This is a genomic window from Streptomyces sp. NPDC054834 (assembly GCF_053611185.1).
The window spans coordinates 223,200-280,437 of record NZ_JBSGZV010000004.1 but is presented as its reverse complement, the minus strand read 5'-3'; the positions used below and the strand labels follow the sequence as shown (position 1 = coordinate 280,437).

The 57,238-nt window shown below is 69.2% G+C and carries 49 protein-coding genes, 1 pseudogene and 1 riboswitch (2 of these 51 only partly in view); of the genes and pseudogenes, 29 read left to right on the top strand and 21 right to left on the bottom strand.

Going from position 1 to position 57,238, the window contains the following annotated elements; genetic code table 11:
- The 3 genes in view from ACWGJM_RS08520 to ACWGJM_RS08510 are tightly spaced (at most 19 nt apart) and all read left to right on the top strand, a layout consistent with a single transcriptional unit that may run on beyond the window.
- Positions 1 to 307, top strand: partial view of a succinate dehydrogenase hydrophobic membrane anchor subunit gene (locus tag ACWGJM_RS08520; protein WP_453410887.1) — the 3' portion only. It extends 176 nt beyond the left edge of the window; only the last 307 of its 483 coding nucleotides appear in the window; its start codon lies off the left edge, out of view; it ends in the stop codon at positions 305 to 307.
- Between the two features lie 19 nt (positions 308 to 326).
- Complete coding sequence (gene sdhA / locus ACWGJM_RS08515; protein WP_453410886.1) at positions 327 to 2,081, top strand: succinate dehydrogenase flavoprotein subunit; 1,755 nt, start codon at positions 327 to 329, stop codon at positions 2,079 to 2,081.
- A complete protein-coding gene (locus ACWGJM_RS08510) occupies positions 2,081 to 2,848 on the top strand; it encodes a succinate dehydrogenase iron-sulfur subunit (protein WP_361448312.1) in 768 nt (255 codons plus the stop codon). The genes sdhA and ACWGJM_RS08510 overlap by 1 nt, the downstream gene beginning before the upstream one ends.
- Positions 2,849 to 2,903: 55 nt before the next feature.
- Here ACWGJM_RS08510 and ACWGJM_RS08505 read toward each other — a convergent pair whose 3' ends face one another.
- The 6 genes from ACWGJM_RS08505 to ACWGJM_RS08480 form a co-directional block, all read right to left on the bottom strand.
- The gene (locus tag ACWGJM_RS08505; RefSeq protein ID WP_453410885.1) at positions 2,904 to 3,335 is read right to left on the bottom strand and encodes a hypothetical protein; all 432 of its coding nucleotides are present in this window, start codon (positions 3,333 to 3,335) and stop codon (positions 2,904 to 2,906) included.
- Positions 3,332 to 3,853 carry a type II toxin-antitoxin system VapC family toxin gene (locus ACWGJM_RS08500; protein WP_453410884.1) on the bottom strand — a complete coding sequence of 174 codons (522 nt, stop codon included), beginning with the start codon at positions 3,851 to 3,853 and terminating at the stop codon, positions 3,332 to 3,334. The genes ACWGJM_RS08505 and ACWGJM_RS08500 overlap by 4 nt, the downstream gene beginning before the upstream one ends.
- Positions 3,801 to 3,965 (bottom strand): hypothetical protein, encoded by a 165-nt coding sequence (locus tag ACWGJM_RS08495; protein ID WP_453410963.1) that lies wholly within the window; start codon positions 3,963 to 3,965, stop codon positions 3,801 to 3,803. The genes ACWGJM_RS08500 and ACWGJM_RS08495 overlap by 53 nt, the downstream gene beginning before the upstream one ends.
- A gap of 341 nt (positions 3,966 to 4,306) precedes the next feature.
- Positions 4,307 to 5,053, bottom strand: a complete 747-nt coding sequence (locus tag ACWGJM_RS08490) for a barstar family protein (protein ID WP_453410883.1) — start codon at positions 5,051 to 5,053, stop codon at positions 4,307 to 4,309.
- A 549-nt stretch (positions 5,054 to 5,602) separates the two neighbouring features.
- Positions 5,603 to 6,073, bottom strand: a complete 471-nt coding sequence (locus tag ACWGJM_RS08485) for an NUDIX domain-containing protein (protein WP_280857990.1) — start codon at positions 6,071 to 6,073, stop codon at positions 5,603 to 5,605.
- A gap of 2 nt (positions 6,074 to 6,075) precedes the next feature.
- Positions 6,076 to 6,795 (bottom strand): XRE family transcriptional regulator, encoded by a 720-nt coding sequence (locus tag ACWGJM_RS08480; RefSeq protein ID WP_453410955.1) that lies wholly within the window; start codon positions 6,793 to 6,795, stop codon positions 6,076 to 6,078.
- Between the two features lie 282 nt (positions 6,796 to 7,077).
- Between ACWGJM_RS08480 and ACWGJM_RS08475 the strand changes: the two genes are divergently transcribed.
- The 7 genes and pseudogenes from ACWGJM_RS08475 to ACWGJM_RS08445 all read left to right on the top strand — a co-directional run bounded on the left by ACWGJM_RS08475 (position 7,078) and on the right by ACWGJM_RS08445 (position 14,322).
- Positions 7,078 to 7,320 carry a hypothetical protein gene (locus ACWGJM_RS08475; protein ID WP_453410882.1) on the top strand — a complete coding sequence of 81 codons (243 nt, stop codon included), beginning with the start codon at positions 7,078 to 7,080 and terminating at the stop codon, positions 7,318 to 7,320.
- Positions 7,308 to 7,553, top strand: coding sequence for a DUF7848 domain-containing protein (locus ACWGJM_RS08470; RefSeq protein WP_109886519.1), 246 nt, complete (start codon positions 7,308 to 7,310; stop codon positions 7,551 to 7,553). Before ACWGJM_RS08475 ends, ACWGJM_RS08470 begins: the two co-directional genes overlap by 13 nt.
- Positions 7,554 to 8,216: 663 nt before the next feature.
- Positions 8,217 to 9,497 (top strand): annotated as a pseudogene (locus tag ACWGJM_RS08465) (IS481 family transposase); the annotation flags it as partial.
- A 1,026-nt stretch (positions 9,498 to 10,523) separates the two neighbouring features.
- A complete protein-coding gene (locus tag ACWGJM_RS08460) occupies positions 10,524 to 11,222 on the top strand; it encodes a DUF2637 domain-containing protein (protein WP_453410881.1) in 699 nt (232 codons plus the stop codon).
- A gap of 150 nt (positions 11,223 to 11,372) precedes the next feature.
- Positions 11,373 to 12,818, top strand: coding sequence for a replication initiator (locus ACWGJM_RS08455; RefSeq protein ID WP_453410880.1), 1,446 nt, complete (start codon positions 11,373 to 11,375; stop codon positions 12,816 to 12,818).
- The gene (locus tag ACWGJM_RS08450; protein ID WP_453410879.1) at positions 12,818 to 13,042 is read left to right on the top strand and encodes a helix-turn-helix domain-containing protein; all 225 of its coding nucleotides are present in this window, start codon (positions 12,818 to 12,820) and stop codon (positions 13,040 to 13,042) included. The genes ACWGJM_RS08455 and ACWGJM_RS08450 overlap by 1 nt, the downstream gene beginning before the upstream one ends.
- Positions 13,042 to 14,322 carry a tyrosine-type recombinase/integrase gene (locus ACWGJM_RS08445; protein ID WP_453410878.1) on the top strand — a complete coding sequence of 427 codons (1,281 nt, stop codon included), beginning with the start codon at positions 13,042 to 13,044 and terminating at the stop codon, positions 14,320 to 14,322. The genes ACWGJM_RS08450 and ACWGJM_RS08445 overlap by 1 nt, the downstream gene beginning before the upstream one ends.
- 140 nt (positions 14,323 to 14,462) lie before the next feature.
- Here the strand turns inward: ACWGJM_RS08445 and ACWGJM_RS08440 are convergent, their stop codons facing one another.
- Both ACWGJM_RS08440 and ACWGJM_RS08435 read right to left on the bottom strand, forming a co-directional pair.
- A complete protein-coding gene (locus ACWGJM_RS08440; protein WP_453410877.1) occupies positions 14,463 to 14,867 on the bottom strand; it encodes a hypothetical protein in 405 nt (134 codons plus the stop codon).
- A gap of 167 nt (positions 14,868 to 15,034) precedes the next feature.
- Positions 15,035 to 22,246: a polymorphic toxin-type HINT domain-containing protein gene (locus ACWGJM_RS08435; protein WP_453410876.1), complete on the bottom strand. Its 7,212-nt coding sequence runs from the start codon at positions 22,244 to 22,246 to the stop codon at positions 15,035 to 15,037.
- A gap of 545 nt (positions 22,247 to 22,791) precedes the next feature.
- Here ACWGJM_RS08435 and ACWGJM_RS08430 point away from each other — a divergent pair.
- The 7 genes from ACWGJM_RS08430 (at position 22,792) to ACWGJM_RS08400 (ending at position 29,979) form a co-directional block, all read left to right on the top strand.
- Complete coding sequence (locus tag ACWGJM_RS08430; RefSeq protein WP_453410875.1) at positions 22,792 to 26,265, top strand: DNRLRE domain-containing protein; 3,474 nt, start codon at positions 22,792 to 22,794, stop codon at positions 26,263 to 26,265.
- Positions 26,266 to 26,403: 138 nt separating this feature from the next.
- A complete protein-coding gene (locus ACWGJM_RS08425; protein WP_453410874.1) occupies positions 26,404 to 26,970 on the top strand; it encodes a hypothetical protein in 567 nt (188 codons plus the stop codon).
- A 91-nt stretch (positions 26,971 to 27,061) separates the two neighbouring features.
- Entirely contained in the window at positions 27,062 to 27,472 is a 411-nt protein-coding gene (locus tag ACWGJM_RS08420; protein WP_453410873.1) for a VOC family protein, read from the top strand.
- A 110-nt stretch (positions 27,473 to 27,582) separates the two neighbouring features.
- The gene (locus ACWGJM_RS08415; protein WP_453410872.1) at positions 27,583 to 27,990 is read left to right on the top strand and encodes a hypothetical protein; all 408 of its coding nucleotides are present in this window, start codon (positions 27,583 to 27,585) and stop codon (positions 27,988 to 27,990) included.
- The gene (locus tag ACWGJM_RS08410) at positions 27,987 to 28,532 is read left to right on the top strand and encodes a thiol-disulfide oxidoreductase DCC family protein (RefSeq protein WP_453410871.1); all 546 of its coding nucleotides are present in this window, start codon (positions 27,987 to 27,989) and stop codon (positions 28,530 to 28,532) included. The genes ACWGJM_RS08415 and ACWGJM_RS08410 overlap by 4 nt, the downstream gene beginning before the upstream one ends.
- Positions 28,533 to 28,542: 10 nt before the next feature.
- The gene (locus tag ACWGJM_RS08405) at positions 28,543 to 29,265 is read left to right on the top strand and encodes a TetR family transcriptional regulator (RefSeq protein WP_453410870.1); all 723 of its coding nucleotides are present in this window, start codon (positions 28,543 to 28,545) and stop codon (positions 29,263 to 29,265) included.
- Positions 29,266 to 29,355: 90 nt separating this feature from the next.
- Complete coding sequence (locus ACWGJM_RS08400) at positions 29,356 to 29,979, top strand: Uma2 family endonuclease (RefSeq protein WP_453410869.1); 624 nt, start codon at positions 29,356 to 29,358, stop codon at positions 29,977 to 29,979.
- Here ACWGJM_RS08400 and ACWGJM_RS08395 read toward each other — a convergent pair.
- The gene (locus ACWGJM_RS08395) at positions 29,972 to 32,401 is read right to left on the bottom strand and encodes an MMPL family transporter (RefSeq protein ID WP_453410868.1); all 2,430 of its coding nucleotides are present in this window, start codon (positions 32,399 to 32,401) and stop codon (positions 29,972 to 29,974) included. The genes ACWGJM_RS08400 and ACWGJM_RS08395 overlap by 8 nt on opposite strands.
- A 167-nt stretch (positions 32,402 to 32,568) precedes the next feature.
- Between ACWGJM_RS08395 and ACWGJM_RS08390 the strand changes: the two genes are divergently transcribed.
- On the top strand, positions 32,569 to 33,255 hold the full coding sequence (locus tag ACWGJM_RS08390) for a response regulator transcription factor (protein ID WP_453410867.1): 687 nt from the start codon (positions 32,569 to 32,571) through the stop codon (positions 33,253 to 33,255).
- Positions 33,252 to 34,751 carry a sensor histidine kinase gene (locus ACWGJM_RS08385; protein ID WP_453410866.1) on the top strand — a complete coding sequence of 500 codons (1,500 nt, stop codon included), beginning with the start codon at positions 33,252 to 33,254 and terminating at the stop codon, positions 34,749 to 34,751. Before ACWGJM_RS08390 ends, ACWGJM_RS08385 begins: the two co-directional genes overlap by 4 nt.
- A 10-nt stretch (positions 34,752 to 34,761) precedes the next feature.
- Here the strand turns inward: ACWGJM_RS08385 and ACWGJM_RS08380 are convergent, their stop codons facing one another.
- From ACWGJM_RS08380 to ACWGJM_RS08370, 3 genes are all read right to left on the bottom strand, one after another.
- Complete coding sequence (locus tag ACWGJM_RS08380; RefSeq protein ID WP_453410865.1) at positions 34,762 to 36,303, bottom strand: ABC transporter substrate-binding protein; 1,542 nt, start codon at positions 36,301 to 36,303, stop codon at positions 34,762 to 34,764.
- Between the two features lie 198 nt (positions 36,304 to 36,501).
- Positions 36,502 to 37,815, bottom strand: coding sequence for a metallophosphoesterase (locus tag ACWGJM_RS08375; protein ID WP_453410864.1), 1,314 nt, complete (start codon positions 37,813 to 37,815; stop codon positions 36,502 to 36,504).
- Between the two features lie 25 nt (positions 37,816 to 37,840).
- The gene (locus ACWGJM_RS08370; protein WP_453410863.1) at positions 37,841 to 38,080 is read right to left on the bottom strand and encodes an SCO4848 family membrane protein; all 240 of its coding nucleotides are present in this window, start codon (positions 38,078 to 38,080) and stop codon (positions 37,841 to 37,843) included.
- 49 nt (positions 38,081 to 38,129) lie between these two features.
- Between ACWGJM_RS08370 and ACWGJM_RS08365 the strand changes: the two genes are divergently transcribed.
- Complete coding sequence (locus ACWGJM_RS08365; RefSeq protein WP_453410862.1) at positions 38,130 to 39,377, top strand: D-alanyl-D-alanine carboxypeptidase family protein; 1,248 nt, start codon at positions 38,130 to 38,132, stop codon at positions 39,375 to 39,377.
- Here the strand turns inward: ACWGJM_RS08365 and ACWGJM_RS08360 are convergent.
- From ACWGJM_RS08360 to ACWGJM_RS08345, 4 genes are read right to left on the bottom strand one after another with little or no spacing between them, the layout of a single operon-like run.
- Positions 39,325 to 40,233, bottom strand: coding sequence for a YihY/virulence factor BrkB family protein (locus tag ACWGJM_RS08360; RefSeq protein WP_453410861.1), 909 nt, complete (start codon positions 40,231 to 40,233; stop codon positions 39,325 to 39,327). The genes ACWGJM_RS08365 and ACWGJM_RS08360 overlap by 53 nt on opposite strands.
- Positions 40,221 to 40,652 (bottom strand): GtrA family protein, encoded by a 432-nt coding sequence (locus tag ACWGJM_RS08355; RefSeq protein WP_453410860.1) that lies wholly within the window; start codon positions 40,650 to 40,652, stop codon positions 40,221 to 40,223. The genes ACWGJM_RS08360 and ACWGJM_RS08355 overlap by 13 nt, the downstream gene beginning before the upstream one ends.
- A complete protein-coding gene (locus tag ACWGJM_RS08350; protein WP_453410859.1) occupies positions 40,646 to 41,596 on the bottom strand; it encodes a decaprenyl-phosphate phosphoribosyltransferase in 951 nt (316 codons plus the stop codon). Before ACWGJM_RS08350 ends, ACWGJM_RS08355 begins: the two co-directional genes overlap by 7 nt.
- Positions 41,589 to 42,119 carry a phosphatase PAP2 family protein gene (locus tag ACWGJM_RS08345; RefSeq protein ID WP_453410858.1) on the bottom strand — a complete coding sequence of 177 codons (531 nt, stop codon included), beginning with the start codon at positions 42,117 to 42,119 and terminating at the stop codon, positions 41,589 to 41,591. Before ACWGJM_RS08345 ends, ACWGJM_RS08350 begins: the two co-directional genes overlap by 8 nt.
- A gap of 133 nt (positions 42,120 to 42,252) precedes the next feature.
- Here ACWGJM_RS08345 and ACWGJM_RS08340 point away from each other — a divergent pair, with 133 nt between their 5' ends.
- Both ACWGJM_RS08340 and ACWGJM_RS08335 read left to right on the top strand, forming a co-directional pair.
- Entirely contained in the window at positions 42,253 to 43,608 is a 1,356-nt protein-coding gene (locus ACWGJM_RS08340; RefSeq protein ID WP_453410857.1) for an FAD-binding protein, read from the top strand.
- Positions 43,609 to 43,615: 7 nt separating this feature from the next.
- Positions 43,616 to 44,371, top strand: a complete 756-nt coding sequence (locus ACWGJM_RS08335) for a decaprenylphospho-beta-D-erythro-pentofuranosid-2-ulose 2-reductase (RefSeq protein ID WP_453410856.1) — start codon at positions 43,616 to 43,618, stop codon at positions 44,369 to 44,371.
- 18 nt (positions 44,372 to 44,389) lie between these two features.
- Here ACWGJM_RS08335 and ACWGJM_RS08330 read toward each other — a convergent pair whose 3' ends face one another.
- The 3 genes from ACWGJM_RS08330 to ACWGJM_RS08320 form a co-directional block, all read right to left on the bottom strand.
- Positions 44,390 to 44,977 carry a 2'-5' RNA ligase family protein gene (locus ACWGJM_RS08330; RefSeq protein ID WP_453410855.1) on the bottom strand — a complete coding sequence of 196 codons (588 nt, stop codon included), beginning with the start codon at positions 44,975 to 44,977 and terminating at the stop codon, positions 44,390 to 44,392.
- 175 nt (positions 44,978 to 45,152) lie between these two features.
- Positions 45,153 to 46,166, bottom strand: a complete 1,014-nt coding sequence (trpS, locus tag ACWGJM_RS08325) for a tryptophan--tRNA ligase (protein WP_453410854.1) — start codon at positions 46,164 to 46,166, stop codon at positions 45,153 to 45,155.
- Between the two features lie 76 nt (positions 46,167 to 46,242).
- On the bottom strand, positions 46,243 to 47,688 hold the full coding sequence (locus tag ACWGJM_RS08320; protein ID WP_453410853.1) for a glycine hydroxymethyltransferase: 1,446 nt from the start codon (positions 47,686 to 47,688) through the stop codon (positions 46,243 to 46,245).
- A gap of 41 nt (positions 47,689 to 47,729) precedes the next feature.
- A riboswitch (ZMP/ZTP riboswitch) is annotated at positions 47,730 to 47,819 on the bottom strand.
- Between the two features lie 106 nt (positions 47,820 to 47,925).
- Between ACWGJM_RS08320 and rocD the strand changes: the two genes are divergently transcribed.
- Positions 47,926 to 49,131 (top strand): ornithine--oxo-acid transaminase, encoded by a 1,206-nt coding sequence (gene rocD / locus ACWGJM_RS08315; RefSeq protein WP_453410852.1) that lies wholly within the window; start codon positions 47,926 to 47,928, stop codon positions 49,129 to 49,131.
- A gap of 121 nt (positions 49,132 to 49,252) precedes the next feature.
- Here the strand turns inward: rocD and ACWGJM_RS08310 are convergent, their stop codons facing one another.
- Entirely contained in the window at positions 49,253 to 50,437 is a 1,185-nt protein-coding gene (locus tag ACWGJM_RS08310) for a glutathionylspermidine synthase family protein (protein WP_453410851.1), read from the bottom strand.
- Positions 50,438 to 50,457: 20 nt separating this feature from the next.
- Complete coding sequence (locus ACWGJM_RS08305; protein WP_453410850.1) at positions 50,458 to 50,817, bottom strand: hypothetical protein; 360 nt, start codon at positions 50,815 to 50,817, stop codon at positions 50,458 to 50,460.
- Between the two features lie 176 nt (positions 50,818 to 50,993).
- Between ACWGJM_RS08305 and ACWGJM_RS08300 the strand changes: the two genes are divergently transcribed.
- From ACWGJM_RS08300 to ACWGJM_RS08275, 6 genes are all read left to right on the top strand, one after another.
- On the top strand, positions 50,994 to 51,818 hold the full coding sequence (locus ACWGJM_RS08300; RefSeq protein ID WP_453410954.1) for a DMT family transporter: 825 nt from the start codon (positions 50,994 to 50,996) through the stop codon (positions 51,816 to 51,818).
- Positions 51,819 to 51,973: 155 nt separating this feature from the next.
- Positions 51,974 to 52,570, top strand: coding sequence for a hypothetical protein (locus ACWGJM_RS08295; RefSeq protein ID WP_453410849.1), 597 nt, complete (start codon positions 51,974 to 51,976; stop codon positions 52,568 to 52,570).
- A gap of 30 nt (positions 52,571 to 52,600) precedes the next feature.
- Positions 52,601 to 54,964 (top strand): aminodeoxychorismate synthase component I, encoded by a 2,364-nt coding sequence (gene pabB / locus ACWGJM_RS08290; RefSeq protein WP_453410848.1) that lies wholly within the window; start codon positions 52,601 to 52,603, stop codon positions 54,962 to 54,964.
- The gene (locus ACWGJM_RS08285) at positions 54,961 to 55,095 is read left to right on the top strand and encodes a hypothetical protein (protein WP_453410847.1); all 135 of its coding nucleotides are present in this window, start codon (positions 54,961 to 54,963) and stop codon (positions 55,093 to 55,095) included. Before pabB ends, ACWGJM_RS08285 begins: the two co-directional genes overlap by 4 nt.
- Positions 55,092 to 56,660, top strand: a complete 1,569-nt coding sequence (locus ACWGJM_RS08280) for an AMP-binding protein (protein ID WP_453410846.1) — start codon at positions 55,092 to 55,094, stop codon at positions 56,658 to 56,660. Before ACWGJM_RS08285 ends, ACWGJM_RS08280 begins: the two co-directional genes overlap by 4 nt.
- Positions 56,661 to 56,683: 23 nt before the next feature.
- On the top strand, positions 56,684 to 57,238 hold the 5' end (the start) of the coding sequence (locus tag ACWGJM_RS08275) for a class I adenylate-forming enzyme family protein (protein ID WP_453410845.1). 1,014 nt of this gene lie beyond the right edge of the window; only the first 555 of its 1,569 coding nucleotides appear in the window; its start codon is at positions 56,684 to 56,686; the stop codon falls past the right edge of the window.

The following is a 57,238-nucleotide window of genomic DNA, read 5'->3' as shown; positions in this document are numbered from 1 at the left end:
CGTCGTGCTGGTCGTCCTGGTCATCGGCCACCTGCTGATCCAGCTCGTCCTGGACGGCGGCGTCTCCAAGATCGGCTTCGCCTTCGTGGCGGGCCGCTGGGCGTCCCCGTTCTGGCAGGTCTGGGACCTGCTGATGCTGTGGCTCGCGATGCTCCACGGCGCAAACGGCCTGCGCACGATCATCAACGACTACGCGGAGCGCGCGAACACCCGGCTGTGGCTGAAGGGCCTGCTCTACACGGCCACGGTGTTCACCGTCCTGCTGGGCACGCTGGTGATCTTCACCTTCGACCCGAACATCCGCTAGGCACGGGGCTGCGAGAATCATGAAGATCCACAAGTACGACACCGTCATCGTCGGCGCCGGTGGCGCCGGTATGCGCGCCGCCATCGAGTCGACGAAGCGCAGCCGCACCGCCGTGCTGACCAAGCTGTACCCCACCCGCTCCCACACGGGCGCCGCGCAGGGCGGCATGGCCGCCGCGCTGGCCAACGTGGAGGAGGACAACTGGGAGTGGCACACCTTCGACACGGTCAAGGGCGGTGACTACCTGGTCGACCAGGACGCCGCCGAGATCCTGGCGAAGGAGGCCATCGACTCCGTCCTCGACCTGGAGAAGATGGGCCTGCCGTTCAACCGCACCCCGAACGGCACGATCGACCAGCGCCGCTTCGGCGGTCACAGCCGCAACCACGGCGAGGCCCCGGTCCGCCGGTCCTGCTACGCGGCCGACCGCACCGGCCACATGATCCTCCAGACGCTGTACCAGAACTGCGTCAAGGAGGGCGTGGAGTTCTTCAACGAGTTCTACGTCCTGGACCAGCTGATCACCGAGGTCGACGGCGTCAAGAAGTCGGCGGGTGTGGTCGCGTACGAGCTCGCGACCGGCGAGATCCACGTCTTCCAGGCGAAGGCCGTGATCTACGCGTCCGGCGGCTGCGGCAAGTTCTTCAAGGTGACGTCGAACGCCCACACGCTGACCGGTGACGGCCAGGCGGCCGTGTACCGGCGCGGGCTGCCGCTGGAGGACATGGAGTTCTTCCAGTTCCACCCGACCGGCATCTGGCGCATGGGCATCCTGCTGACGGAGGGCGCCCGCGGTGAGGGCGGCATCCTCCGCAACAAGGACGGCGAGCGCTTCATGGAGAAGTACGCGCCGGTCATGAAGGACCTCGCGTCCCGCGACGTCGTCTCCCGCTCCATCTACACGGAGATCCGCGAGGGCCGCGGCTGCGGTCCCGAGGGCGACCACGTCTACCTGGACCTCACGCACCTCCCGCCGGAGCAGCTGGACGCCAAGCTGCCCGACATCACCGAGTTCGCGCGCACCTACCTGGGCATCGAGCCGTACACGGACCCGATCCCGATCCAGCCCACCGCGCACTACGCGATGGGCGGCATCCCGACGAACGTCGAGGGTGAGGTCCTGTCGGACAACACCACGGTCGTCCCGGGGCTGTACGCGGCCGGCGAGGTCGCCTGCGTCTCGGTGCACGGCGCCAACCGTCTGGGCACGAACTCTCTGCTGGACATCAACGTGTTCGGCAAGCGGGCCGGTATCTCGGCGGCGGAGTACAGCCAGAAGGCCGACTTCGTCGAGCTGCCGGAGAACCCGGAGACCCTCGTCGTCGAGCAGATCGAGCGCCTGCGCACCTCCACGGGCAACGAGCGCGTCGCGGTCCTGCGTCGCGAGCTCCAGGAGACCATGGACGCCAACGTCATGGTGTTCCGCACCGAGCAGACGATCAAGACGGCGGTCGAGAAGATCGCCGAGCTGCGCGAGCGCTACAAGAACGTGGCGATCCAGGACAAGGGCAAGCGGTTCAACACCGACCTGCTGGAGGCCATCGAGCTGGGCAACCTGCTGGACCTGGCCGAGGTCATGGCCGTGTCCGCCCTGGCCCGCAAGGAGTCGCGCGGCGGTCACTACCGCGAGGACTACCCCAACCGCGACGACGTCAACTTCATGCGCCACACCATGGCGTACCGCGAGGTGGGCGACGACGGCACCGAGACCGTGCGCCTGGACTACAAGCCGGTCGTCCAGACCCGCTACCAGCCGATGGAGCGTAAGTACTGATGGCAACCCCCGTTATGGACAAGGCCGAGGCGGACGCGCAGTCGGCGGCGTCCCCCTACATCACGGTCACCTTCCGGGTCCGCCGCTTCAACCCGGAGGTCTCGGCCGAGGCGACCTGGGAAGACTTCCAGCTGGAGATCGACCCGAAGGAGCGCGTCCTCGACGGTCTCCACAAGATCAAGTGGGACGTCGACGGCACGCTGACCTTCCGCCGCTCCTGCGCCCACGGCATCTGCGGCTCCGACGCCATGCGGATCAACGGCAAGAACCGCCTGGCGTGCAAGACGCTGATCAAGGACATCAACCCCGAGAAGCCGATCACGGTCGAGCCCATAAAGGGCCTCACGGTCCTGAAGGACCTGGTCGTGGACATGGAGCCGTTCTTCCAGGCGTACCGGGACGTCATGCCCTTCCTCATCACGAAGGACACGAACGAGCCCACGCGTGAGCGCCTCCAGTCGGCCGAGGACCGCGAGCGCTTCGACGACACGACGAAGTGCATCCTCTGCGCCGCCTGCACGTCCTCCTGCCCGGTCTTCTGGAACGACGGCCAGTACTTCGGCCCGGCCGCCATCGTCAACGCGCACCGCTTCATCTTCGACTCGCGCGACGAGGCCGCCGAGCAGCGCCTGGAGATCCTCAACGACCGCGACGGCGTCTGGCGCTGCCGCACGACCTTCAACTGCACGGACGCCTGCCCGCGCGGCATCGAGGTCACGAAGGCGATCGCGGAGGTCAAGCGAGCGCTGATCACTCGCCGTTACTGAGGCCTGCCCTCGCCGAAGGCCCCGCTCACCGGTCACTCGCCGGGAGGCGGGGCCTTCAGCCTTCCCAGACCTGCACCATGCACAGCCCATCGCGGGCGGCGAGGACGTGGACGTCCCGCAAGTCGGTCAGGCACACCGCCAGATCCTCCAGGTAGCCGTCGGGAATGCCGCCGCGGATGATCCAGGCGAGGACTTCCGGGGCCCGGCTCATGATCTCCTGGACGTCGACCCCGGAGAGGAAGTCCGCGACCCGCACCACTTCGTCGGCCGTCAGACAGAAGCAGACGGTCCCGGCATCGTCGTCACCGAGGAAGTCGCCGCCGAAGATCTCCCGTTCCGCCAGCAGTGCCTCGATGATGTCCCCCTCCTTGCCGACCTCGCAGACCGGAGCGGAGGGGGCCGCCTCGATCGCATGGAAGCGTGCGACCACATGGGCGAAGCCGGCGTCGATCTCCCACTGCGGCAGCGGAAACAGGAACAAGTTCATCTTCGGCTGCCTTCCACACAGGACCCGACCTCACACCACAGCAGCTTCCCGGCCGCCGTCAGGGCAGGAGGGCGAGTGCCGGAGTGTGCTTGGGGCGGACGACGCTGAAGTGGCGGCGGGTCGAGGGTCGCCAGGCGTTCCACTCCGAAGCGCTCGGCTACGGCGATCACCGATGCGTCGACTCCGCCAAGAGGGAAGTCCGCGTGCTGCAGGACCAACTCGCCCATGCGCTCCAGGTCAGCCGGGGTGAGGTGCACCAACTCGAAGGCGCCCCGGGCAACTTCACCGAGAAAGGCGGCTTCCAGCTTGGGCCAGCGCTCCAGCAGCCGGCACACCTCGGTAAGTACCGGGCTGGGCAGCAGACGGCGGCCGGTCATCGAGACCAGAAGGGATGCGCACTCCGCGTGGCGGCGGTCACCGGCATTCAGAGCCGCGGCAAGCGGACCGGTGTCGAAACGATCGCGTTCACGCCTGGTCGCCGAAACGCCGGCGCATCCGCTCCCGGATGTAATCGTCATGCCGCTCAGCCAGATCCTCCGGCCCGTTGACCGAGCCGATCAACGCCAGCAGCCGGTCCGGGACCGGCCGCTCCTCGTCCGGACGCGGGGGGGAGTGCCTCGGCGGCGACACGCGACAGTTCCTCGTCCTGGGTGACGAGCAGGCGCAAGCGACGTACCTGGGTCGGCGTGAGTCGGTCCACCAGGTGGTGCATGTCCTCGTAGTCGAATGCTGCGGTCACCCCCCACGTCCGACTCCGCCTCCAGCGAGAGGCCATCGACACCCTCAGCACTGCGCTCGGCAGCCCGGAGATCACCGAGACGGCCAACGGGGACGGCGATGAACCGCCACCCTGCGCGGCCCTCGTCTGCTGACGTTGCCGTCAACTACTGTCGTCATCCCACACAGACGCCTCGCCAGGCCCCGCCCGACGGGGCGTCAAATTTGCTTGCACACATTCACACCAATCAAAGTCAACAAATAGTGACATCGATGTTAAATTCGCGCATAACCCCCATAATCGAGTCCAGAAAGACACGATCCAGCGAGTCTTGGGACACCTGGAAATTTCGCCAAACAATCTTCATCAGGGACCTCTCTCCCAGACTCGATGAAATGCAGTCTGCCAGGGCGTCAAGATTTGATCCAAAGTACCCCCCAGGGCCATTGACCGCCTCGCCCAATGCACAGAAGAATCCCGACTTCGTGGCGATGTGGGCGCCGTCCAAATATGCGAATTCATCAACTCCATAGCGGGCGGCCCTGCGATTCGAGGTAAACCAAGCGTTCTGGACAACATGCAGCCAGGCGCTGTGGTGACTCACCGGCCATTGAAGCCATTCGCCCTTCTCCACCGCGACGCCCGATGCCCAGCGCCGCCAGATTTTTGCAGCTCCGGGATATTCACAACGATTACCAAAGAACCGGTATGAGACGCTCGAAACTTTACCGTCTGGCGATTCCACGCTCGTATCACCGAGCACGGCCCGACCAATGAAATACTCGCCAACCTTCTCCAGTCGCCGATTCACAATCTGCAATACTGCGTCTTCAGTTGTTCGCCTATCCTTGTCGACCTGATGAGCCCTCAGGAATACAACTTCCGGCGACTCCTCTTGCGGGTCGACGAAAAATCCCGCCACCTCTTCGGCTGCTACGAGCACATCTCCAGACTCTTCATCGACCACCACGTACATCGGGAAATCCGCCTCAAGCATCATGAACAACAGTCACATCTGACCCCAAACCGGAGCTGGCGCGACGGCACCGGAGTGTCGCCGCGCCAGGTTAACCAATAAGGCTGCTATTTCCACCCCGAGTCAGGGAAGTGGGGCGCACTGAAGCGTTGGATCTTCTGATAGTGCGTGGATGTCCAACCGTACACCTTGACACCGTTCGGCAACTCCTTTTCCAGGATTCTGTCAGTTTCTGGCCTGCCGGGTACCCGATACTCCTTGGCCCCAGCCCACCATGGATGTTCATGCCCTGAATAGGTGTTGTGCGAAGGAATCTCTCCTGCCTTCACACGATCATAGGCCGAAGCGATCTTGTTATTCATCCCCCTGGGCAGGGGATCCGACAGCTTCCCATTAGGGCAGTTGCTGTTGTGAACCAGGACCGGCGTCTCGCCCGCCAGCACATAGTACGTGTGCTACGCGAAGCCTTCGACCTGCTTTTTCGCAGGTCAAGTGCGGTTTGCTGGTCCGGTGACGTGCGCGGGCGTCCGTGGTTGTGCGGGGTTGTTGCCGTCGCTACTGCCGTCAGACGGTTCAGCCCAGGTACGGCTTCTCGCGCTGTTCCAGGAAGTGCTGGAGCCTGAGTCGTTGGGTGTGGTGCATCGACAACTCCTCGATCTCTTCCGGCGGTACAAACCGGAGTTCGGTGGACTCGTCGGAGATTGCCAGTTGGCCGCCGGTGATGCGGGCGGTGAAGCAGACGTTGAACTGGCGGCGGACCTCGCCGTCGGTGTAGGCGATGATGTGTTTCGGGTCGGTGTAGGTGCCAACCAGGCCAGTGATCTCGACGTCGAGGCCGGTCTCTTCCTTGACTTCACGGACGGCCGTGCCTGGCAGGGAATCGGTGAGGTCCATTCCTCCGCCGGGCAGGGCCCACAGGTCGTTGTCGCGGCGGCGCTGGAGGAGGATGCGCCCGTGGTCGTCGGTGACGACGGCGGACGCGGCGACGACCATGCTGTTCGGCTTGGGCGCGTTCGGCTCGTCGTAGTACTCGGTGCGGGCCACGGTCAGCCTTCCTCTCGTACGGGGGTTGCCGTCGTCCACACCGCGTCGAAGCTCTCGGCGTAGGTGTCGAACATGCCGCCTGTCTCGTGTCGGCGAAGATGCCATACGGGGGCGGCGTACGCGTTGACGCCCCAGGCATGGGCGTTGACGAGTTGCTGGTCGTCGGCGCGGTAGAGGGAGTTGTAGAGCGTGGTTCCGTGGGAGCGGACCTCGATGCCGGGGGTGCCGGCGAGCGGCCTGTAGTGCATGAGTGCGAGGCGGCAGCGGGATTCGATGCCGTGGCCGAACCGCTCCTCCTGGCCGCGGGCTTGGACGTTGTCGCTGTCGGGGTCCCCGATCGCGATGCGGACGGTGCAGCCTTCGGCGGCGCGTTCGGTGAGGAGTTCGTTCAGCCGCGGGTACGCCTCGTGGAGGAAGACGGCCGCGTATACGAGGATGTCGATCCGTTCCCGGGCCTGGGCCATCAGGTCGGTGAACGTCGAAACGGGGAGGTCGGCCCGCTGCTCGTAGAGCGCCACCAGTTCAGGGCTGATGGCGCGGGCGGGGCGGGCCTGGCGGAGCGCCGGCCAGAGTGCGTGCACGTCTTCTCCCAGGGCCTTGGCCGCCTGTAGGGCGGTGGCACGGCGTGGGATACGCCCGAGGTTCACCCAGCGCTCGACCGACTTGGGGTCGACCTCAACCTGCTGAGCGAGTGCGGCGTACGTCCAGCCTCCCGCCGCCATGACGGCTCGTAGTCTCTCGTTCGGCACGAGTCTCCCCCTTCGTCTCAGGACGGCACCAGGGACGTTCTACACGGTGCGGGACGTCCCGGAGTGGGGTTTGGTGGAGGTTCCTTCGTCCCGGTGACCGGCGTGAGGATCGGTGCCGACCCTGCGGCACCAACAGGCCCAGGGGCCCGCATCAACGCCGCCGAGGAGCGTCAACGTGCGAATGAGCGCCACCCCATGTGTTCCCGCCCTGCGACTGGACGCCCGGTCGCGCGCCGCCTCGCCGGGGTGGTCACGATGACGGTCCCCACGCCTGATGCCGACGGGCACACCGCCTCGCCCGATGCCGGCGCCCTGGTGGTCGACCGACGAAACGGCAAGGTGGGCGTGGTGATGGGGCATGTAGGACCGTACGTGCAGCTTCGGCCGCCGCGCGGTGGCCGGGAGTGGGACGTGCCGCCCGGGGACGTACGTATGCCGACTCCGACGGAGGAGCTGAGCGCGAAGGTGGCCGTGGCCAACCGGAGGTGGGGACGGTGACCCCTCGCTCGGTCCTGCGCTACGAGACCTGGACGCTCCAGCCCGACCGCGAGCCGGACGCGGAGCCAGTCCTGTACGCGATGCAATGCGCCGTGGACGGAGAGACCTCACCGACGAGCGAGGACTTCGCCGAACCGCAGGAGTGGGTGCTGCGGCACTGCGGTCAGAACCCGTCCCACCACACCTACCGGGAGATCATCACCCGCCCCTGGCGGACCTGGCGCCAGACGTGATCCGCCTCGCTCGCCCAGGCGCCGCACCGCGCTGACCACCCGACTCCCGTCCCTGCCGGGCGCAGCCGATCGAGGCTCCCCCGCACTCGTCAGCCCCGGCAGGGACGGGCCCTCACGTGCGTGCCGTGCCCATGGGGGTTCTGGCCTCAGCCACAGAAAGTCAGCCACGACGGTGGGCGCGCCAACCGACCACCCGCCACGTGTGTCTCGCTCAACCCCGCACCGGCATCAGCCCCGTTATCTCCATCGTCACGGCCCCCAGCCAGGCGGCAAGCATGGCCGTCCGGGACGGCGCGAGCCCGCCGGGCGGCCTCTCAGGTGCCCGGCCAGCCTGCTGCTGAGCGGTCGGACCGGGGCTTCCGATTGGTGGTCCGGCTTACGCTCCCGGGCTCTGTGCGCCGAGTGGTCGGCGGCCGTCGCCAGCGGGGCGGCAGACAGGAGCGGGCGGCGGTCACCGACCGCCGGCGCGCGGCGGCCCGCGTCAGCGGGACGCCCTTGATCAAGTAAAGAAACTCTGAACAGCTCGCCTTCGGTGCCTCTTGTCCGGTCCCGGGTGATGCTTGACAGTTCGGTCCCAGTTGATGGTTGACAGTGGCCGTGATCGGCTTTTCTGTGCGCGTCGTTGCGGTGCGTGGCAGGAGGCCGGGATTGGCGCTGGTGGAGTTGTCGGTTGTCGAGCAGAGATACCGGGCTGTTCTGGCCGTGCTGGCGGGTGCGACCGTGACCGAGGTCGCGGCTTCGCTGGGAGTGTCACGGCAGACGGTGAGTGGGTGGAAGTCCCGGTATCAGGCCTCCGGCCTGGCGGGTTTGGCGGACCGTTCGCGCAGGCCGGCGTCGTGTCCGCATCAGGCCTCTGCCGAGGTCGAGGCGGCGGTGTGTGAGTTGCGGCGCAAGCATCCTCGCTGGGGTCCGCGGCGGATCGCTCATGTGCTGGAGCGGTCCGGGGTGGTGAGTCCGGTGCCGTCGCGGATGACGGTGTATCGGATCCTGGTCCGTCACGGGCTGGTGGAGCCGGGGGTGCGGCGCCGTAAGCGGTCGGATTACAAGCGCTGGCAGCGGGACCGGCCGATGCAGCTGTGGCAGATGGACATCGTCGGCGGTGTGATGCTGGTCAACCCCGTGACGGGTGAGTTGTCCGAGGTCAAGGTTGTGACCGGGGTGGATGACCATTCCCGGTACTGCGTGATCGCGTCGGTGGTCGAGCGGGCGACCGGGAGGGCGGTCTGCGCGGCCTTCGTCCGGGCTTTGCAGGCGTTCGGGGTGCCGGAAGAGGTGCTGACCGACAACGGCAAGCAGTTCACCGACCGGTTCGGGCAGGGCGGTGAGGTGTTGTTCGACCGGATCTGCCGGGAGAACGGGATCGCGCACCGGCTGACCCAGCCGGCGTCGCCGACCACGACGGGCAAGGTCGAGCGGTTCCATCAGACGCTGCGGCGCGAACTCCTGGATGACTGCGGAGCGTTCGAGAGCATCGAGGCGGCTCAGGCGGCGCTGGATGAGTGGGTTGAGGAGTACAACTCCTCGCGTCCGCATCAGGCGCTGGACATGCAGTCTCCGGGAGACCGGTTCACGCCGGTTGCTGAGCAGGAGCGGGACGTACTGGGCCTGAGGGTGCCCGGAGTGCTCGCGCTGGTGCCGCAGCAGCGGACACCTCCAGCGGACCCGGAGCCGGATCCGGCCGAAGTCTCGCCCGTGCCGGCCAGCCTGCCTGAGCTGGCCCCGGCAGTGGTTCAGCTGGAGCCCGGTGGGCCGGTGGAGTTCGAGCGGGTGGTGCCTGCGAGTGGGAATCTGCAGGTCGCGGGCAAGCAGTTCTGGCTCGGTCCGGCCCGCTCAGGCCTGACGGTGACCTTCTGGGCCGACACCTCGATGATCCATCTGCTGATCGCCGGGGCGCGGATCAAGAGTGTGCGGTCGCACTTGTCGGTGGCGGATCTGGGGCGGCTGGCCGCCCAGGGCGGACGTGTGGCTGGACCGGCACCGCTGCCGGCCGGCGACGGGGTGGCGTTCGAGGTGGACCGGGTGGTGAACAACAGCGGCCTGGTGGGCCTGGGCGGGCACCAGGTTCTGGCAGCGGAGATCCTCGGAGGCCGCCAGGTGGGTATCCGCATCGACGCCGAGACGCTGTCGTTCTTCGATCCGTCCTCGCGGGAACTGCTGCGGGTGCGGTCGAACCCGCTGACCGGCGAGGAAGTCCGCAGGCTGCGGGGCCTGCGTCCGGCCGGACCGCCGCCGCGTCCGGGTATCGAGCCTGTGCGGGTGCAGCGGCGGGTCAGCGCGGTGGGCACGGTCATGGTCTGCCGCCAGGTCCTCTCCCTCGGCCGCCCGTACGCAGGCCAGACCGTGACCGTGCACGTCTCGGACACGATGATCAGGCACGTCGGCCCCTCACCGCAGTGGCCGCTCACGGTCCTGATCATCGATGAAGCGCACACGTTCTTCCGCGAGTACAGGGGCAGCGACGCCGAGACGAAACGTTTGGGCGCGCTGACGGCGGAGAACGCCCGGCTGGTGGAGGACCTGGTCAAGAAGGGTCGCAGCGTCGGCATCCTGGTGATCCTGATCAGCCAGAAGACCACCGGTGACGCTCTGCCGACCTTCATTCGCGACGTGTGCCCCATCGGGCTGTCCTTCGCGCAGAAGACAGTGGAAGCCGCGGTGGCCGCGCTGGGCGACGACATCCGCAACTGGCCCGACGCCAGCCCGGTCACCTTGCAGGACCCCGCCTACGTCGGCGTCGCGGTGATGGCGATGCAGGGCCGGCTACACCCGCATCCGCACCCCCTACGTCTCCGACGCCGACGCGGCCCGCATCGCCGAGGGCACCTCTGATCTGACCGCCGATCCCGCCCTGTGCCTGGATGCTCTCCTCGCCTCGACCAGCCGCACGATCCTCGATGACGAGCCGGACGACGCCATTGCATCGCTCGCCAAGTAGCCCCAAAAGCCCATTCCAGGAAGGAGGTTGAGCATATGGCGGAGGAACGATTCACCCGACGCACCGTGACCGTGGTCATGGCGGTCATCGCGGTCCTGGCCTTCGTCTTCTCCTTCGGCAACGTCTGGGCGCTCGCCCTGCGGCTCGGCGTTCCCCGCCCGATCGCGCCGTTGATCGCTCCCATGGTGGACCTGTCAGTCGTCGGGCTCCTGGTCACCCTGCGGTTCCTCGCCCTGCGCGGCGTCCCCAAGAGTGAGCTGAAGGCCGGTACCCGGCTGCTGCACCTGTGCGGCCTGCTGACCCTCGCCCTGAACACTGCCGAACCGCTGCTGAGCGGACGCTACGGCCGGGCCTGCCTGGACACCGTCGCCCCGCTCCTGCTCCTGGGCTGGGGCCACGTCGGCCCCGCTTTCCTCGCCCAGTTCCACACCCTCACCCGCCCCACCCCGCACCTGAAGGCCGCCACCCCCATCTCTGAACCGGTGCCCGACGACGCACCCGTACCCGGTCCCCCGACGCCCGCCCCGGCTCCGGCCGCCGATCTGCCTGTCGCCGTCGCCAATACGACTCGGCCCGCCTCCGGCCCGGCCCTGCCAGCCGCCCTGATCGACTCAGCCCGGCGCATCGCAGACACCCACCGCGCCGAGCACGGAACGCCCATCACCGCCGCCCACCTGGGCACGCGCATGGGCGTCGCCCTGCCGGTGGCCACCGCCGCACTCGCTCAGCTCTGAGCCCCGGCCGTCCCCAGGCAAATCCCCCTCTCTGAACCCACGCCCGCTAACGGGTCTGGTTCGCCATGCGCCGAGCAGCACCAACACGCCTACAGATCCGGCTGGTTGCTGCTCGGGGCCACCCACCCGAACAGAAGGGACACGCCCCGAATGGTCACTCTGGACCTGCACCACGTGGCAAGCCCCGCCGTGCGGGACCTGCTCCACCTCGTCAACCACCCCGACTTCGACCGCGCACAGCAGCAGATCGAGCGCCTCGGCGGCTGCGCCGAACCCGTACGTCTGATCGGCCGCACCGCCACCGTCGACACCGCAACAGGTGAGGTGCTGCGCTCCTACACCACATCCGAGGAACCCACGGGCAGTCTGCTCACCACGTGCGGCAACCGCCGCGCCTCGCGCTGCCCGGCCTGCTCCAGCATCTACGCCGCAGACACCTACCACCTCATCCGCGCCGGCCTCTCCGGCGGCAAGACCGTGCCCGACACCGTCCGCACCCACCCCCGCGTCTTCGCCACCCTCACCCCGCCGTCCTTCGGCCCCGTCCACAACCGCCCCACCACCCCCGGCGGTGGTATCCGGCGTTGCCGCTGCCGCAAGCTCCACGAACCTACGGACGCTCTGCTCGGGACGCCGCTGAATCCGGCGACGTACGACTACGAGGGCGCGGTTCTGTTCAACGCCCACGCCTCCGCCCTGTGGGCCCGCTTCACCACCTACCTGCGCCGCGAGATCGCCGCCAGCCTCGGCATGACCCAGAAGGCCGCCCACGCGGTCCTGCGGGTGTCTTTCGCGAAGGTCGCCGAGTACCAGCAGCGCGGCCTGGTCCACTTCCACGCCGTCATCCGACTCGACGGCCCCGACGGCAACACCACGTCCCCGCCGCCGTACGCCACCGTCGCTGTACTCACCAAGGCCGCCCGCGCCGCCGCCGCACGGGGCCGCGTCACGGTCGAGTCGGATGCGGTCGGGGAACGCGAACTCACCTGGGGCGAACAGTTCGACGTGCGCGAGATCGCCTCCTTCGGCACCGACACCGAACTCACCGACCAGGCCGTGGCCGCCTACGTGGCGAAGTACGCCACCAAGTCCGCCGACGCCTCCAGCACCCTCGATCACACCCTCCTCTGCCGCCCCTGCCAGGGACGCGGCGCCACCCTCCTGCCCCACGGCACCCCGCTCCCCTGCACCGCCTGCGACGGGACCGGACAGGCCCGCCCGCTGAACCGGCTCCCCGTCGCCCGGCACGTCCGGCAGATGATCCGCACCTGCTGGGAGCTGGGAGAGCTGCCGGAGTTCGCCCACCTCAAGCTCCGGAAGTGGGCCCACATGCTCGGCTTCCGGGGCCACTTCTCCACCAAGTCCCGCAGCTACTCCACCACCCTGGGCGCGCTGCGCGACGCCCGCCGCTCCTGGCGCACCGAACAGGCCCGCGCCCACGCCGACCTGCCCGACCTCGACCCGACCACCACTCTCATCGTCGGCCACTGGGACTACCTCGGCTCGGGCTACAGCCCCGGCGGCGCACTCCTCGCAGCCCACATCTGGCACCGCAAGGAACTGGAACGGCAGTTCGCGGCCGAAGGGGGCTGTTGATGACCTCGCCCCCGCTCGCTGTCCTCCACGCGGAGTCGGCACCGGCTCTGGATCTGCTCACGGTGCCCCAGGTGATGGCCCGCCTCCAGCTCAGTCGCTCCGCCGTCTATGACCTGCTCCGCTCCGGCCAGCTCGCCTCGATCACCCTCGGCCGCGCCCGCCGCATCCCCACCCACGCCCTCACCGACTTCATCCGCACCCGCCTGGAACAGGAAGCCGCCTGATGACCACAGCCCGCCCCGCTCCGTCCCGCCGCTCCCGCACCCGTGCGAACGGCGGCGGGACCGTCTATCAGCGCAAGGACGGCCGTTGGGAGGCCGCCGGATACGTCCTCGCCCCCGGCAACACCCGCAGGCGCGTCCGGGTCTACGGCGCTACCCGTAAAGACGCGATAACCAAGCTCACCGAGAAGATCGCCGCCAGCAACCGCGGCCTTCCCATCGCCGCAGCCGACAGCACCGTGAGCGCCTACCTCGCGTACTGGCTGGACGACGTCGCCGTTCACCACCTGCGGGAGAACACCCACACCCGCTACGCCGCCTCCATCCGCCTCCACCTCAATCCCGGCCTCGGCGTCAAGAAGCTCGCCCGGCTCACCACCCGCGACGTCCGCACTTTCCTCGACGGACTCCGCACCACCTGCCAGTGCTGCGCCCAGGAGCGGGACTCCGTTCGGCGGTCCTGCTGCGCCATCGGTCAGTGCTGCGGAAAGCGGCTCTCGCCGCTGACCGTGACGTACGTCCACGCCGTGCTCAAGTCCGCGCTGGAACACGCCGTCCGCGAGGATGAGCTTCCGCGCAACGTCGCCCGGAACGTCAAGACGACCACACCCCGCCCCAGGCGCTTCCAGCCCCTCACCGCCGCCGAAGCCCGGCAACTCCTCCGGGCTGCCAACGGCGACCGGCTTCACCCCCTGTACGAACTCGCCCTGCGCACCGGACTCCGCAAAGGCGAACTCCTCGGCCTCCACTGGGAAGACCTCGACCTCGACGGCGGCACCGCCACCATCCACCGCTCCCTCCAACGCACCCGCAGCCAGGGCCTGACCGTCCTGAACACCAAAACCCTGGCCTCCGAACGGCGCATCGCCCTCCCCACCGAATGCGTCAACTCCCTCAAGATCCACCAGGAACAGCAACAGGAAGAGCGCCAGGCGGCCGGAACGGGCTGGACAGACAACGGCCTCGTCTTCACCACCAGGAAAGGCAGGCCGCTCGACCCCACCAACCTCACCCGCCGCTTCCACCGCCTCCTCCACAGCGCAGGGCTCCGGACGATCCGCTTCCACGACCTCCGACACTCGACCGCCACCCTGCTCCTGGAGCAAGGCGTCGATCTCGTCGTCATCAAGGAACTCCTCGGCCACGCCCACATCGGCGTCACCGCCGGCGTCTACGCACACGTACGCCTCCGCCTCCAGCGCCAGGCCATCGACACCCTCGGGGGCATCCTCAGCCAGACCGACGCCCCGGACGACCCGCCCACCGCAGCCGTCGTCCGCTGACGTTGCCGTCACAAGACGCCAGGCCCCGCCGGAGATCATTCCGGCGGGGCCTGTTTGATCTATTTTCCCGAGCAATGTAAATGCTCAACTATTAGGCGTCCCGCAACAGGCGCGTACCGAACCCCTTGACTCGGTTCAACCTATCCGCGTGAAGAAGTATCACTCGCTGGGATCGTATAGGAAGCCGCGAGACTCTCGTCGAAGAACACGACCAGCTCGTCAGGCATATACGTGAACCCCTCCCCCTCAGCCGCCCCTAGAGCAATAACCAGGCTTGACTTATTGGAGAATCCAAGGCGATACGCCCACGGCATTTCAGGACACCCGTCGTTGGGAACGTGCCAGGCAGGAATGATTTCCACAATATCCGCCCCAAGGAACCTCTCCCAATCGACATGGTCGCTCACGTCGACAGTGTCCCCAGGCAAGTCGGCGTCCGACTCTCCAGGTTCCCTGAGCTCGATTTCCATCCCTTCGTTGAGGCCATCCATCGCCCAGGACAGGGACAGTGCAGCCCCGGTGCTCATGACCAGATCAACGGCCATGTCGACTTCATGAGCACGATCCTCCCTGTGCCCTTCGGGCCAGGTTTCCCCCTGCGGAACTACGTAGCGGACCGCACTCACAGACGCCCCCGCGATCGCACCCCGAAGGTCAGCGAGACTAGCGTCGCCGCGCGCCTTTGCATCCCACGGCTCGATTACCAACATGCCTAGTACCGCCCGAAGTATTGGAACTGTCCATTTGCGTCGAAGGTTGCACCGATCCCGCGCCCACCAGCAGGGTCCGGCATGATATACCGCGTTCCGCCCGCGAAGTTGCCGGAATTGACAGCGGACGTAGCGGTTTGCGGATTGGTCAGAATGTCGTCCAACAAATCCTGTCCGGCAGTCTTCAACTCCTTGCCGGGAACCACAGGAAGATCGCCGCGGTTCATATGCTTCTGGTATTCACGCCCTGCATGAGTCGTCCTCCCCTTGGCTGGACGCATTCCACTCTGCGAAAGTGCATCCAGATCGGGGCAGCCTCCGGAGTTATGCACGAGCACGGGAGTCTCGCCCGCCAGCACATAGTACGTGTGCAGGTCGTCCACCGTGAGGTTGTACGTGCGGGCGTACCTGCTGAAGGAACGGTTTCCCGTGACGAGGACCGTGTTGCCCCTGTCCGTGAGCAGCGTCATGCCCGGCTTGAGGGCCGCGGCCTTGAGCCAGGCGCGCTCAGACGGGGACCAGAAGGGGTGCTCGTAGGTAGCGGTTAGCTTCTTGATGCCGTCGGGTGTGGCAATGGACAGTTCGTTGAAGTGTTTGTCGTGCTCGGTGACGATCAGGGCTTTGACTGTGCGGGAACCGGATTCTCCGGTTTCCGGGTCGGTAGCCAAAACTTTATCCCCGACCTTCACATCCTCAATGTTCTTGGTCTTGCCGTCGGCCATGAGGACATCGGTGCCGGCCAAGAAACACTGGGTGCATGAACTCCCCCATTTCACCTTTCCGGCCCGTCCGGCGATCACGTGCTCCAATATTGCCTGGAACCCGACGTTGTCGCACACAGGGCAGGTGTCAACGGAATCAATGCTGTCGACGTGCTTCCAGCCGTCATAGAACTGGCGGAGGTCGCTGCATCCGTCGGTGAAACTGAAGCTGCACCGCTCACGGAAGTAGAGTTCCACCATGAGCTCGTAACTGAGATCGCTGAAGTAAACCCTGTTCCGCTGCAGCTGACCAATACCAGGAAGCTTCCTCTGAAATTCCCGGTAGATCTTCTTGGGCGGCAAGGTGGACTTGCCATCACCGAGGTCAACCACGACTGAAGGGCTTGCGGAGTTTCCGCCGGAATTTCCTCCGCTGTTCGGGGTACCGCGTACGGTGCCGTCGGAGTTGAGTCCCCCGTTCGGGTCACCTCTGGTGCCGCCGTCGGGTCGTGTCCAACCCTTTCCATCATTACAACTGGAGCACCACAGGCCCGTCGGGTCGCTCTTGCTGATAGGGCTGTTACCGCTGTACGCATAGCCGTTCATCTGCAGCGGGTCCGCGAAGTCGATGATCGGGTCCGCCGACAGGAATCGGCCCGAATTCTGGTCATATTCACGGGCGCCCATGTGGGTCAGGCCGGTGGCCGTGTCGTCGATACCTACGCCCAGGTAGCTGCGCCTGTTCGGCCAGTTCGACGGCTTCGTACCGCGAATCTCGCCGTAGGGCTTGAACGCGCGGCGTGTGATCGGCTGAGTGCTGGACAGTTCCACCGACGTGTTGGCCGTGCCCAGTTGGTCGGCGATCAGGACGTTGAGCTTGTGGCCCGTCGTCGCGCCGTTGGTCGTCGTGCGGACCACCGTGGGCGCGCCCGGCTGCGTGTACGAGCGCGATGCCTTGGTGATGGTGCCCGATGTGTTCGTCGTCAGTTCGGTCTCGCCCAGGTACAGGGTGGAGCCGGCGGACGAGTTCTCCAGCAGACGGTTGCCGTCGGCGTCGTAGACGTACGTCGTCTTCTTGCCATCGGCCGTGATGTTGTCGACCTTGTCGTCCGGTGTCCAGACCAGGTCCTGCTTCGTGTTGAACAGGTTCCGGGTCTTGGTGTTTCCTGACTCGTCATACGTGTAGGTGCTGCTCTTGCCCGACGGGTTGGAGGTGATCGCCGTGAGTGTGTGCGGTTGCGCCGTGTACGCCGGGGCCGTGCCGTTGGCGGCGACCCTCTTGCCGTATCCGTACGTGAACGTGACGTTCTTCGTCGCGTCTGCCGTGTCGTGCTCGGTCATCGTCGCGCGGTTGCCGAGCCAGTCGAAGGTGAAGGACTGGCGGTAGGCCGTAGTGCCGGTGGACACCGTCGACGAGTCCGGGGCCGCCGCCGCAAGCGTCGATGTCAGCGAACTGTCAGGGCTCGTCGTGTCCGATGCCGCATCCGGGGCATCGGACACGGGACCGGACGCGGTCGTGTAATCGGTGCGGTAACCCCATGTCGTGCCGTCGGACGCCTTGCAGCCGGTGCCCTTGCCGTCCGGGGTGGTCTTCGACGTCCAGGCGTGCACGAGTTCGCCCATCACGTCATAGGTGAAGCACTGGGTGTCCCAGGTGTCACCGGTCGCCTCGTTGAGCTTGCGGGCGTTGGAAGTGATCGTGCCGGCAGCGTCGTAGGAGTAGTAGCCGTCGGTGACGTGGTGCGGGCCTGCCGTCTCGGTGTCCGTGACCGTCCGCTCCAGCCGACCCGTGTGCGGGTCGACGAAGTTGGTTGTCCAGACGCGGTAGGGCTGGGAACCGGATACCGTCCGAAGCGGCTCTCCGTACGGGGAGTACGTTGTGTCGGCCGTGTACCAGGTCAGGCCTGAGGTCGACTCCGGTAGGCCGTCGCTGTCGTAGCGGGTGACGACCCTCTCCTTGGCCAGTCCGCCCGCGGCCGGCAAGGTGACCGACTGCTGCTTGCCCGTGGGGGTGTAGCTGTAGGCGTAGGAATACGTGCCGGCCAGCCCCGTCGTCATCGAGTTCGACGGGACGACCGTGTCGCTGCCCGTGATGTTGTAATCGGCGTCGTAGCCGGTTACGCGGGTGATGTAGTCACCGTTGTCGGTGTGACTAGTGGAGCTTCCGGGCTTGCCGATGCCACCGGCCGCGTCGTCGTAGGTGTACTCCTTGACGGGTGTCGCGGTCGCGGAGCCCTGCCGGACGTACCTCACACGTCCGAGAAGGTCGTACTCCGTGAAGGTCTCCTGCTGGCGCGCGTTCTTGACGTGGTTGGGACGATCAGCGGCGTCGTACCACGTGTTCGTGGTGCCGGTGTCAGGGTCGGTGGCGGAGGTGACCCGGCCTCGGGCGTCGTAGGTATACGTCCAGTCGTCACCCGCCGGGTCGGTCACCTTGCTGCGGTTGCCTCTGGCGTCGTATCCGTAGGTCGTCGTTCGGCCAACGGTCGATGCGGAGGCCTCCTTGGTGTAGTGCTTGACGGAGGTGACCCGGCCGAGGGCGTCGTAGTAGGTGCTCGTGGTCGGGCTTGTGGACCCCGGTGGATCCACCTGGGTGCTGTCGAAGCCGTAGCTGGTGTACGTCGCGTACTTGTAGTCACCGGCGTGGTAGACCGACGCCCGGACCTCGCGTTCCATGCCGTCGTAGCGATGCTTGGTCCAAGCGGGTATCAGCAACTTCGACCTGGGAGCGAAGAGCTTCGTCTCCGGCTCGCCCTTCGCCAGGTACGCGGAGGTGTTCTCGTCGACCAGGCCGTGGTCGTTGTACGTGGTGTCCGCGATGATCCGGCCGGAACCATGAGCCTCGGACTGCTTCTGAACCTCGCGCATCAGGCCGTCGTAGAGGGTGACCTCGCTGGCGTAGGAGCCGTCGTCCTTGAGCGTCTTCACGGACACGGCGGCGGGCCGGTTGTCACTGCTCGTGGCGATCGCCGGCTGGTAGTCGATCACGATGCTCGGCGACTTGCTGCCCGAGGAGCGGGATGCCGACCAACCCTTCACCAGACGACCGAGGGCGTCGTACTCGTTGCGTGTCACCCGTCCGTTGGGGTCGGTGACCGTAAGGGGGAGGTTGCGTCCGGGATCGAGCGTGGTCCTGGTCGTCTGCTCCTTGGCGTTGATCATCTTGGTTTCGGTGACGGGACCGCCCGACTCCGGCGTGTACTGCGTCTCCGTGGTGCCCTCGCCGGGCTTCGTCACCGTACGGACACGGCCGAGGTCGTCGTACGTCGTGTCGGTTACGTGGGAGTACGACGTGCCCGCCCCGTCGATCTCGGCCACCGAGGTGACCATGCCCTTGGTCGGTGTAGCGCCGTAGGCCAGCTTGTCGTAGGTGTTCCGCACCGCCGACTTGAGCTTGGTCGCCGGGTCCGCGGTGTCGTAGTCGGCGCACGAGGTACCGGTGATGCGCTGTTCCTTGGGCAGGCCGATCAGCCACGCCGGGATGTTGTGCACGTACGAGGTCTTGGTGCAGGTCTGGTCGGACAGTGCCTCGCCACTGCCGCTCGGTTTAACGACAGCCGTCTCCACCTGGATGGGCAGTCCGTACGTGTCGTCGACCGTTGTGAGGGTGCGGACTGCACGCCAGCTGTCTTTGTCCAGCTTCTGGATTTCGTCCGTCCGCTTGATCCCTGTGCGGTAGGCGAGCAGCGGGTCTCCCTCGGTCCCGTCCTCGTTCTCCCGGGAGCGTGAGGCTGTCTGCTTGGACCACGGAAAGTTCAGGGCTCGCTTGAGGACTTGGCCGTCGGAGTCCCGGTAGGTCATGGTCTCTGCCGTCATTCCGGCGTACTGCTGTGCGTCGTCGGCGAGCAGCGTGTACGCACCGGTGGAGTCCTTGACTTCGCCGCCCGTGCCCTGGAAATAGCGCGTCACCGAGTAGGACTGGGACTGCGGATCTCCCTGCTCCGACACGGACTTGCTGCCCTTGGCGACCAAGACCTGCCGATAACCCCGCCAGTCGCTGAACGTGCGCAGGGCAGGGCGCGTGAACTCGTCGTCGCTCTTGGCCCACGCCGCCCCGGAGTACTTGTACTTGGTCACGATCGGTTTGCCGTGCGATGTGACCTTGTCGGTTTCGGTGACGGAGTCGACGACGTACTTGTTGAACCATGCCTTCGCCGGGGTCTTCTCATCCCCGTCGGGTGACCAGCGCACCGGGTAGCAGGTTCCGTTGTCCTTGCCCTTGTCCTCCGAGGGCTCGGTCCGGCAGCCACCTGTGTACTCGACCTCGATGTCCCCGCCGTACTCGGTGGACACCGTGCCGATGCGAGGACGGGTGAAGCCTGGGCGCTGGTCGTTCTTGCCGGTGAGGACCAGGTTCGGCAACTGGCGATCCTTCAGCCAGGCGTGCAGGGGTGAAGTGGAGCCAACGGAGTAATGGGCAAAGCTGACACCGTCCGCGGACTGAAGCGTGCCTGTCGTGTCACCCGGGCCGTAACCGGTCCGCGTGATGGAGTTGAGCCACAGGCCGGGTGACGTGTCGTACCAGTCCTCGGGAAAGGACTGGTGGAGCGTGTAGACGTCCACTTTGCCGAGGCCGGTCTGTCCGGCTCGGGCGGCCTTCGTCGTCACCGTGTCCAGACGCAACTGCGTCCAGAAGGAGGGGAAGGACGGACACAGCTTCGAGGTGGACTTGCAGTTGAGGTTGCCCGGAGTGTCCCACCAGGGGCGGTAGGCGCCGGGATCGTCTGTCTTGGCGAAGTTGGCCGGGTCGCATGCCGACTCCGACTTCAGGCAGCGCTGCTTGACACCGAAGTCGACGGTTGCGGAGGGTTTGGTGAGGTCGGAGGTGCGCATGCCGTACGCGATGGACGTCGGATAGGCGTAACGGTCGTACTGCTCAGGCGTCTTGAACTTCTTGCGCACCGCGTAGTAGTTCGCCTCCTGCTTCCAGTCGACGACCATCACATTGCCGTTGACGTCGACGACCTTGTCCAGGCCCCAGCGCCACGCCTGCTGCTTGCCGGCGCCACAGCGCGAGTCGGCGAAGGCATCGGCGTGGCAGGGTTCACCGGGATGGTTGCCGAAGACGGGAACGGTGGAGACCGAGTCGGTGTCGGCGTGACCGCCACCCACCTTGTTCAGGCCGTAGTAGTACTGGGTGCCGTCGGTGGTCGTGACAATCCAGTACTCACCGTTGTTGTCGTCGTTGCTGCCGCCGACGTGATGCTCGATGCGGGTGCCGTCGTCCTGCTGCGGGCGGTAGAGCTCGGTGTCCTTCTCCGGATCGCTGCCGGAACCAGCGTCACGGACCAGTTCTGTGGTCTTGCCCGCCAGAGACATCACGGCGTTGTACGACGCCCAGCACAGGTCAGGGGTCTTGTCCTTCTTCGCGGTGTTGTTGGGGGCGCCGGCCTTCAGCGTCTTGCGGTCGTCCTCGCAGCTGCGGTAATGGCGTTCTATGTAACCGGGGTTGTAGTCCCAGCCTTCGCCGATCCAGGAGGACTGCGGCGAGGAAACCGCCGTACGACCGTCGACGGTCTGGGAGTTGTAGTCGAAGGAGATCGCGGGAGCGGGCCCCGCGGGGGGACTCGGCACGGTCAGCGGGTAGGACCAAGTGAAGGCGCCGGATGATCCCCCTGCCTCCCATTTGCCATCCGATGCGAGCGGTGTCGCTTTGAAGGTTCCTGCACCGGCGCTGCCGGGGGCGCCACCACCGGAATCAATCGCACCGACGACCGCCGTTGCACTCCCCGTGGCTGCCGGTATCACAGAGGTGGACGTCCGATATGCGGCCTGGGTGACGCCGGAAGCGGGAAGGGACGCGGACTTCGTGGATGCCGGAGTCACGGAGCTGTCGGCCGCTGGATCGACGGTAGCCGTGATGGACTTCGAAGCCGCGTCGTTAGTCGTCTCCAGTTCTTCGTACGTCTGACACGCTTCGTCATCCGGCGTCGTCAGATAGCAGTCGGGGAACTGGACGAAGTGCAGGCGCGAGGCCCAGTCGGCGCCATAGAGGGCCTGGAACTTCGAATAGTCCAGCTTGACGGAGACGGGGACAGAACCGGTGGCAGGGCCTTGGACGATCAGTACTCCGCCGTCCACTCCTTGACTGACTGCGGATGTGCGGTCGGGAATGGTGACCTGCCACGTGCCACTCGGCGCCGACTGGTCGGGGGCCTGGCCGAGGCTGACGGGCAGGCTACCGACAGGGCTGAGCGCCGCCGGGTCGGCACCGACCACTCCGGCCGCGCGAGCCGGGGCCGTGGTGGAGGTCGAGCCGAACGTGACTGAGCCCGCCACGTTGGAGGGTGGCGTCGTCGTACCGGCGGGCGCGCTGAGTTGGTCTTTGGGGACCTCTGCCTTCAGTGTGTCCCGGTTTCGATTGAACACCTTGCCGGGGACCGGCACGTCACGCTCGAGGTCCTCCAACGCGAGTGACTCGCGCCCGGTCTCCGCCTTCGACGGATCGGGGGGCAGGGCCAGGGACTGGGCAGGCAGCAAGCCCACCAGCAGCACGGCCGATGTGACCGTCACAGTTGTGCGCGCGAGGCGACGTTCGCGGAATTCGCGGATATGTGAAAGACGACCGAACACGGCGAGGTCCCCCCGGACCACTTGGAGCGGGACCAGTGACGGACCACGCGTGACGACGTATCAGACAGTGAGGATTCTGTGATCGCACTGTGACGGAACGCCATAGATGGCAGGTCGATGTGATTATCATCACCGTGCGTAACGGATCGTTACGCAGCGAATAGGCAATAAGTAGGGAAACGCTTTACTCGGAAGCGGCCGTCTATTTAACTCTCTGCGGTGCACTTATGTACATCACAATGGAAATTGGTTGCTGATTTGCCCAGCAGGATCCATTTATATCCGCTTTGCTCTCCGGCTCCTTACCGCCTGTGGTCCGTTCACCGTGGCCATCTGAGGCCTCAAGCGACAAGTAGCGCCCGTCACGCGCAAACTCCCCACAGGGTGACGACAGTTCGCGCATAGGCCATCATCGGCTCGCCCGGCGCCGCGCCCTGGCGCGCGCCGGCTCCGAGGGGGAACAAGGGGGAGGGGACAGCCGCCCAATGACTCGCAACTGGCGCCATGGGCCCAGCCGTCGTGCAAGCGTGGCGCTGATCGCGACCGCGCTCATGACGACCGGGATCGTCTACGTGGGATCCCGGACGGACGGTGCGGGCACAGGAGACCGAAGTGGCCGCGACGGGCGCACCAAGACTGTCACCGAGTCCGCCGCCCTCACTCAGGCGGCCCGCACCCGCAAGAATGTCGAGGTGACCGCCGCGCGGACCTCACACTCAACCACGTGGGCCCGCCCCGACGGTCTGATGGTGAAGCGGCTCTACTCGTCGGCGATCCGCGCAAAAGTAGGCGGCGAGTGGAAGAAGATCGATCCGGGCCTGCATCGCACCAAGGCCGGATGGGAGCCGAAGGCCACCAACACGCGCGTGGTCTTCTCGGCCGGCTCGTCGCCGCGTAGCAAGGACCGAGCCTCGCGATCAGCTGTACGCCGCGTCTCCCTGCTGCACGACGCAGCGACGGACGACACCGGAACCCCCCTGGTCACCCTTCACGTCGGCGACCACGACATACAGCTCACCTGGCCCGGGGCCGTTCCCGCTCCGATCATCGACGGCAACCGTGCGCTTTACCCGGACATCTTTCCGGGCGGTGACCTCGTCCTCACCGCCGACGACGACGGTTTCGCCCAGCTCGTCGTGCTGAAAAACCGGCAGGCGGCCTCCGACCCGCACGCGCGGCAGCTGGCATACGGCCTCCACTCCGCCGACCTCACCTTCCGGCTGGACCCGGCTTCGGGCATCGTCGGCGCGGAGAACGCCCATGGGGACGAGATCGCGATGTCGCCCACCCCGCTGATGTGGGACAGCAGCGGGGCACCCGCCGTCAGCGACAGCAGCGTGGGTGAATCGGCCCAGCCGGCCGAGCCCGAAAGTCCGGACCCGTCCGACTCCGCCTCCCCCAGCCCCAGCGACGCCCCGACCGAAGCTGGGGAAGATCCCGTCGAATCGGACGAGCAGAGCGACACCGACGTCGAGGTCCTTCCCTCAGCCAGTGACGGCCCCGAGCCCTCCGTGTCGGATTCCCCCCTGCCGTCCGCTCCGGCGGAACCCACACCCGCTCCCTCGCAGACCGGATCAGCGGCGACTCTGAGTCTTCCCTCCCTCGACGGCCCCTCGCCCTACTCGCTTGGCGCACTGGTCGAGGCCGACCTGTCCGCAGGCAAGTGGACGCTCACACCGGATCAGGACTTCCTGGGCGACCCGGCCACCACCTACCCGGTGTTCATCGACCCGTCGGTGAAGAAGCACACCCAGAACTGGACCACCGCCTATGACCGCTTCCCCAGAGCCACCTTCTACAACGGCAAGGGCTTCAACAAGGGCGGCAGCCATGAGGCTCGCGTCGGCTTCGAGTCCGACACCTGGGGCACCTCGCGGTCGTTCTTCAACATCTCCTTCGACAAGGATCTGAAGGGCACCAAGATCACCAGCGCGAAGCTGCGCATGCTGGAGACCTACTCCTGGTCCTGCAGCGACCGTTCGATGAGCGTGCACCTCACCGGAGAGATCGACTCCCACACGAACTGGAGCAATGCGCCCAAGCTCCACGACGGCAACAAGCTGGCCACCAAAAGCTTCGCACACGGGTGGAAAGCTTCCCGTTGCCACGACGCATTCGAAGCATTCGACGTGAAGAAGGGTGCTCAGAAGGTCGCCGACGAGGGCGACGAGACCATCACCTTCGGACTGCGCGCCCGCGACGAGGACTCCCAGTACGCATGGAAGAAGTTCCAGGCCGACGGCGACTACGCACCCGTCCTGGAACTGGTCTACAACCGCAGGCCCACGATCGTCTCCGGTTCCCTGGACCTCGGCCCCGATGCCAAGTGCACCACGACGACGCCGTACGTGCGGATGGGTTCGGGTGATCTGACCTTCACCGCCAAGGGAACGGACAAGGACAAGAACCTCGACTATCTCGATTTCGATCTCTGGCCGACGGGTAAGTGGGACAGCGTCGGTGACCTGTTGAAATCAGCCGGCAAGAAGTCCGTCGGCGGGGACACCGACACCGCCCTGCGCACCGCGGCCTTCTCGACCAGCACACTCAAGAACGGCACCGTCTACTCTTGGCGGGTAAGAGCCGTCGACGACGCGGGAAGTTCGTCGGCCTTCTCCCCGTCCAAGACACCGTGCCGGTTCGTCCTGGACACCGCCGCGCCGAAACCTCCCAAGGTCAGCTCCACCGACTTCCCGGACGCCGACGGTGATGAGAACGGCTTCGGCAGCGACGGCGAGGACGCCAAGTGGAGTACGAAGAAGTTCGGTACGCCCGGCTCCTTCACCGTACGTGCCCTCAACACGGACGTGGTGCGTTACGAATACGGGTTCAACTCGGCCAGCTACCCATTCCACATCGACCGGAAGGCGGGTACGGCCACCAGCGTCAGCGCGACCATCGCGGATGCGCGACCTCCGACCGCCGGCCCGAACGTGCTGTACGTGCGCACCGTCGACAGCGCAGGCAACGCATCGGATCCGACGAAGTACTTCTTCTACGTCGCGCCCCGCGATCAGGCCGATGCCCCTGGCGACTTCACCGGCGACAAGATGGCCGACCTCATGGTCGTCACCGAGGGCGGCAACCTGGCCATGTATCCATCCCAGGCCGACAAGGACGACCCGACCAAGGGAACCGGTGACCTGGACTACTCGATGTCCGGTGCCTACCGAGCCAACCCCGACAAGGACCCCAACGGCGACGAGCTGCCACCGTACGTCGCGGCGCCCTCCGGTCACTTCAAGGGCGCCTTGATCACCCACAACGGCGACATCTACGGCGGTGACGGCCTTCAGGACCTCGTCGTCCGTCTGAGCGGCAAGCTCTGGGTCTATCCCGGAGACGGCTACGGAGCCGTCGACGTCGACAAGCGCCGGGAGATTCTCCTGCCGGATGGAGCGCCCAACCCCGCGGACATGACCCAGATCGTCAGCGCCGGAGACGCCACCGGTGACGGACGCGCCGACTTCTTCGCAACGGTCAAGAGCGGATCGGACGAGGAACTCTGGGTGCTGACCGGCTACCACGGTGCAACCATCGAACAGGCGATCAAGCTCTCGGCCTCCGCCTGGAAGGACCGGGATGTCGTCACCGCCCAGGACATCACGGGTGACGGTGTCACCGACCTCCTCTACCGCAGCGACGTCAGCGGGAGACTTCTGCTGCGCAAGGGCATCGCCGCGTCCAGTGGTGGAGTCAACCTCGACTCGCTCGCTTCCGCAGCCAACTCTTCCGGCGGCGCCGACACCGAATACGGCGCCTCGGGCTGGAACAGCGACAACATCCCGCTTCTGATCGGTACGCCCAGCGTCAACGGAGACTCGGTCCCCGACATCTGGGCCATTCACTCCGACGGGTCTGTCCGTTTCTACGCAGGCAGCAAGACGGCTCTTACCGGATCGGGGGCAGAGATCATCGCTGCGAAGGACTACTGGAAGACCCGGATCGCCATCGGGTGAGGTGACCGATGCTCGCCCCAGCCGGCCCTGCGGCTCCTGCGCCGAGCGGCCGGGGCGGCGTCGAGGGCTGCCGCCTCGCCCCCGCCGGAACCGGAAAACCAAGAGACCCCGCACCTCGGGGGATCTAAGGTTCGCCCCATGAGCAACTCCACCGCCGCCGCCGTCCTCACCACGCCCGACCTGGACGAGGCCCTGCGTGTCGTGCGCACGCTGCTCGGGATCGCGGACCTCCATTACGCCGAGGTGGACTTCGAGGCCGAGATCCGGTCCCGGGAGGGGCTGGCGGGGGTGTTGCGGGTGCTGCCCGGGCTGGACTGGTGGGCGCGGGAGGAGGCGGACGTGCGGTCGGCGGAGAACGGCGACGACGCGATGGAGTGTCTGCCCGTCTCCGTGCACGACTGGTCGCATCCCCTGGAGCTCGCCGAACCGTTCATCCGGGCCCTGGGTCCCCGGGACGCCGCCGCCGTGCGCTGGGACCTGAACGAGTGGCCCGAGGTGCCGGAGGCGGGGCTCGGGGCCATCTCCCAGAAGTACGCGTACCTGACGCTGTCGGTGCACTCGCGGGACCTGTACCAGTACGAGCCCTCCGCGGACCACACCGTTCACGTGCACGTGCGGGGAGAACAGGACCTGGACCGCGTCCACTGGCTCGCCGCCCGGGTCGGCGGGCGGTTCGAGGGGCGGACGGAGCTGTCCCCGCTGTGACGCTCGCCGGTGTGACGTCGCCTGGTCCGGGTGAGTGACCCGGGCGGTGCAGCCTCCGCGGTCCACGGGCCTGTCAACTTAATCTGATGGCATGTCAGATGAAGAGTCCTACGAACTGCTCGGTTTCGACAACGTGCTGCTGCCCGTCGGCGACCTGAGCGAGGCCGTGGAGTTCTACGAGCGGGCCGGGTTCGTCGTGGGGTTCCGGTTCGACGAGGCCGGCATCGCGCTGCTGAAGGTCGGGGGCGAGACGCCCGGGATTCTGCTGCGGGTGGAGCACGGGCTGGGGCAGCGGCCGCCGGCCTGGCCCTCGACCCGGCTGTGGCTGGAGGTGCCGGACGCGCGTACGGCGGTCCGGAAGCTCGCCGACGCCGGGATCGAGCCGCTCGACGAGCCCTTCTCCGTGGCCACGGGGTGGACCGTGGAGGTCGCCGACCCTTGGGGGAACATCCTCGGGTTCACGGACTACACGAAGCGTCCGGAGCTCAGCCGGCGCCCCTGACGGACAGTCCACGGCACCCCAAGCGAGTTGAACATGTTCAAAAACAGGTCTACAGTCTGCACTGTCAGCGTTTTGAACGCGTTCAAGAAGTGTCGAGAAGGGGTGGGGGCATGGACCGCACGGTCATCGCCTACGTCATCTACCTGGTCGTCAGCATCGGGCTGACCATCTGGGTGGCCCGGACGCTCAGCCACAACGGACGGGTGTTCCTCGCGGACGTGCTACAGGGGAACGAGAAGCTCGCCGACGCCGTCAACCACCTCCTGGTGGTCGGCTTCTACCTGGTCAACCTCGGCTTCGTGGCGCTGTACCTGAGCGGCGACGAGACCATCGAGGACACCCGCGAGATCTTCGAGGCGCTGTCGACCAAGCTGGGCGTGGTGCTGCTGGTGCTCGGGGTGATGCACCTGGGCAATGTGTACGTGCTGAACCGGATCCGCCGGCGCGGGGTCATGGAGCGGGAGCAGATCCCGCCCGTCGCGCCGCAGGGCTGGGCCGCGCCGTCGGCCGGGGCGTGAGCGCGGTGGCGACCGCCGGGGACCGGGGCGCCGTGCGCGTCCCGGTCCGCGGGCTGACCGTGCTGTACGACGCCGACTGCGCCCTGTGCACCCATGTGCGGGACTGGCTCGTACGGCAGCGGCAGCTGGTGCCGCTGGAGCTGGTCCCGGCGGGGTCCGACGAGGCGCGTGCGCGGTTTCCCTCGCTGGATCACGGCGGCACCCTCGACGAGGTCACCGTGGTGGGGGACGCCGGACAGATCTACCGGGGCACGGCCGCCTGGGCCGTCGTCCTGTGGGCGCTGCGCGAGCACCGCCCGCTCGCCCACCGGCTCAGCACTCCGGCCGGCGCGGCGCTGGCCAAGGGCGCGGTGCTGGCGGCGGCGATGTGGCGGGGAACGCAGTGGGGCGGGAAGGCGTACCGGCGGGGGGCAATCAATGGGGGCGGCGCGCAGCGCCTCGTTGAGGGGCGGTGGTCGGGCGACGGGTGGACGTACCACCCGAGCCGGGGCTGGACCTACGCCCCGCCGGGCTGTGACAGCGGAGCCTGCGGCAGTCGTTAGGCTCTTGTCCGTGTCCGCGAAGAACGAAGGCAGCAAGTCCGAGCAGACCCGCGCGCTGATCCTGGAGACGGCGATGCGGCTGTTCCAGGAGCGGGGCTACGACAAGACGACCATGCGGGCCATCGCCAAGGAGGCCGGCGTCTCCGTCGGCAACGCGTACTACTACTTCGAGGGCAAGGAGCACCTGATCCAGGGCTTCTACGACCGGATCGCCGCCGAGCACCGGGTGGCGGTCCGGGAGGTCCTGGACCGGGAGACCGACCTCGAGGCACGCCTCGCGGGCGTGCTGCGCGTCTGGCTGGACATCGCCACGCCGTACCACGAGTTCGCGGTGCAGTTCTTCAAGAACGCCGCCGACCCCGACAGCCCGCTCAGCCCCTTCTCCCCCGAGTCCGAGCACGCGCGCGTGGAGGCCATCAGCGTCCACCGGGAGGTGCTGGCGGGCACGAAGACCAAGCTGCCGGAGGAACTGCGGGACATCCTGCCCGAGTTGATGTGGCTCTCGCAGATGGGGCTCGTCCTGTACTGGATCTTCGACCGGACGGAGGGACGGGAGCGGAGCTACCGGCTCGCCGAGCGGGGGGCGCGGCTCACCGCGCGGGGCGTGTACCTGGCGCGGTTCCGGGTGCTGCGGCCGCTCGTGCGGGAGGTGCACGAGCTGTTCACGGACTTCCTGCCGGGGATGACGAAGGCGCTGCCGGATCCGGCGGGGCGGGAGCGGCAGGGGGAGTGATCACTTCCGGGTGAAGCGGTTCGAACGGGACGTCCGGCGTCCCGCCTGCCTACGATGACGCTCTCGACACCAGCCCATGGGAGGCACGTGATGTCCGCAGCACCCGTCGAGTACCCCGAGCGCCAGCCCGGCAACCGGGCGATGACGCTCCTCGAAGCGGCCGACGTCCTCGTCCAGCGCCTTCCGGGCTATCGCGTCGAGATCATCGGAGGCCAGATCCTCGTGACCCCACCGCCGGACGGCCCCCACGGGGAAGCCTTGACTGAGCTCATGCTTCCGTTCGTCGCCGCAGGGCTGCACAGCAACGAGTCCAAGCTGATCCAGGGGATCGGAGTGTGGCTTCCGGACGGGCCGGAGGACTATGCGATCCCCGACTTCTCCGTGGTGGACGGCGACTACCGCGAACACGTGGTCGAGAACAGCTCCTACGACCCCTCATGCTTCCGCCTCGTCCTGGAAGTCACCTCCAGCAACTACCGACAGGACTTGCGTACCAAGGTCACCGCATACGCTCAGGCGAAGATCCCGGTCTACGTCATCGTCGACCGTAAGCACCAGCGCGTCCACGTGCTCACTGACCCCACCGGGAGCGAGTACAAAAACCACCGTCCGTACGCCCCCGGTGAGATCGCCGCCCTGCCCGACTCCATCGGTGCCAAGGTCACCCTCGACGTCGACCAGATCCTCAAGGCCGGGCAGAAGAAAGCTAACTGACCGCGTCCACCTCCCCCTCCGCCACCTCCACGTCGTACACCAACGGCCCGTCCCCCACGACCAGGTGCCGCGCCCTGGAGCCGTGCGCTCCCGCCGTCACCGCGAGCAGATAGGATCCCGGCCCCGGCACCGACACGATGTACGAGCCGTCCGCCAGCGACGTCACCCGGTCCAGCTGACGCCCGCCCTTCGACAGCAGGGTCACCGCCGCGTCCTCCACCGGCTCGCCGTCGGCCGTGCGGACGTAGCCGTGGACCACCGAGGAGGCGCCCCCGGTGCCCTCGGCGGGTGCGGCCTCCGCTTCCTCCTCGTTCGGCTCCACCGCGAGGTGCGGCAGCCGCTTCTCCAGCCACTCCGGGAGCCACCAGTTGGCCTTCCCCAGCAGGTGCATCGCGGCCGGCACCAGTGCCGTACGCAGGATGAAGGCGTCCAGCGCGACCGCCGCCGCCAGGCCCACGCCCGCCATCGCCGCGCCCGAGTCGCCGCTGAGGACGAAGGCCATGAAGACGCAGACCATGATCAGGGCCGCGGAGTTGATCACGCGGCTGGTCTCGGCCAGGCCGACACGTACCGCGCGCGCGTTGTCCTTCGTGTGCACCCACTCCTCGTGCATCCGGCTGACCAGGAACACCTGGTAGTCCATGGACAGGCCGAAGAGCAGGGACAGCATGATGACCGGCAGGAAGGCGTTGATCGGGCCCTCCTTGCCGAGGCCGAGCAGGCTCAGACCCCAGCCCCACTGGAAGATCGCGACGAGGACGCCGAAGGAGGCCGCCGCCGCGATCAGGTTCATCACGGCGGCCGTCAGCGGCACCACCAGGGAGCGGAAGGCGACCAGCAGGAGCAGGAAGCCGAGGCCGATGATCGTCGCGATGAAGTAGGGGAGGCGGTCGCCGGTGACGGAGGCGAAGTCCTTGGAGATCGCGGTGACCCCGCCGACGTGGGCCTGCACCTTCGCCTCCGGGATCACCTCTTCCCGCAGGGTGTCGATGAGGTCGTCGGTCTCCTTCGACTGCGGTGACGTCGTCGGGACCACCTGCACGACCGTCACGCCCCCGCGTGCGGGCACCGCGCCGACCTGGGCGACCCCCTTGGTCGCCTGGATGTCCTTCACCAGGGCGGCCGTGTCACCGCTGGAGACGACCACTTGGAGCGGGCCGTTGAAGCCCGGGCCGAAGCCCTCGGCGAGCAGGTCGTAGGCCTTGCGGGTCGTGGTGGACGCGTCGTCGTTGCCCTGGTCCGTCGCGCCCAGGCGCAGGGACAGCACCGGCAGGGCGAGGACGGCCATGACGACGAGGGCGAGGGCGGCGATCGTCCGCGGGCGCTTCTGCACGGTCCCCGACCAGCGGGCGGCGAGGCTGCTCGCCCTCTCCTGCTCCGGTTCCGGGCCCGCGGCGGCGAGCCGGCGCCGCTGCCTGCGGCTGAGCACGCGCGGGCCGAGGAAGCCCAGCAGGGCCGGCAGCAGGGTGGTGGCCGCGAGGACGCTGAGCACGACCGTGAGCGAGGTGCCGATGACCACGCCGTCCAGGAAGCGCAGGTTCGTCACCAGCATGCCGGCGAGCGCGATGCACACCGTGCCGCCCGCGAACAGCACCGCCCGTCCGGAGGTGTTGAGGGCGGTGACCGCCGACTCCTCGGGGTCCATGCCCCGCGTGATGCCGCGCCGGTGCCGGGTGACGATGAACAGCGCGTAGTCGATGCCGACGCCGAGGCCGATCAGGGAGGACAGCAGCGGCGCCAGGTCGGGGATGTCGGTGGTGTGGCTGAGCAGCTGGACGGAGAACATGCCCGTGCCGACGCCGAAGACCGCGATCCCGATCGGCAGCAGCATCGCGAGGAACGAGCCGAAGGCCAGGAACAGCACGACGGCCGCGGCGAAGATGCCGACCATCTCCGACAGGCCCTGGGGCGGCTCCTGCACCCGCTGGATGGCCTGGCCGCCCAACTCGACCTCAAGACCCCCACGTTCGGCTTTCTGTGCGGTGTCGACGACGTTCTGGACGAGGTCCTTGGGTACGGCGTTGGCCTGCTCGGTGAACGTGATCCGGGCGTAGGCGATCCGCCCGTCCCGGCTGATCTGCGCCGCCCCCCGTGCCCCGTTGTAGGGGCCGGTGACCTCGCCGACGCCCTTCATCTTCGCGATCTCGTCCAGCGCGGGCTGGACGCGGGACTTCACGGACGCGTCGCGCACCGATCCGCCGTCGGTCTTCCACACCACCGTGTCGGTGTCGCCCGCGCTGTCCGGGAAGGCCTTCTCCATCAGGTCGTACGCCCGTTTGGAGTCCGTGTTCGGGAGGGAGAAGACATTCGCGTAGTCCGTGCCCGCCGTCGAGGCCGCGAAGCCCAGGCCGAACAGCGCCCCCACCCACAACAACAGGACCACCAGCCGGTGCCGGTAGCACCACCGTGCCCATGCCGTCACGCTCAACGCTCCTTAGAAGGTCGTTACTTCATCGGTCGGTCCCCCAGGTCCTGGGATCCAGGATCGGCATGGGCACACGCGCGTGGGCACGTGACACGCATGACTCTCAAGGAACTCCAAAGCTCGATCCGCCCCCGCTGTCAGTGGCCCCGCCGATACTGGGGGGCATGACGGCTCCAGGAACCGTGCTGGTCGTGGAGGACGAGGAGAGCATCGCCGACGTCCTCGCCATCGCCCTGCGCTACCACCGCTTCGAGGTGATGACCGCGGGCGGCGTCCGCGAGGCCCTCGCGCTCACCGAGCGCACCCGGCCCGACGCCGCCCTGCTCGACGTCATGCTGCCGGACGGGGACGGCCGTGCCCTGGGCCGTGAACTGCGCGCCCGGCAGCCGGATCTGGCGCTGGTGTTCCTCACCGCGCGCGACTCCCCCGCCGAGATAGTCGGCGCGCTCGGTTTCGGCGACGACTACATCACCAAGCCGTTCGACATCGACGTCGTCGTCGCCCGGATCGGCGCGGTGCTGCGCCGGACCCGTCCGGCCGACATCATCCCCGAGCGCCCGCCCCTCAGATACGGCGATCTGGAGCTGGACGAGACGACGTACTCGGTGCACCGCGCGGGCCGCACGGTCGAGCTGACCCCGACCGAGTACGCGCTGCTGAGGTTCCTGGTGCGCAACGGCGGCAGGATCGTGCCGAAGGATCAACTGCTGCGCCACGTCTGGCAGTACGAGCACGTCCCGCCGGAGTCGACCGTCGTGGAGACGTACATCAGCTATCTGCGGCGCAAGCTCGACGCCCTGGGCCCGCCGGTGATCACCACCCGGCGCGGGGTCGGATACGGGCTCGCATGAGGCCACGCGCCAGGCGCGGGGTGCACTCCCTGCGCGGCAAGCTCACCCTGGCCAACGTCGGACTGCTCGCCGTCGGCATCGTGGTGGCCACCGCGGTGAGTGTGATGGGGATGCGGCACTACCTGATCGGCCAGATCGACACCGAGCTGACCAAGATGCGGGGCTCGCTGGGCAGTTCGGGGCTCACCCTGCAAGAGGTCGACTCACTGCGCGTGCTGGACTTCGTCCGTGACCGCGCCGCGCCCCGGCACGCGGACCAGCAGCCCACACCGGACTCGATCTTCACCGCCGTCGACAGCCGCGGGAAGCCTCTCGTCCTCTTCGACATCCAGCCCACCGAAGCCCAGCGCTCCCTCGCCGCCGCCGTCACCGACCCGCGCGCACTCGCCGCGGACCCCGCCCCGCACGACGTCACCGTGCGCGGCGCCGCCTACCGTGTGACCGCGACCCGCCTCGCCGACGGCCCGTACATCCTGCTGGCGACCTCCACCGAGGCCCTGCGCAACGGCATAGCCAAGGCCCTCAAGCTCGACCTCACCGTCGGCACGCTGCTGCTCGCGCTGCTGTGCTGCCTGACCATGTTCAGCGTGCGGCGCCGGCTCAGGCCGCTGGAGGACATGGTGGAGACCTCGTCCGCCATCGCCGAGGGCGACCTCACCCGGCGCGTGCCCTCCAGCCACCATCCGACGCAGGAGGTCGAGCAGCTGCGGCTGGCCCTCAACTCCATGCTCCACCAGGTGGAGTCGGCGTACCGCACGCGCGAGCGCTCCGCGGCCCAGCTGCGCCGCTTCGTCGCCGACGCCTCGCACGAGCTGCGCACCCCGCTCGCGGCGATACGCGGCTACCTCCAGCTGTACGACAAGGGGATGCTGAGCGAGCCGGGCGAGCGAAAACGCGCCTGGGACCGGATGAACGCCGAGGCCGACCGCATGGGCCGGCTCGTCGACGAGCTGCTCACCCTGGCCCGCCTCGACCAGCGGCCCGAACTGCGCCTGAAGAACGTCGACGTCAGCCGGCTGGTGCGGGAGGCCGCCGAGGACCTCAGGGTGCAGCAGCCGGACCGGCCGGTCACCGTGACCGCGGACGGGGTGCTGCTGGTGCGCGCCGACGAGTCGGGGCTGAGACAGGTGCTGGGCAACCTGCTGGCCAACGTCCGCACGCACACGCCCGCCGACGTGCCGGTGCGGCTCGGTGCGGAGCGCGTGGACGGGGTGGTGCACGCGGACGGAGTGGTGCTCGCGGACGGAGTGGTGCACGCGGACGGGATGGTGCGGCTGTGCGTCGCCGACGAGGGTCCCGGGCTGGCCGAGGAGGACGCGGCCCGCGTCTTCGACCGGTTCTTCCGGGCGGGCGGCGGCGCGGGCAGCGGGCTGGGCCTGGCCATCGTGCAGGGCGTGGTGCACGCGCACGGGGGCGAGGTGGCGGTGCGGACGGCGCCCGGCGAGGGACTCGCGGTGACGGTGACCCTGCCGGAGCGCGCGCCCGTACGGTCGTGAACCGCCCGCGTCAGATCCGCTCCAGGCGCCACAGCCGGAACAGACCGGTGCCGTCGACGAGGTACTGGCCGCCGCCGACGTCCTCGTTGCTGACGACGTACTCCTTGCGCTGCCACAGCGGGATGAGCGGCACGTCCTCGGCCACGTCCCCCTGGAGGGTGCGGAAGTCCTGGGCGACCCGGCTTCGGTCGGCGTACTGCTGGCTCTCCGTGATCAGGTGGTCGACGAGGTTGTTGCTGTAGCCGGTTTTCATCGTGGAGCCGGTGCCGACGAGCGAGGCGCCGAAGGTGTCCGGGTCGGGGTAGTCGGCGACCCAGCCGACCGCCCAGGCGTCCAGCTTGCCGTCCGCCCAGCGCTTCTGGAAGTCGGTCCACTCGTAGCCCTTGACGTCCACCTTGAACAGGCCGCCGGCCTCCAGCTGCTTCTTCAGCTCCGCGGCCTCCTCGGCGGCGGCGCCGCGGCCCTTGCCATAGCCGAAGGTGAAGTGCACCGGTGTGGTGACGCCGGCCTCGGTGAGCAGTTGCCTCGCCTTCTCGGTGCTCGGCTTGGGGTAGTCGTCGAAGAACGACGTGGAGTGGCCGGTGAGGCCGGCCGGGATCAGTGAGTACAGCGGGTCGACGGTGCCGTCGTACACCGTCGCGGCCAGCTGCTCCCGGTCGACCAGCCAGGCCAGGGCACGCCGGACGCGCACGTCGTGCAGCGGGGAGCCCTGGCGGGTGTTGAGGTAGAGGTTGCGGGTCTCGGAGCTGTCGGACTCCGTGACGCGCCGGTCCGGGTCGCTGGCGGACAGGCCGGACAGGACGCTCGGCGGCAGCGTGCGGGTGGCCACGTCGATCCGCTTGGCCTTCCAGGCGGCGTTCAGCTTCCCGGAGTCGCGGTAGTAGCGCAGCTCGACGGGGCGGCCGGTGCCGTTCACGTCGCCCTTGTAGGAGGAGTTCGGCTCCAGGGCGGCCAGCTTGTCCTTGGTGTACCCGGTGAGCCGGTACGGGCCGGTGCCGTCGACCTCGCTGCCGGACCGCAGGCCGTTCGCCGGGTACTTCTCCCGGTCGACGATCGAACCGGCGCCGGTGGCCACCTTGAACGGGAAGGTGGCGTCCGGGGAGGAGAGGTGGAAGGTGACGGTGTCGCCGGCGGTGGTCACCGAGCCGAGGGTGGAGAACAGGGACGCCGGGCCGACCTCGGAGTTGATCTTCTTGACCCGGTCGAAGGAGTACTTCACGTCCTCCGCGGTCATCGCCCGGCCGCTCGGGAAGGTGATCCCGGAGCGCAGTTCGCACCGGTAGGCCGTCAGCTCGCTGCCGACGAACGTGCAGCTCTTGGCCGCGTCCGGCACGGGTGTGACGCCGTCCGGCTCGAAGGTCAGCAGTGACTGGAAGACGTTGCCGAACAGTGCCCAGGAGCCCGCGTCGTAGGCGCCGGCCGGGTCGAGCGAGGTGACGGCGTCCGTCGTGCCGACCGTGATGGTCTTGTCCTTGTCCTCCTGTGACGGAAGCAGCTGCCAGCCACCGATTCCCACGGCTGCCAGAACGAGAAAAGTCGTAAGAATCCGCATGCGAACCGATCGCATGGTGGTGCCCTCCCCAGGCCCTGCCCGAGCCCTACCCAGGCCCTGCACAAAAGCGCCACCCCCTAGTGGCGCGGCTCACCTAACCACACGTGTTTGACGCGGGGGAAGAGCAATCTGCCGAGATGAGAAAGAACTTACCCCGGTGTTGTTTCGGCCGGGTCCCTCAGTTCCTCCACGGGTTGTTCAAAGGGTCGCCAGTTCGATGACCGTGATGTCCGAGGGGGCGCCCACGCGCGTGGGCGGGCCCCAGGCGCCCGCGCCCCTGCTGACGTACAACTGGGTGTCGCCGTAGCGCTCCAGCCCCGCGACGGTCGGGTTGGCGGCCGCCGCGACGAGGTTGCCCGGCCAGAGCTGGCCGCCGTGGGTGTGGCCGGAGAGCTGGAGGTCGACGCCGTACCGGACGGCCTCGTGGATCTGCACCGGCTGGTGGGCGAGCAGCACGCACGCGCGTGCCGTGTCCCGGTCGCCGAGCGCCCGGTGGAAGTCGGGGCCCTGTCCCTCGCTCTCGCCCTGGAGGTCGTTGACGCCGGCGAGGTCGAAGTGCGGAAGTTCGGTACGGGCGTTCTCCAGCGGGCGCATCCCTAGCTCCCGTACCTCCTCGAGCCACTGCTCGGCGCCGGAGAAGTACTCGTGGTTGCCGGTGACGAAGTACGCGCCGCGCCGGGCCCGCAGCCCCGCGAGCGGCGCCGCCGCCGGACCCAGGTCCTTGACGCTGCCGTCCACCAGGTCCCCGACCACCGCGATGAGGTCGGGCTGGGTGCCGTTGACGGTGTCGACGACCTTCTGCGCGAAGTCCCGGCCGAGGACCGGGCCGAGGTGGATGTCGCTGACGACGGCGATCCGGAACCCGCTTGCGGCGCGCGGGAGTTTGGCCAGCGGGACGGTGACCCGTCTCACCCTCGGACCGCACAGCACTCCGTAGGTGCCGTAGCCGACGGTCGCCACGGCCGCGGTGGCGGCGGCGCCGCCGACGACCCGGGAGACGAAGAGGCGACGGGAGGGCGCGAGCGGGGACGTCGCGGCGGGCTCCCCGGACTCCCCGGACTCGCCGGGTTCTCCGGACGCCTGAGGCGCCTCGACTTCCTCGGGAGCCTCCGGCCGCTCCGGTACCGGTACGGCCGCCGGGGCCGCCGCCGCCCGTGCCGGTACGGCCACCGGCGACGGGACGGTTCGCCCATGCCTCAGCGACAGCCGTCGCAGCACGGGTCGTACCGCCTCCCCGGCCACCACCGCCAGCAGCAGGTAGAGCGCCAGGGCCATCCACAGGAAGCCGGGCCAGGCGAGGGTGCGCTGGAGCCAGAACGGGGCGCCGGCGCGTTCGGTGACCAGGGCGGCGATCATCAGCACCGGGCCGGCGACGAAGACGGCCGTGCCCGCGCGGCGTGCCGGGCCGGGGCCCGCCGTCGTGTCGCGGACCAGGCGGCGCCAGACGTACCAGTGCAGGGCCGCCACGACGGCCAGGACCGCCAGGGCGACGAGCGCGAAGACGATGACCACTTAGCCGTGTCCCCCGTTGGTTCCGTTATGACGTCCGGCGCAGTGCGCGCAGTCCGCGCAACCCGATGACCCCGACGACCGTCCCCAATACGAAGGAGACGACCGCCAGCGTCAGGTGCACCCAGAAGTACGCCGTCGGGTGACCGTCGTCGAAGGCGAGACCACTACTGTCCTTGACGAGATTCTTGACGAAAGTGACCCAGATGACCCAGCTCCACACCCCGAAGGCGAGCAGGAACCAGGACACCGGGCGGCTGAGCTTCATACGTTCAGTATCGCCGGGGTCCGTCGGGCGCCGCGCCCGGGGTGGGAGCTTGCTGGTCACGTCGGTCGCCCTGCTGTCCGCCTCCCTCGCCGCGCCCGTCGCCGTCGCCGCGCCGGCCCCTTCGACCAGCCCGTCGGCCCCCTCGACGAGCCCGTCGGCCCCCTCGACGAGCCCGTCGGCCACTCCCCCGGCGGGCATGTCCACGGTCGGCGGCACCCGCCTGGGCCGGCCCGGCACGCAGGTCAACCTCGGCAGCGGTGTCCAGGTGCTGCCCAAGGACGTCACCGCGCGCTCCTGGATCGTCGCCGACGCCGAGTCCGGGGAGGTGCTGGCCGCGCACAACGCGCACTGGCGGCTGCCTCCCGCGAGCACGCTGAAGATGCTCTTCGCCGACACGGTCCTGCCGCGCTTCCCGAAGGCGACCGAGCACAAGGTGGTGCCGGCCGACCTGGCGGGCATGGGCGCCGGCTCGAGCGTGGTCGGGATCAAGGCGAACCACACCTACACCGTCCACGACCTGTGGCTCGGCGTCTTCCTGCGCTCCGGCAACGACGCGGTGCACGTCCTGTCCCGGATGAACGGCGGCATCGGGCAGACCGTCAAGGACATGCAGGCCCACGCCGACGACCTTCAGGCCCTCGACACCCGCGTGCTCAGTCCCGACGGCTACGACGAGCCGGGGCAGGTGTCCTCGGCGTACGACCTGACGCTGTTCGCCCGCTCGGGGATGCAGAAGAAGGACTTCCGGGACTACTGCTCGACCGTGACCGCGAAATTCGGCTCCGAGGAGATCCGGAACACCAACCGGCTGCTCAGCGGCGACACCGACGTCCCGGTCTACCAGGGCATCGCGGGCGTGAAGAACGGCAACACCACCAACGCGGGCGCCACCTTCACCGGCGTCGCCGAACGCAACGGCCACGTCCTGCTGGTCACCGTCATGAACCCGGAGAAGAGCGAGCACAACGAGGTCTACAAGGAGGCCGCCCGGCTCTTCGACTGGGGCTTCCAGGCGGTCGGCAAGGTGCAGCCGGTGGGCGAACTGGTACCGCCGAAGAACGCCGCCCGGGCGGCCACGCAGCCCGGCGCCACCGCGTCGCCCGGGCAGGCGGACGGCACGGGCACCGGCGGGTCGTCGTCGAAGCCGGTGGCCGCCGCCCCCTCCGGCGGCTGGCGCGGCGTCGGCATCGCCGGGGCGATCGCCGGGGGGCTGCTGGTGCTGCTGGGCGGCGGGGCGTTCCTGGTCAACCGCCGGTGGCCGCTGCCGGATCTCGTACGTCGGCGGACTCGTCCCTGAACTCGGCCTCCTTGCTCCCCGTCGCCGTCCAGGCGGCGCAGAACAGGACCAGTTTCGCGGTGAAGTCGATCCACAGCAGCAGGGCGACGGGCACGCCGAACGCGCCGTACATGCTCTTCGAGGCGACTCCCTGGATGTAGCCGCTGAGCAGCAGCTTCAGCAGTTCGAAGCCGACCGCTCCGGTCAGCGCCGCGACGAACAGGCGGTGGCGGTGCGGCTCGACACCGGGCAGCAGGGTCAGGACGTACAGCAGGACCAGGAAGTCGGCGAGGACGGCGACGGCGAACGCGACGACGCGCAGCAGCACGCTGCCCCAGCCGTGTTCGTCGAGGCCGAGGCCGCGGGACGCCCAGCCGACCGCGGCCGAGGCGACGGTGGAGGCGGCGAGCGTGACCAGCAGGGCGCCGCCGAGCCCGATCAGGATCCCGGCGTCCTTGACCTTGCGCAGGAGGGGGTTCTCCTCGGTGTCGGGCAGCTCCCACACCGCGCGCAGGCAGTCGCGCACCTGCCCGACCCAGCCGATGCCGGTGAGCAGCAGCAAGGCGCCCGCGATGACGCCGACGGTGCCGGCGTTCTGGACCAGCGAGCTGATGTCGAGCTGGTCGGAGATGCCGGGGAACTGCTCGGCGATCTTCTTCTCGACGTTCCGCTGCTGGGCCGGGCTGAGCGTGGCGGCGGCGACCGCGGCGGACACGGTCAGCAGCGGGAACAAGGCGATGAAGCTGACGAAGGTCATGGCGGCGGCCAGCCGTGTCCACTTCACCCGGTCCAGACGCTCGTACGAGCGCCACGCGTGCGTGGTCATCAGGCGGGCGACCAGCGGCCCGACGCCGGGGAGCTTCTTCAGCCAGTCCATGATCCGCTTCTGCCCTCGTCTCGGAAGACCAATGTCCGGATACCCCAGAAGCGCAGGACTGTGGCCAGCGCCATGCCGATTCCGGCGCCGGAGACCGTGTCGGCGCGCTGGGAGGTGAGGCCGAGGCCGTAGTGACTGATGGTGAGGCAGAGGAGCTGGACGAGGGCGCCGGCGAGGTTCACGGCGACGAAGGCGGCGTACGGGCGCAGGCCCCTGGCCCGGGTGTCGCGGTAGGGGCCGAGGGCGTTGCCGGCGTACGCGACCGTGCAGCCGGCCGCGAAGGAGAGGGACTTGGCGGTCAGCGGGTCGCAGGCGGCGGGGCCGCGCAGGCAGGTGAAGAGGGCCAGGTCGGTGGCATACGCGACGAGGCCCACGGTGGCGAAGCCGAGCAGTTCGCCCCGCCGCACCGGGGTCACCAATTGGCCACCGCCAGGCCGTACATGACCAGCCAGGCCGCGCCGATCAGGGTCAGGGCGCGGTCGTGCAGGACCACTTCCTCGGGCTCGCCCGCGATGCCGCGGTCGGCGAAGACGGCGTACCTGAGGATCGCGAGGACGAAGGCGGCCATGGACAGCTGCCGCCAGGGCAGCACGCTCGCGTGCGGCACACCGCCCTCCTCCAGCGCCCACATGCAGTAGGCGAGGACGGCGACGCCGGCCGCAAGCTGCCAGACGAAACGCAGGTAGCCGGTGGTGTACTCGGTGAGCAGCGCGCGTGTGGCGCCCGGATGTGCGGCCATCTGCACGGCCTCGGAGTAGCGCTTGGCCGACACCATGAACAGCGCCCCGAAGCCGGTGGTGATCAGGAACCAGCGGGACGGCGTGATGCCGAGCGCGACCCCGCCGATCACCGCCCGCATCAGGAAGCCGGTGGTGACCACGGCGAGGTCGACGACCAGCACGTGCTTGAGGGTGAGGCAGTACGCCAGCTGCATGCCGATGTACGCCGTCAGCACGGCGGCGACGGCCGGCGAGGCCAGCCAGACCGCGCCCGTCGGCCCGAGCACGGCCAGCGTGCCCCCGGTGGCGTAGGCGACGGGCACGGGGACCCGGCCGGCGGCGACGGGGCGGCGGCACTTGGTGGGGTGGGCGCGGTCGGCCTCGACGTCACGGGCGTCGTTGATCAGGTAGACGGCGGCGGCGCAGGCGGTGAAGAGGGCGAAGACCAGACAGACCTGGGTGAGCGCGTGCCGGGAGAAGAGCCGTCCGGCGGCGGCCGGGGCGGCGAGGACCAGGATGTTCTTGACCCACTGTTTCGGGCGGGTGGCCTTCAGCAGGCCGCCCAGGAGGCTGCCCGGGCGGCGCGGGGGTGAGGGGGGCCGCCCGTCGGCCGGGCGGTGTTCCAGGAGCGCGACATCAGCCACGGGCGTTCTCCCTCATCCAGCGCGCTCCCGCCCGCGCGGTCAGCACCCCCAGGGCCGCGCCCGCCGCCACGTCGGAGGGGTGGTGAACGCCCAGGACCAGGCGGGACAGGCACATGGCGGCGGCGAGCGGCGGCACCACGTACACCCTGAGCGTTCCGAAGGCGACCGCGGCGGCCCCGGCGGAGGCGGCGTGCGAGCTGGGGAAGGAGTACCGGCCGGCGGTCCGCACCAGGGGTACGACGTGCGCGGGGCGCGCGCGGCGCACGATCCGCTTCACGGCCATGCTGGCGAGGTGCGCGCCCGCGACGAGCGCCGTGCCGCGCAACCAGGGGCCGCGCCGAGCGCCGTCCACGGCGGCTCCGGCGAGCCCCGCCGTGAGCCACAGCGCGCCGTGCTCACCGGCCAGGGACAGTCCGCGGGCGGCGGACGCCACCCGCGGGTCGGCACCGCGGGCGTGGAGTGCAGAAAGGATCCGGTGGTCCAGGTCGATCCGGTGGTCCAGGTCGCGATCCATGTCGTCCATGTGGATCCACTGTTCACGCCCGGGTCGCTTTGATTACGGCAATATTGAGCGACATCCCATTAATCACCCATTTCGGGGAGAGAGGGAATGTTCCACAACTAGTGGCTCACACAGGGGCGATACGGTCGCCGACATGCCTGGAGACACCGTCTGCGTCACGGGTTGGGGCCGCACCGCGCCCACCGCCGCCCGGCTGGTCCGCCCGCGGACCCGCGAGGAGGCCGTGGCCGCCGTCCGCGACTGCGGGGCCCGGGGCGGCATCGCACGGGGCCTGGGGCGGGCGTACGGGGACGCGGCGCAGAACGCGGGCGGCGCCGTGCTCGACATGACCGGCCTCGACCGCGTACACGCGATCGACGCCGACGGCGGGACCGTGGTGTGCGACGCGGGCGTCTCCCTGCACCGGCTGATGGAGGTGCTGCTGCCGCTCGGCTGGTTCGTGCCGGTGACCCCCGGCACCCGCCAGGTGACCGTCGGCGGGGCGATCGGCGCCGACATCCACGGCAAGAACCACCATGTCTCCGGCTCCTTCTCCCGCCATGTGCTGTCCCTGGAACTGCTCACCGCGGACGGTGAGATCCGCACGGTGCGCCCGGGCACCCCCCTGTTCGACGCGACCACCGGCGGCATGGGCCTGACCGGGGTGATCCTGACGGCCACTCTGCGGCTGCTGCCGGTCGAGACCTCGTACATGTCCGTCGACACCGAGCGGGCCGCCGACCTCGACGACCTCATGGCCCGGCTCGCCGCCACCGACCACCGGCACCGCTACTCGGTCGCCTGGATCGACCTGCTCGCCCGTGGCGCCGCGACCGGCCGTGCCGTTCTCACCCGCGGCGACCACGCGACCCTGGAGGCACTCGGCGAGGGCACGCGCGCGTGGCGGCGCCCGCTGTCCTTCCGCCCCCGGCGGCTCCCGGCCGCGCCCGCCCTCGTACCGGAGGGCCTCCTCGGCCGAGCAACGGTCGGATTGTTCAACGAGATCTGGTACCGCAAGGCGCCCCGCGCGCGGACCGGCGAGCTTCAGCCCCTCTCCGTCTTCTTCCACCCCCTGGACGGCGTCCCCCACTGGAACCGGATCTACGGCCGGGCCGGCCTCGTCCAGTACCAGTTCGTCGTCGGACACGGCCAGGAGGAGACCCTGCGCCGCATCGTGCACCGCGTCTCCGAACACCGCTGCCCGTCCTTCCTCGCCGTCCTCAAGCGCTTCGGGGACGCCGACCCGGGCTGGCTGTCCTTCCCCGTGCCCGGCTGGACGCTCGCCCTCGACGTCCCGGCCGGGCTGCCGGGCCTCGGGACCTTCCTGGACGAGCTGGACCAGGAGGTGGCCGCCGCCGGCGGACGCGTCTACCTGGCCAAGGACTCCCGGCTGCGTCCGGAACTGCTCCCCGCGATGTACCCACGGCTCGACGAATTCCGGGCACTGCGCGCGGATCTGGACCCGAACGGGGTCTTCACGTCGGACCTCTCCCGTCGGCTCAACCTCTAGGAGTGTCGTGAAGGACGCTTTCGGAATCCCCCAGTCGCTGCTCGTCCTCGGCGGTACGTCCGAGATCGCGCTGGCCACCGCGCGCCGGCTGATCACCCGCCGCACCCGGACCGTCTGGCTGGCGGGCCGCCCCTCCCCCGCCCTGGAGCAGGCGGCCGAGCAGCTGCGCGCCCTGCGGGCCGACGTGCGCACCGTCGCCTTCGACGCCCTCGACCCCGAATCCCACGAGACCGTGCTCGGCAAGGTCTTCGCCGAGGGCGACATCGACATGGTCCTGCTCGCCTTCGGCATCCTCGGCGACCAGGCGATCGACGAGCGCGAGCCGGTCAACGCGGTCCGCGTCGCGCAGACCAACTACACGGGCGCCGTCTCGGCGGGGCTGATCAGCGCCCGGGCCCTCCAGACGCAGGGCCACGGCTCCCTGGTGGTGCTCTCCTCGGTGGCCGGCGAGCGGGCCCGCCGCTCGAACTTCATCTACGGCTCCAGCAAGGCCGGCCTCGACACCTTCGCCCAGGGCCTGGGGGACGCGCTGCGCGGCACCGGCGCGCACGTCATGGTCGTACGCCCCGGATTCGTCCGGACGCGGATGACCGCCGGCCGTGCGGAGACCCCCCTCGCCACCACGCCCGAGGCCGTCGCCACGGCCATCGAACTGGGGCTCAGGCGGCGCTCGGAGACGGTGTGGGTGCCGGGGGCGCTCCGACTGGTGATGTCGGCGCTGCGGCACGTACCGCGCGCGGTGTTCCGGCGGCTGCCGATCTAGGGTGCGCCCGCCGCAGGACTACCGGCTGGTGGTGGGGATGGTGCCCCGGTCCACGGGTGTCGCCTGCTGGGGCACCACGGCGCCGCCGCCGAAGGTGAACTCCCGCAGCTTGCGCCACACCCCGTCGGTGCCCTGCTCGTGGAGCGCGAAGCCGGTGCAGGCCCACTCGGCCTGGAAGTCGGCGAGCTCCTCGAAGGCGCGGTCCATCGCCGCTTCGTCGATGCCGTGCGCCACCGTGACGTGCGGGTGGTACGGGAACTGGAGCTCACGGGCGACGGGACCGGAGGCGTCGCGGATCTGGCGCTGCAACCGGGCGCAGGACTCGGCGCCCGCCGCGATCCGCACGTAGACCACCGGGGACAGGGGCCGGAAGGTGCCGGTGCCGGACAGCCGCATCGGGAACGACCGGCCGGCCGTGGCCACCTCCGTCAGATGCGCCTCGACGGCCGGCAGCTCGGTCTCCTCGATCTCCGTCGGCGGCAGCAGTGTGACGTGGGTGGGAATGCCGTGAGCAGCGGCGTCGCCGAAGCCCGCGCGCCGCTCCTGGAGCAGGCTGCCGTGAGGCTCCGGGACCGCGATCGACACGCCGATCGTTACGGTCCCCACGTCGTCTCCTGTCGTCGCTCTGTTTCGTTCTCGTCCGGCTTCTCGTCCGGCTTCTCGTCCGGTACGTACACAGCCGTCCGGCTATCGACTGTACGGCCAGGGGTGTCCTGTGGGCAGGCGCGAGCGAAGTGATGTGCAGCGCTCTGCCCCGGGTACGTGTGTGCGGTCGTGCGCCTCAGTGCTTCGCGGGCAGGAAGCCCACCCGGTCGTACGCCTGGGCGAGGGTCTCCGCGGCCACGGCACGCGCCTTCTCCGCGCCCTTGGCCAGGATCGAGTCGAGCGTCTCCGGGTCGTCCAGGTACTGCTGGGTGCGCTCCCGGAACGGCGTCACGAACTCGACCATCACCTCGGCGAGGTCCGTCTTGAGCGCACCGTAGCCCTTGCCCTCGTACTTCTCCTCCAGTTCGGAGATACCCGCACCGGTGAGCGTCGAATAGATGGTGAGCAGGTTGCTCACGCCGGGCTTGTTCTCGACGTCGTAGCGGATCACGGTGTCCGTGTCGGTGACGGCGCTCTTGACCTTCTTCGCGGAGGCCTTCGGCTCGTCCAGGAGGCTGACGACGCCCTTCGGCGTGGCCGCCGACTTGCTCATCTTGACGGACGGTTCCTGGAGGTCGTAGATCTTCGCCGTCTCCCTGAGGATGTACGGCTTCGGGACGACGAAGGTCTGGCCGAACCGGCCGTTGAAGCGCTCGGCGAGGTCACGGGTGAGCTCGACGTGCTGGCGCTGGTCCTCGCCGACCGGCACCTCGTTCGCCTGGTACAGCAGGATGTCGGCGACCTGGAGGACCGGGTACGTGAACAGGCCGACGGAGGCGCGGTCGGCGCCCTGCCTGGCCGCCTTGTCCTTGAACTGGGTCATGCGGGAGGCCTCGCCGAAGCCGGTGAGGCAGTTCATGACCCAGGCGAGCTGGGCGTGCTCGGGGACGTGGCTCTGCACGAAGAGGGTGCAGCGGTCGGGGTCGAGCCCGGCCGCCAGCAGCTGGGCGGCGGCGAGACGGGTGTTCGCGCGCAGGTCGGCGGGGTCCTGCGGGACCGTGATCGCGTGCAGGTCGACGACCATGTAGAACGCGTCGTGGGTCTCCTGAAGGGCCACCCACTGGCGGACGGCGCCCAGGTAGTTGCCGAGGTGGAACGAGCCTGCGGTGGGCTGGATTCCGGAGAGCACGCGGGGTCGGTCAGAAGCCATGCTCACCATTCTCTCAGGTGTTGGGGACCGCCATGACGGGAGCGCCGCGAAAGGGCGCTCCCGCCGGGGCCGGCCGTCAGCCGAGGTCGATCTCCGGGTACAGCGGGAAGCCCGCGACCAGGTCCGTCGCCCGCTGGGAGATCTCCTCCGCCACCTTCGGGTCCAGGATGTGCGCGGCCTTGGAGGTGGCGCCCGACTTGGTGGTGCCCGGCTCGGTGGTGGTCAGGACGCGGTCGATCAGGCCCGCCACCTCGTCCATCTCCGCGGTGCCGAGGCCGCGCGTGGTCAGCGCGGGGGTGCCGATGCGGATGCCGGAGGTGTACCAGGCGCCGTTGGGGTCGGCGGGGATGGCGTTGCGGTTGGTGACGATGCCCGAGTCGAGGAGGGCCGCCTCGGCCTGCCGGCCGGTGAGGCCGTAGGAGGTGGCGACGTCGATCAGGTTGAGGTGGTTGTCCGTGCCACCGGTGACGAGGGTGGCGCCGCGGCGCGTCAGGCCCTCGGCCAGCGCGCGGGAGTTGTCCACGATCCGCTGGGCGTAGTCCTGGAAGGAGGGCAGGCGGGCCTCCGCCAGTGCCACCGCCTTGGCGGCCATGACGTGCGGGAGCGGGCCGCCGAGGACCATCGGGCAGCCTCGGTCGACCTGGTCCTTGAGGGAGTCGTCGCACAGGACCATGCCGCCGCGCGGGCCGCGCAGGGACTTGTGGGTGGTCGTGGTGACGATCTGGGCGTGCGGCACCGGGTCGAAGTCGCCGGTGAGGACCTTGCCCGCGACCAGGCCGGCGAAGTGGGCCATGTCGACCATGAGCGTGGCGCCGACCTCGTCGGCGATCTCGCGCATGATCCGGAAGTTCACCAGGCGGGGGTAGGCCGAGTAGCCCGCCACGATGATCAGCGGCTTGAACTCGCGGGCCTGGACGCGCAGGGCGTCGTAGTCGATCAGGCCGGTCGCCGGGTCGGTGCCGTAGGAGCGCTGGTCGAACATCTTGCCGGAGATGTTCGGGCGGAAGCCGTGGGTGAGGTGGCCGCCGGCGTCCAGGGACATGCCGAGCATGCGCTGGTTGCCGAAGGCCTGGCGCAGCTCGGCCCAGTCCGCCTCGGAGAGGTCGTTGACCTGGCGGGCGCCGGCCTTCTCCAGGAAGGGGACCTCGACGCGGTCGGCGAGGACGGCCCAGAAGGCGACGAGGTTGGCGTCGATGCCGGAGTGCGGCTGGACGTAGGCGTGGCGGGCGCCGAAGAGTTCGCGGGCGTGTTCGGCGGCCAGCGACTCCACCGTGTCGACGTTGCGGCAGCCCGCGTAGAAGCGGCGGCCGACGGTGCCCTCGGCGTACTTGTCGCTGAACCAGTTGCCCATGGCCAGGAGCGTGGCCGGGGAGGCGTAGTTCTCGGAGGCGATCAGCTTGAGCATCTCGCGCTGGTCGTGGACCTCCTGGCCGATGGCGTCGGCGACCCGCGGCTCGACGGCGCGGATCACGTCGAGGGCGGCGCGGAAGGCGGTGGACTCGGTGGACTGCTGCTCTGGCATGTCGGCCTCCGGACGGCGTGTTAGTACAGCGTTCGCGTTCACGGCTCGGCCCAGGCGCACGGCACTCGTTCCCGACCGGGCCGCTCCCTGATGGTCGGTCCCATCCCAGCGCGCCAGTCACGGCCCGTCGATCAGCCTACCGGGCGGGTCGAAGGGCGCCGTTCCCGCGTCCACCATGCGAGCGACGGTAGGAAGGGGGGTGACCTGGGGGGGCCACCCTCGTCCTCGGGAGCTGCCGTGCCCCTTACGGAAGACCTCATCGCCGCCGCCGACGCCCACAGCGCGCACACCTATCACCCGCTGCCGGTGGTGGTCGCCACCGCGGAGGGCTCCTGGGTGACGGATGTCGAGGGGCGCCGCTACCTCGACCTGCTGGCCGGGTACTCCGCGCTGAACTTCGGGCACCGCAACCCGCGGCTGGTCGAAGCGGTGAAGGCGCAGCTGGAGCGGGTGACGCTGACCTCGCGGGCGTTCCATCACGACCGGTACGGCGCGTTCTGCAAGCAGCTGGCCGAGCTGTGCGGCATGGAGATGGTGCTGCCGATGAACACGGGAGTGGAGGCGGTGGAGACCGCGGTGAAGACGGCCCGGAAGTGGGGCTACCGGGTGAAGGGGGTGCCCGCGGAGATGGCGAAGGTCGTCGTCGCGGGCGGCAACTTCCACGGGCGTACGACGACGGTGATCAGCTTCTCCACGGACCCGGAGGCGCGGGCGGACTTCGGGCCGTACACGCCGGGCTTCGAGATCGTGCCGTACGGGGATCTGACCGCGCTGCGGGCGGCGCTGACCGAGAACACGGTGGCGGTGCTGCTGGAGCCGATCCAGGGCGAGTCGGGGGTGATCGTGCCGCCGGCCGGCTATCTGCCGTCGGTGCGGGAGCTGACCCGGGAGCGAAACGTGCTGTTCGTGGCGGACGAGGTCCAGTCGGGGCTGGGGCGGACCGGGCGGACGTTCGCGTGCGAGCACGAGGGCGTCGTACCGGATGTGTACGTGCTGGGGAAGGCGCTGGGCGGCGGGATCCTGCCGGTGTCCGCGGTGGTGGCGAGCGCGGCGGTGCTCGGGGTGTTCCGGCCCGGTGAGCACGGGTCGACGTTCGGCGGGAATCCGCTGGCGTGCGCGGTGGCCCTGGAGGTGATCGCGATGCTGCGGTCGGGCGAGTACCAGGCGCGGGCCGCGGAGCTGGGCGAGCGCATGCTGCGCGAGCTGAGCACACTGACCGGTACCGGGAGGGTGACGGCGGTGCGCGGACGCGGACTGTGGGCGGGGATCGACGTCGCCCCGGCGGTCGGCACGGGCCGCGAGGTGTGCGAGCGGCTGATGGACCGGGGCGTACTGGTGAAGGACGCCCACCGCGCCACCGTCCGGATCGCGCCGCCGCTGGTCATCGGCGAGGAGGACCTGGACTGGGCGCTGGAGCAGCTGCGGGCGGTGTTGCACGTCTGAAGCACGGCCCCGAGCCGTCCTGCGGGCTGAGTCACCTCATGGCGACAGTTCGTGGCAGCAGTAGAAACGTTGTCGCCGCGAACAAGGTCAAGCAGTACGAGGGCACAGCGACCTTGGCCCCTCAGCGGATCACATGCGGCACGAAGCGGGCGTACTCGTCCGTGATCAGGCCGGAGGACTCGCGGATGCCGAGGCCCGCCGACTCGCCGTCGACGACCCAGGTGCCGAGGACGGTGTGGTTGCCGTCGAAGGTGGGGAGGGGGGCCAACTGCTGGTAGCAGCAAGGGCCTTCGCGGATCACGGGGGCGGCGCCCGGCTCGTGGACCGTGACCCCGTCGCCCTCGCGGCCGAGGAGCGGCTTGGCGACGTAGCCGTTCGTGGCCGCCAGCTCGCGTGGGCCGTCCAGGTAGGCGGGCAGGAGGTTGGGGTGGCCGGGGTACAGCTCCCAGAGGATCGCCAGGAGTGCCTTGTTGCTCAGGAGCATCTTCCAGGCCGGCTCGATCCACAGGGTGCTGCCGGTGCCGCCGCCGTTGTCGAGGGTGTCGAGGACGTGGCCGGCGAAGCGGTCGGCGGTGAGCCACTCCCAGGGGTAGAGCTTGAAGATGCCGCGGATGAACCGGAGGTTGTTGTCCACGAAGCGGCCGGAGAGGGTGTCCCAGCCGATCTCCTCCATGGAGATCCAGTCGGTGTCCAGGCCGGCCTGTTCGGCGGTCTCCTTGAGGTAGGCGACCGTCATCAGGTCCTCGCCGAGTTCGTCGGCCGAGGAGTGCGCGAAGTACAGGGGGGTGCCGGGCGGGAGGAGGGTGGCCTGCTTCCTCCAGGCGGCGACCAGGCGTTCGTGGAGGGAGTTCCACTGGTCGGCACCGGGGAAGCGGTCCTCCATCCAGAACCACTGCGCGGAGGCGGCCTCGACCAGGGAGGTGGGGGTGTCGGCGTTGTACTCCAGGAGCTTGGCCGGGCCGGTGCCGTCGTGACGGAGGTCGAAGCGGCCGTAGACGGAGGGGAGTTCGGCGCGCCGGTGCCAGGCCTCGGCGACCGCCTCCGCGACGCGGGGGTCGGTGATGCCGAGGTCGGCGAAGCGGCCGGCGGTGACGATGTGGTCGGCCGCCGCCAGGCACATGCGGTGCAGTTCCTCGACGACCTCCTCCAGGGCCTCGACCTCGTCGAGCGTGAAGGCGTAGTAGGCGCCTTCGTCCCAGTAGGGGCGCAGGGAGCCGTCGGGGTGGCGGGTGAGCGGGTAGATCAGGCCCTGTTCCTCGACGGTCTGCTGCCAGCCGGGGCGGGGTGTGATGGTGTGGCGTCGCATCGTGGGGTGAGGGTCCTGGTTCAGCCGCCGGAGCTGCCCTTGCCGCTGCCGAAGCCGCCGCGGTGGACTCCGGAGCCGTGGCTGTCGTCGTCCGAGGAGCCGCCCGAGCCCTTGCCGGGCTTGGTGAAGGAACCGCTGTCGACCCAGCCGCTCTTCTTCTTGCCGCCGTAGTACCAGGCGCCGTTGACGGAGGTCTTGGCGCTGGTGGACTTGCAATTCTTGTCGGAGACGACCTTGTAGCCCTTGGTGAGGTTGTAGCTGTCGCGGTCGACGCAGCGCTTGTCGGGGTCGGAGGAGCAGGCGGTGAGGGCGGCGGCGAGGACGCCCATGCCGCCGAGGACGACCGTGGTGGAGCGGAGTTGCCTGTGAGTGTTCGCCATGTTTCGTGTCGCCCCCGTTGTTGCTCGCGTTGCTGTTCGCGTTGCTGTCCGCGTTGTTGGCGCGTGCTGTCCGCGTTGTTGTCCGATATCGCCCTCAGCCTAGAGATCGGTGAGAGCTCGTTCGAACGGGGGTCCGGGCTTCGCCGCTCCCCTACAGTCACTTTGTGCTCTTTGGAATGGTGTGCGCGCTCGGCGCGGCGGTCTGCTTCGGTACGGCGACGGTGTGGCAGGCGATGGCCGCGCGGGCGGCGAGCACGGACGGGGGTGGCGGGGACGCGGCGCTGCTGCTGCGGGCCCTGCGGCAGTGGCGGTACCTGGCCGGGCTGGCGCTGGACGGACTGGGGTTCCTGTTGCAGGTCGCGGCGCTGCGGTCGGTGCCCATCTACGCGGTGGGCGCGGCGCTCGCCTCCAGCCTGGCGGTGACCGCGGTGGTCGCGGCCCGGCTGCTGCGGGTGCGGCTGACCGGCGCGGAGTGGGCGGCCGTGGGGGTCGTGTGCGCGGGGCTGGCGATGCTGGGGCTGGCGTCGGGGGCGGAGGGCGACCGGGGCGGGCCGGCGGCGCTGAAGTGGGTGATGCTCGCGACCGGCATGGGGGTGTTGCTGCTGGGCGGGGTCGGCGGGCGGCTGCCGGAGCGGGGGCGGGCGCTGCTGCTGGGGCTGGGGGCCGGGTTCGGGTTCGGGGTGGTGGAGGTGGCGGTGCGGCTGATCGACTCGCTGCGGCCGGCGGCCCTGCTCGCCAACCCGGCGACGTACGCCCTGCTGCTCGGCGGGGGTGCCGCGTTCCTGCTGCTGACGTCGGCCCTCCAGCGGGGCTCGGTGACGGCGGCCACCGCCGGGATGGTCATCGGGGAGACGCTCGGTCCGGCGGCCGTGGGCGTGGTGTGGCTCGGCGACCGTACGCGGGAGGGGCTGGCGTGGCTGGCCGTGCTGGGATTCCTGGTGGCGGTGGCGGGCGCGCTGGCGCTGGCGCGGTTCGGGGAGGCGCCGGCGGAGACGGTGTGACCATCTGCGAACGTCACCGCACTTCCCCTTGACTTTTCATCGTCAAATGCTTTTCCCGTCTTTCCGGCAAGCGCTTCCAAAGAGTTACGTTCCGGACAGTCGAAAAACTTCGTTGAAGGTTGAACGCGGGGCGGTTTCGTTCCGTACTCAATCGCGTGACCAGTAATCCCGTCACCATCACCGTGGCGTATCACGTGGTGCCGGGCCACGAGGCCGACTTCCATTCCTGGGGGTGGGCCATGCTGGGCGCCAGCGCGCGTCAGCCGGGCTTTATGGGGGGTGGTGTTCTTGTCGACCAAGGCTCGGAGTGGCATGTCGTCTACCGCTTCGCCAGCGAGAGCACGGCCCGGGCCTGGGAGGTCTCGCCCGACCGGTGGCAATGGGACACCCGGGTGGCGGGGTTCGGGCAGGAGACGGGGCGCCGCAGCGTGCGGGGCGCGAAAGCGTGGTTCGACGCCCAGGACGCCCGGCCCGCCACGCCCGCCACGCCGGCGGCTCCGACTCCGCCGGCGAAATGGAAGCTGTGGTTCATAAACATGAGCGCGGTATTTCCACCGGTGCTTCTGTTCAATCTCATCGTGATCCCCTATCTCGGCGGACTCAATCCGATCGTTCGTACGTTGTTGTTGTGCCTGTGCGTGACGGCACTCGTCACCTGGATTCTCATGCCGCGCCTTCAGCGTTTCTTCAAGAAATGGCTGTACCCACCGCTTCAGGCGCTCCGTGGACGGCACAAACGACGGACCGCGTAGACCCGGGAACGACCCAAGGGAGGTGGGCGGGTGAAGACCCTGCTCATCGACAATTACGACTCGTACACGTATAACCTGTTCCAGCTGATCGCCGAGGTCAACGGCGAGGAGCCGGTGGTGATCCGCAACGACACCCCCGCCGACTCGATCCCGGACCTCGCGGAATTCGCCAACGTGGTGGTGTCACCGGGGCCGGGACATCCGGCCGAGTCCCGCGACTTCGGTATCAGCGCACGGGTGATCGCGGAGTCGCCGCTTCCGGTGCTCGGCGTCTGCCTGGGCCACCAGGGCATAGGCCTCGGGGAAAGCGCCCGGGTGCTGCCCGCCCCGGAGCCCCGGCACGGGCATCTGTCCACGGTCCGGCACGACGGGCAGGACCTGTTCCGGGGGCTGCCGCAGAACTTCACCGCGGTCCGCTACCACTCGCTGTCCGTGCACGAGCCGCTGCCCGAGACCCTCGAGGCCACCGCCTGGTCCGAGGACGGCGTGCTGATGGGTCTGCGGCACCGCAGCCGGCCCCTGTGGGGTGTGCAGTTCCACCCGGAGTCCGTCCTGACCGAGTACGGCCACCGGATGCTGGTGAACTTCCGCAACCTCACGGCCGAGCTCGCCCGCAAGCCCCGTACGAAGAACACCGCGGTCACGTCGATCAGCCGCCACTCGCTCACCCCGCCGGTCGCGGCCGTCCCCCGCCCACGGCGCGCCGGCCGCCCCGCCTACCGCCTGCACACCCGGCGCATCGCCACCGCGGTGGACGCCGAGGCCGCCTTCACCCGGATGTACGCCGACTCCGCGCGGTCGTTCTGGCTGGACAGCTCCCTGGTCGAGCCGGGGCTCTCCCGTTTCTCGTTCTTCGGTGACGACAGCGGCCCGCTCGCCGAGTTCGTGCGGTACGACGTCACGGCCGGCCGCTGCGAGATCGAGCGGGCCGGACGGCCCCCGCGCAAGGTCACGGCGACCGTCTTCGACTACCTCAGGCGGCAGTTGACGAATCGCCAGGTGGACGCCACCGGGCTGCCCTTCGACTTCACCGGCGGCTACGTCGGCTACTTCGGCTACGAGACGAAGGCCGACTGCGGCTCGCCGAACCGGCACATGGCCAAGACCCCGGACGCCTGCTGGCTGTTCGCCGACCGGCTGATCGTGGTGGACCACGAGGAAGGGTTCACCTACGCGGTCTGCCTGGCGGAGGACACCCCGCAGGCCACCCTGGAGGCCGCGGACTGGCTGGAGAGCGCGGTGGCCCAGCTCACCTTCGTGGCCCCGGACGGGGACCCGCGGCCACTGCCCGACCCCGTCGCGCCGGGCCCAGGGCCTGTTGCGGAGCCGTGGCTGGTCCGCGACCGGGAGACGTACCTCGCGGACATCGAGGCCTGCCAGACAGAGCTGCGGGCGGGCACCAGTTATGAGGTCTGCCTGACCAACGCCGCCCGGCTGCCCGCGCCGGCCGACGCGTACGGCCTCTACCGGGTCCTGCGCCGCGTCAACCCGGCGCCGTACGGGGCCTTCCTGAGGTTCGGGGACCTCGATGTGGCCGGCTCCTCCCCCGAGCGGTTCCTGCGGATCACCCGGGACGGGATCGCCGAGGCCAGACCGATCAAGGGCACCGCGCCCCGGGGCGACACCCCGGCGGAGGACGCCCGGCTGCGGGACGCGCTCGCGGCGGACGCCAAGACCCGCGCCGAGAACCTGATGATCGTCGACCTGCTCCGCAACGACCTGGGCCAGGTCTGCCGGACCGGGACGGTACGGGTCTCCCGGCTCATGGCCACCGAGACCTACGCCACCGTCCACCAGCTCGTCTCCACCGTCGAGGGACGGCTGCGCGAGGACACCCACGCCGTGGACTGCGTACGCGCCTGTTTCCCCGGCGGGTCGATGACCGGCGCGCCGAAACTCCGCACGCTGGAGATCATCGACTCCCTGGAGACCGAGGCCCGCGGCGTCTACTCCGGAGCCCTCGGCTACCTCGGGTGCAGCGGCGGCGCGGACCTGAGCATCGTCATCCGTACGGCCGTCCTCGCCGACGGTCTGCTGCACCTCGGCGCCGGCGGGGCGATCGTCCTCGACTCCGATCCGGTCGCCGAGTACGAGGAGATGCTGCTGAAGACGGCGGCCCAGATGCGGGCCCTGCACGTCCTGCGGGAGCAGACGGCGGCGGGGGCACCCCGGGAGGCGGTACGGGTCACGACCCTCCAGGACATGGGAGCGGGAGCGGCCACCGCACCGGCGGGGGCGCCCCCGGTGGCGGCCTCGGCGCGCCAGGCCTCGGCCCGCCAGACCTCCGGGACGGTGGCATCAGGTCTCCGCACCCCCGTTCCGGCCCCGGCCCGCACCCGCCCCCGCCGCGAGCCGGCCGCGCTCCCGGCCGTCGTGGAAGAGCCCGCCCGGTGACCGCCCCGCAACCCACCGCGGTCCCGGCGGACACCCACGGCCGACGCGAGCCCGCGACCACCCCCGCGGCACCCGGCGCCCGCCACCAGGCCGCCACCCTCCCGGCCGTGACAGAGGAGCCCACCCGATGACCGCCCCGCATACCCCGGCGGCTCCGCCCGCCCGCACCGCCCCCGTCACGCGCCCCGTCGCGTCGGCCCCGGCCGACGCCGACGCCCCCGGCAACCTCGCGGCCCACCTCGCCGCGCTGGCCGAGCGGCGCGGGTGGGCCGGGCGGGTCGCCTTCCACCAGGGGCACCGGATCTGGACCCACGGTGAGGTGCACGGACTCGCGGCCCGCGCGGCGAGCGTGCTCGCCGGTGAGGGGGTGCGGCCCGGCGACCGGGTGCTGCTGGCGCTGCCCGACGGCATCGCCTGGGTGACGGCGTTCCTGGCCACCGCCCGCCTCGGGGCCGTGGCCGTGCTGGTCAACCCCGAACTCCCGGCGGCCGAGCACGCGTTCATGGCCGAGGACACCGACGCCGTGCTGTGCGTGACCGGGCCGGGCCTGGAGGACCGGTTCCCCGGCCGGGCCCGGATCGGCGCCGACCAGCTGGTCGCGTTCACCCCGGCCGCCGAGCCGGCCGCCGCCCATCCGGTCGACGCGCACACCCCGCTGTACGTGCAGTACACCTCCGGCACGACGGGCCGCCCCAAGGGAGTGGTGCACGTGCACGGCGACCCGAAGACGTACCACGACCTCATCGGACGGCGGCTGCTGCGGATCACCGAGGACGACGTCACCCTGTCGGTGTCGAAGCTGTACTTCGCCTACGGATTCGGCAACGCCTTCGTCTTCCCGCTGTTCTCCGGCTCGTCCGCCGTGCTGGTGGACGGACGCCCGACCCCGGCCGCCGTGGACGGGCTGGTCGCCCGGCACCGGGTGACCCTGCTCTACTCCGTGCCGTCCGCGTACGCCACGCTCGTTGCCGACCGGGGCAACGGGCACGAGGCCTGCTTCGCCTCGGTGCGGGCCGCGGTGTCGGCCGGCGAGGGCATGCCCGAGGGCCTCGGCCGGCAGGTGACCGAACTCCTCGGCGCGCCCGTGCTGGAGCAGATCGGCTCCACCGAGGCCGGGCACGCCTTCTGCGCCAACGGCTTCGACCACAACCACCCGGGCACCGTCGGCCGTCCCGTACCCGGCTTCGAGGTGGAGCTGCGCGACCATGCCGGGCACCCGGTGCCGGACGGCGCGGAGGGCGAGATGTGGGTGCGCGGGCCGACGGTCACGCCCGGCTACCTGAACCGGCCCGGGGAGACGGCGCGCACCCTGTCCGGCGGCTGGCTGGCCACCCACGACCGGGCGCGCCGCGAACCGGACGGCACCTTCCGGCATCTGGGCCGCACCGACGACATGGAGATGGTCGGCGGCATCACCGTCTCCCCGCTGGAGGTGGAGGCCGCGCTGCGGACCCATCCGGCGGTGCGGGAGGTCGCGGTGGTGGCCGTCACCGACGGGCCCGGCGCCAGCAGGCTGCGCGCCTTCGTGGTGCCCGCCGCCACGCCGCCGCCGGGCCTCCAGGACGACCTGATCCGGCTGGCCCGGGCGCGCCTGGCCGCCTTCAAGGTCCCCAGAAGCGTCAGCTTCGTCCCGTCGCTCCCGCGCACGTCCACCGGCAAGCTCCGCCGCCATCTGGTCCGCCAGGGCGCGTGGTGAGCATGGCAGAAAGGAACGGCCTCATGGCCCGTCAGCCCCTACTGGCCGACCGCGCGTTCTATCTGGGTCCCGTCTTCCGGGACGCCGCCGACCGCCACGGAGCCGTGTTCGTCACCCTGGACCGGCCGCTGGACGTCAGCCCCGGCCTCGGCGTCGACCTCAGCTACCGGGTGCTGGCCGATGTCGTCGACGAGTTGTCCGGCCGGCTGTGGCAGGCCGGGGTACGGCCCTCGGAGCAGGTGGTCGTCCACAAGACGGACAACGTCGACATCGTGCTGCTGACCTGCGCCGTCTCCCGTATCGGCGCCGTCCCCGTGCTGCTCTCGCCGACTCTGGCCGGTCCCGTCGCCGGACAGCTGCTCCAGCGGCTGCGCCGGCCCTGGCTGATCACGGACCGGGCGAAGCTCGAGGGCCCGCTGCGGGAGGTCGACGACCTGGCCACGCTGGTACGGCGGACGCTGTCCGTGGACGACGCGCCCGGCGCGGAGCCGCTGGAGAAGTACGCCGGCGCCCAGCCTCCCGCGCCGGTACGGCTCCACCCCCGCGAACCCGTCCTCATCACCCACAGCTCGGGCACC

Excerpts from the sequence above, each read along its gene's own strand:
- ACWGJM_RS08420 (WP_453410873.1), top strand. The coding sequence starts at position 27,062 with ATGTCAGATGAAGAGTCCTACGAACTGCTCGGTTTCGACAACGTGCTG.
- ACWGJM_RS08305 (WP_453410850.1), bottom strand. The coding sequence starts at position 50,817 with ATGGCGAACACTCACAGGCAACTCCGCTCCACCACGGTCGTCCTCGGC.
- ACWGJM_RS08455 (WP_453410880.1), top strand. The coding sequence starts at position 11,373 with ATGGTCACTCTGGACCTGCACCACGTGGCAAGCCCCGCCGTGCGGGAC.
- ACWGJM_RS08390 (WP_453410867.1), top strand. The coding sequence starts at position 32,569 with ATGACGGCTCCAGGAACCGTGCTGGTCGTGGAGGACGAGGAGAGCATC.
- ACWGJM_RS08425 (WP_453410874.1), top strand. The coding sequence starts at position 26,404 with ATGAGCAACTCCACCGCCGCCGCCGTCCTCACCACGCCCGACCTGGAC.
- ACWGJM_RS08480 (WP_453410955.1), bottom strand. The coding sequence starts at position 6,795 with ATGGCGGCGGGAGGCTGGACGTACGCCGCACTCGCTCAGCAGGTTGAG.
- ACWGJM_RS08415 (WP_453410872.1), top strand. The coding sequence starts at position 27,583 with ATGGACCGCACGGTCATCGCCTACGTCATCTACCTGGTCGTCAGCATC.
- ACWGJM_RS08370 (WP_453410863.1), bottom strand. The coding sequence starts at position 38,080 with ATGAAGCTCAGCCGCCCGGTGTCCTGGTTCCTGCTCGCCTTCGGGGTG.
- ACWGJM_RS08360 (WP_453410861.1), bottom strand. The coding sequence starts at position 40,233 with ATGGACTGGCTGAAGAAGCTCCCCGGCGTCGGGCCGCTGGTCGCCCGC.
- ACWGJM_RS08510 (WP_361448312.1), top strand. The coding sequence starts at position 2,081 with ATGGCAACCCCCGTTATGGACAAGGCCGAGGCGGACGCGCAGTCGGCG.
- ACWGJM_RS08450 (WP_453410879.1), top strand. The coding sequence starts at position 12,818 with ATGACCTCGCCCCCGCTCGCTGTCCTCCACGCGGAGTCGGCACCGGCT.
- sdhA (WP_453410886.1), top strand. The coding sequence starts at position 327 with ATGAAGATCCACAAGTACGACACCGTCATCGTCGGCGCCGGTGGCGCC.
- ACWGJM_RS08380 (WP_453410865.1), bottom strand. The coding sequence starts at position 36,303 with ATGCGGATTCTTACGACTTTTCTCGTTCTGGCAGCCGTGGGAATCGGT.
- ACWGJM_RS08320 (WP_453410853.1), bottom strand. The coding sequence starts at position 47,688 with ATGCCAGAGCAGCAGTCCACCGAGTCCACCGCCTTCCGCGCCGCCCTC.
- ACWGJM_RS08505 (WP_453410885.1), bottom strand. The coding sequence starts at position 3,335 with ATGAACTTGTTCCTGTTTCCGCTGCCGCAGTGGGAGATCGACGCCGGC.
- ACWGJM_RS08445 (WP_453410878.1), top strand. The coding sequence starts at position 13,042 with ATGACCACAGCCCGCCCCGCTCCGTCCCGCCGCTCCCGCACCCGTGCG.
- ACWGJM_RS08430 (WP_453410875.1), top strand. The coding sequence starts at position 22,792 with ATGACTCGCAACTGGCGCCATGGGCCCAGCCGTCGTGCAAGCGTGGCG.
- ACWGJM_RS08460 (WP_453410881.1), top strand. The coding sequence starts at position 10,524 with ATGGCGGAGGAACGATTCACCCGACGCACCGTGACCGTGGTCATGGCG.
- ACWGJM_RS08440 (WP_453410877.1), bottom strand. The coding sequence starts at position 14,867 with ATGGCCGTTGATCTGGTCATGAGCACCGGGGCTGCACTGTCCCTGTCC.
- ACWGJM_RS08385 (WP_453410866.1), top strand. The coding sequence starts at position 33,252 with ATGAGGCCACGCGCCAGGCGCGGGGTGCACTCCCTGCGCGGCAAGCTC.
- ACWGJM_RS08340 (WP_453410857.1), top strand. The coding sequence starts at position 42,253 with ATGCCTGGAGACACCGTCTGCGTCACGGGTTGGGGCCGCACCGCGCCC.
- ACWGJM_RS08490 (WP_453410883.1), bottom strand. The coding sequence starts at position 5,053 with ATGATGCTTGAGGCGGATTTCCCGATGTACGTGGTGGTCGATGAAGAG.
- ACWGJM_RS08345 (WP_453410858.1), bottom strand. The coding sequence starts at position 42,119 with ATGGACGACATGGATCGCGACCTGGACCACCGGATCGACCTGGACCAC.
- trpS (WP_453410854.1), bottom strand. The coding sequence starts at position 46,166 with ATGGCTTCTGACCGACCCCGCGTGCTCTCCGGAATCCAGCCCACCGCA.
- ACWGJM_RS08280 (WP_453410846.1), top strand. The coding sequence starts at position 55,092 with ATGACCGCCCCGCATACCCCGGCGGCTCCGCCCGCCCGCACCGCCCCC.
- ACWGJM_RS08300 (WP_453410954.1), top strand. The coding sequence starts at position 50,994 with ATGGTGTGCGCGCTCGGCGCGGCGGTCTGCTTCGGTACGGCGACGGTG.
- ACWGJM_RS08400 (WP_453410869.1), top strand. The coding sequence starts at position 29,356 with ATGTCCGCAGCACCCGTCGAGTACCCCGAGCGCCAGCCCGGCAACCGG.
- ACWGJM_RS08310 (WP_453410851.1), bottom strand. The coding sequence starts at position 50,437 with ATGCGACGCCACACCATCACACCCCGCCCCGGCTGGCAGCAGACCGTC.
- ACWGJM_RS08475 (WP_453410882.1), top strand. The coding sequence starts at position 7,078 with ATGACGGTCCCCACGCCTGATGCCGACGGGCACACCGCCTCGCCCGAT.
- ACWGJM_RS08500 (WP_453410884.1), bottom strand. The coding sequence starts at position 3,853 with ATGACGATTACATCCGGGAGCGGATGCGCCGGCGTTTCGGCGACCAGG.